The organism is Pseudomonas brassicacearum subsp. neoaurantiaca, assembly GCF_013608025.1.
GTDB lineage: Bacteria > Pseudomonadota > Gammaproteobacteria > Pseudomonadales > Pseudomonadaceae > Aquipseudomonas.
Window position 1 is genome coordinate 118,888 of record NZ_VDLV01000037.1, and the last position, 46,574, is coordinate 165,461.

The following is a 46,574-nucleotide window of genomic DNA, read 5'->3' on the forward strand; positions in this document are numbered from 1 at the left end:
GAAATCGGTGCCCACCTGTCCTCGGACATACACGGTGTTGCCAGCGCGCACGGCCTGGCACAGGTCGTTGTCCAGGGTCTGGTTCGGGTAGGTGTCCTTGGTGTTGAACATGCGGATGCGAGTATGAGTAGGCATCAACGAACTCCCGTCAGGCTGGTTTTCAAAGGTTGCGAATCACGTTGGGATGCATCGCGGTAGTCGAAGTACGTGCGCTGTTTGACGATGTGCTCGGTGATATGCCGAGCGTCGTGCCACACGCCCCAGATGAACGCCGAGCCGCGCCGCGAGAGCCATGGCAGGCCGACAAAATAGAGGCCCGGCTCGTTGCTCACGCCGCGCTGATGCCGAGGCTTGCCGTCGGCTTTCAGCACATCGACGTTCAGCCAGCTGTAGTCCACCGAATACCCGGTGGCCCAGATGATGGTCGTGACGCCCGCTTCGACCAGGTCCAATGCCAGGATCGGATCGGTCATGCATTCAGGATCAGGCAACAACCGGCGCGCCTCGGGCTCGGGCGGCAGGTCCAGGCCATTGCGCTCGATATAGGCATCGGCGGCGTCAAGCAAGGCCAGGTAGTTTTCATCACCACGGGCGATGTTCTCGGCCAGGTTGGACTCGAAACTCACCAGGCTGCCGTCGAACGCCCGGGTCAGGCCCACCAGCGTGATGCCTTCGTGGGCCAGCCGACGAAAGTCCACGGTGTGGCCGCCCCGCGCGCCACTCACGGCGATGGTGACGTGCTCCTTGCCCGGCTTGACCGCTTCGGCATCCCACTCGCCCAGCACCCCCAGCCACCAGCAGAAATCCCGGTTGCGATAGGCGCGTGGTGGGCGATCGTGAGCCCCCACCGAGAGATAGACCTGCTTGCCGGCGCGCTGCAATTCATCGGCAATCTGCACTCCCGACGATCCTGCACCGACCACCAGCACGGCACCTTCGGCCAACTGCGGGGGGTTGCGGTATTGCGCCGAATGAATCTGCGTGACCGTGGCCATTTCAGGCGCGATAGGCGGGATGACGGGGCGCTGGAAAGGACCGGTGGCGACCACCACATTTCTGGCTTCGATCAGGCCGTCCGACGTATCAACGGTAAACCCCGGACGACCGACAGTGCGCTCGACCTTGCGCACTTCCACCCCGGTGCGGATCGGCGCATTGAATTTGCGGGCATAGGCCTCGAAGTACTCGGCCACCTGGTCCTTGGAAGCAAAGGCATCGGGATCCAGGCCGGCGAATTCGAGGCCGGGAAAGCGGTCATGCCAGGCCGGGCCGTTGGCGACCAGCGAATCCCAGCGCGACGTGCGCCAGGCCTCGGCGATGCGGTTGCGCTCGACCACCAGGTGCGGCACGCCTTGGCGGCTCAAATGTTCACTCATGGCGACACCGGCCTGGCCGGCACCTATTACAAGCGTATCGATGCGTAGGGTTTCAACGGGCATGTCTGGGCACTTCCGGCAGTGGGTTTGGCTCAGGTCGGCGCAGTGCCGCCTCGGGTTTCGGTTTCTTGTTATTCTGCGATTTCAGCTATCGAAATGAGCTGTCGAGGCGATTGTGTTGGCAGGCGGGAATTTGCGAAACGAGGGTTTTTGTTGTGGCTGGGAAGGAAAAAACTGCTCGGTCCGGCGTTGCGCCAACCGAGGGCAATCCTAGGTTCAAAAAGTACCGAAAAGGTGCATTCAGCTAGGCCGGGCGGGGAACGCCTTGAGCTCGAGCTTCTCCATCACCAGCGCAATGAATGCCGAGACCGCCAAGGGCAGTTGCCGTCGGCTTGGGTAGAGCACGTTCAGGCCGAAGCCGCTGCGTTGGTACTGCGGCAGTACGCGCACCAACCGGCCAGCCTCCAGGTCCATGGCGCTCAGGGCCGACGGCAACACGGCGATGCCCAGGCCCGCCACCGCTGCCTTGCGTAACGCCTGGGCGGTGTTGGCGTTGAAGCGGCTGGGTATCTGCACTTCCACTTCATGGCCATCCGGACCGATGAGTTGCCACTGGCTCAGTCCACTGGGATGGGGAAAGTTCACGCTGTAGTGCCGAGCCAAGTCGTCCAACGACGTCGGCATGCCCCACCCAGCGATGTAGGCCGGACTGGCCACCATGCCGTCGCTGGCATTGCTGATCAGTTGCCGGCCGACATACCCCGAGTCCTGCAACGCGCCGCCTCGAAACGCGACATCGACGCGATCGGCGATCAAGTCGACCCGGGAATCACTGAGCACAAAATCGAGTTGCACCCGCGGATGCGCGGCGAGGAAGTCGGCAATCCATTCCATCGGGAAGAAATCGAAGAAGTCCGCCATCGCGGCGATCCGCACCAGGCCGGCCGGTTCGTCGCTGCCATGCATCAAGGCCTGGCCCGCGTCGATCAAGCCGTCCACCGCGCCCCCGCAACGCTCATAGAATCCCTCGCCCACGTGGGTCAACGTGAGCTTGCGGGTGGAGCGCTGTAACAACCTTGAGCCCAGTTGCACTTCCAATTGCTGGACACGCCGGCTCACGGTGTTCGAAGGCATGCCCAAGCGCCTGGCCGCTTCGGCAAAACTGCCGCTGCGCACCACTTGGACAAACAGCGCCACGTCGTTCAAGTCCAGCATCGACATTCCTTCGTTTATTGGATGAGTTCAATCCGATTGTATCGGCTAATCAAGCCATTGGAAGCCGCTTACTCTTTGCCCATCGAAACCAACGTCTCCAGAACGGCGAGGACCTTTCATGAACAGCATCGTCGCGACGCCACCGCGCGCCATCGTCCACCGCACCCGTGGCAGCAGTCATGGCCCCATCATCCGGCTCATGAGCCCCGGCGACTTGGGTCAATTGTGCAAACCTTTCGTGTTCCTCGATCTGTTCGAATTAAGCGCCAAAGGCATGCCACGCGGCTTCGGCATGCACCCTCATTCCGGGATCGCGACGCTGACCTACATGATCGAGGGCGAAGTGGTCTACGAGGACACCACCGGCAAATCCGGCACGCTACCGAGTGGCGGCATGGAATGGATGCAAGCCGGCAACGGCGTATGGCATGACGCCCGGCCCGTTGGCGGCTCGCCCATACGCGGGTTTCAACTCTGGGTAGCGTTGCCGCCCGACCAGGAGAATGCCCCGGCCCACAGCGTCTATCTCGCCCCCTCCGAGATTCCTCGGGACGGTCCGGCGTTGGTCCTGCTCGGCCAATACGGCGCCGCGCGCAGCAGCGTCGCCGCACCCGCCGGCATGAACTACCTGGCCGTGCAGCTCAAGGACAAAGAGCGCTGGCGCTACACACCGCCGGCAGGCCACGACGTTGCGTGGCTGGCCGTGAACAGCGGCAGCCTCGACGCGGGCGCAAATGTCGCTGCCGGTGAGATGGTGGTCTTCCAGGTCTGCGCCACAGCCATCGACATCGTTGCCCGGGGCGCGACCTCCTTCGTGCTCGGTTCGGCGGTCAAGCATCCCCACGACCTGGTGATGGGTCACTACTCAGTCCACACCAGCGAGGCGGCGCTGGAACAGGGCGAAAGCGAAATCCGCCGCATCGGCGCCCAGTTGAAACAACAAGGGCGGCTGGCCTAGCCGTCCCTCGATCTCCATTTCCATTCCTGTTAATCAAAGGTGCCTCATGAGCCACATCGGTCTTGATCTTCTGCTGTCACGCGTCCAGGTTGGCAAGCTGTCCCTGAAAAACCGCATGGTCATGGCCCCCATGACCCGCAGCCGCGCAGGTGACAGCGATGTCGCGACGCCGCTCATGGCCGAGTATTACAGCCAGCGGGCCAGCGCCGGCCTAATCGTTACCGAAGGCTCGCAGGTTTCGGCCCAAGGCAAGGGCTACCTGCGCACCCCCGGGATTTTCACCAGCCAGCAAGTCGCCAGCTGGAAACAGGTGACCGACGCTGTTCACGCCCAAGGTGGGCAAATCTACTTGCAACTCTGGCACGTGGGCCGGTTGTCCCATTCCCTGGTCCAGGCTGACGGCGCCCTGCCCGTGGCCCCGTCGGCGATCAAGGCCGACGGTGAAATCTATACCGCCGAAGGCCTCAAGCCCTATGAATTGCCCCGGGCCCTGGCGCTGGATGAAATCCCTAGCGTGGTCGATGATTTCCGCAAGGCCGCCCTCAACGCCAAGCTCGCCGGTTTCGATGGAGTGGAGATTCACGGTGCCAACGGCTACCTGATCGACCAGTTCCTGCGTGACGGCACCAACCAGCGCACCGATGCCTACGGCGGCTCGATCGAGAACCGCGCACGCTTCCTCAAGGAAGTGGTCGAGTCGGTGATCGAGGTGTTCGGCGCCAGCCGCGTTGGCGTTCGCCTGTCGCCGATCTTCAGCTATTTCTCGATGAGCGACAGCCATCCCCAGGCAACTTTCGACCACGCGGCCCGGATGCTCAGCCGCTATGGCCTGGCTTACCTGCACATTGTGGAACTGGGCGAAGGCCCGTTCGATTTCCTCGAACTCAAGCGGCGCTTTGGCGGGCCGTACATTGCCAACGGCGGCTACAGCGCTGAACGTGCGAGCATGGCGATCAGCCAGGGCTCGGCGGACTTGGTGGCGTTTGGCACACCGTTCCTGGCGAATCCGGACCTGGTGGAGCGTTTCAGGTTGGGTGAGGCGTTGAACGCGGCAGATCCAGCCACGTTCTATCAGGGCGAAGAAGCGGGTTATACGGATTATCCGAGCCTGCCCACGCAATAAAGGCAGGCACACAGCGGGGCGCATGGAAGCGCTCCATTGCTCGCCACCTTGAGTTGTACAAAACTGCGAAATACTTATACAAAACACTTTATCTCGTACAACTCATGCAGTACGCTCCGAATACTTGTACAGGAATACCACCATGTACAACTTTCGGAGCCTGACATGTCTGCCTTTCTCAAGGGTTTCGCCCACGCGTTCGCCGAACTGGACGCCAGCCGTCTGGCCGAACTCGACAGGCTCTACAGCGACGATGTGCTCTTCCAAGACCCATTGCACCGGGTCGAAGGGCTGCCGGCCTTGCGCGATTACTTCGCCCAGCTCTACGCCAACGTCCGCGACGTGCATTACGACTTTCATGGCTACGATGAAACCGCCACCGGCGAGGGCTACCTGCGCTGGACGCTGCGCTTTCGTCACCCGCGCCTGAACGGAGGTGCACCGATCGAATTGGCAGGCTGCAGCTACTTGCGCTGGAACGATCGGGTCTATCTGCATCGGGATTTCTTCGACGCCGGCGCCCTGCTCTACGAGCACTTGCCTCTCTTCGGGCCGCTCATTCGCTGGCTCAAGCGGAGGCTGGCATGAGCCGCATCTGGCTGACCGGTGCCAGCAGCGGAATCGGCGCCGAGCTGGCTGCGGTGCTGCTTGGACAGGGTCATCGCCTGGCATTGAGCGCGCGGCAAATCGGCCCACTGCAAGCCTTGGCTGAACGCTATCCAAACCAGGTATTGGTGCTGCCGGGGGACCTCAGCGATCCCGCGCAGGTGTCCGGCATTATCCAGCGCATCGACGTCGAATGGGCCGCGCTCGATCAGGTGATTCTCAACGCCGGCACCTGCGAATACCTGGAACCGGGGCAGTTCGACACACACCTGGTGCAACGTGTACTCGATACCAATCTGTTGGGCACCTGCCATTGCCTGGAAGCAGCCCTGCCCCTGTTGCGCCGAGGCCAGGCGCCGCACCTGGTTGCGGTGTGCAGCGCGGTGACCTGGCTGGCCTTGCCCAGGGCCGGTGCCTACGGCGCATCCAAGGCTGCGTTGCGTTACCTGCTCGAGTCGTTGCGCATCGACCTGGCCGCCGAAGGCATCGACGTCACCCTGGTGAGCCCCGGTTTTGTCGATACGCCTCTGACCCGGCGCAATGACTTTCCCATGCCGCAGATCTGGCCGGCACAACGGGCTGCGCAGCACATCGCGCGGCGCTTGAGCGCGCGCCCGCTGGATATCGCGTTCCCGTGGCTGTTCATTTTTGTCATGCGGTTGCTCGGGCACCCTGCCCGCGCGCTGGCGCCTTGCGCTTGGCCGTCGTCTTTCACGCAACGCCGGGGAGGCTTGAACCATGCGCATCGCAATCATTGGCAGCGGTATCTCGGGGCTGACCTGCGCCTACCTGTTGGCCCGCCAGCATCAGGTTACGGTGTTCGAAGCCGATGGCAGGATCGGCGGCCATACCCATACGGTTGATATCGATTGGGAGGGCCGACGCTACGGCGTGGACACTGGCTTCATCGTGTACAACGACTGGACCTACCCGAACTTCATCCGCCTGCTGGACCAGTTGGACGTGGCGTCACGCCCGACGGAAATGAGTTTCTCGGTGCAGGACCCGGTGTCCGGCCAGGAATACAAAGGGCACACCCTGGGCAGCCTGTTCGCCCGCCGACGCAACTTGTTGTCTCCAGGCTTCTGGGGCATGTTGCTGGACATTCTCAGGTTCAACCGCGAGGCAACTGCGGACCTGAAGGCGCAGCGTATCGACGGCGCCACTCGGTTGGGCGATTACCTGCGTGATCGGCGCTACGGCCAACGTTTCATCAACCACTACATCGTGCCGATGGGCTCGGCGATCTGGTCGATGTCGCCCGCCGGCATGCTCGAATTCCCGCTGCAATTCTTCGTGCGGTTCTGCCATAACCACGGCCTGCTGTCGGTGAACCAGCGGCCGCAATGGCGGGTGCTCGAGGGTGGCTCCCGCGCCTACATCGAGCCGTTGTGCGCACGTTTTCGCCGGCGTATTCATCTCGACTGTCCGGTGCAGCGGGTCAGCCGGGACGCCGACGGCGTGACCGTGCACAGCCATCGTGGCCCGGAGCGATTCGACAAGGTGGTATTCGCCTGTCACAGCGACCAGGCCTTGGCGCTGCTCGAAACCCCAAGCGTCGACGAAATCGACGTGCTCAGTGCCCTGGCCTACGCCCACAACGAGGTGCTGCTGCACACCGACACCCGATTATTGCCACGGCGCAAGAATGCCTGGGCGAGCTGGAACTACCGCCTGGGCGGTCCACCCCAGGCACCCGCCGCGCTCACCTACAACATGAATATCCTCCAAGGGTTCGATGCCCCGGTGACTTTCTGCGTGAGCCTGAACCAAGGCACGTCGGTGGACCCGGCCAAGGTACTCGCCCGCTTCGACTATGCACACCCGCAATACAGCCTCGCCGGCGTCGCTGCCCAGGCCCGGCAAAATGACCTGCAAGGACAGCAGCACAGTTATTTCTGCGGCGCTTATTGGGCCAGCGGCTTCCATGAGGACGGCGTGGTCAGCGCACTCGCCGTGGCGGAGCATTTCGGAGAAGTGCTTTGAACAGCAGCGTGTGCCATGGCTGGATCGATCATCGGCGCCGGACGCCGCGCGCCCACGCGTTCCGTTATCCCATCGGCATGCTTTACCTGGACCTCGCCGAGCAGGCGCAAGTGCTGGGCCTGTCGCGTTTATTGCAACCATGGCGGGTGGCGCCGCTGTGCTGGCGCGAGCGGGATTATCTGCCGGTCCTGACCCGCAAGGGTGTTCCGTTGATTCAAGCCGTGCGCGAGGTGCTGGAGACAGCCTTGGGCACCGCCCCTCAAGGCGAAATCCATCTGCTGACCCAACCACGCAGTTGGGGCCTGTCGTTCAATCCGGTGAGTTTTTACTTCTGCCACGAAACCGACGGGCGCCTGGCGGCAATCCTCTGTGAGGTGCGCAACACACCCTGGCGAGAACGCCACCATTACGTATTGCCGGTAACCCCCGGCGCGCCGAACCTGTTCCAAGTCGCCAAGGCGTTCCATGTTTCACCGTTCCTGCCACGGGACATGGACTACCGCATGCGCTTCCTGATCCAGGACTCGCACATCCGCGTGCGCATGGAGAACTGGCGCGCCGGCCAGAAGGTGTTCGAGGCCGACCTCGCACTGCAACGTCGCCCCCTCGACGCACCCGCACTGCGTCGCTATGTGCTGGCGTTTCCGTGGATGAGCCTGCGCACCGTGAGCGCCATCTATTGGCAGGCCCTGCGCCTGCTCTTCAAACGCACGCCCCTGCACGACCATCAGGCCAGTGATGGCGACCTGAGCGTCGGCGAAACCGTCCATAAGGATCCAGACCATGTCCGAACCCACCTTGAGCGTCACTAAGGCCAGCACTGGCTGCCCGTTGAGCGGCGGCCTGTTCAAACAGGCCGTGTTCGCACAACTGCGCCGCCTGCGTCACGGCCACCTGCGCCTGGTGCTCGACGGCGATACGTTGAGCTTTGGCGACACGGCCAGCCCTCTGGTGGCCGAGGTCGAGATACTGGACAGCGCCGTATGGGGCATGGTCGCCGGCAATGGTTCGATCGGTGCCGGCGAGGCGTATATCCACGGCTACTGGCGCAGCAACGACCTCACTGCCGTCAGCCGGCTGTTCGTCGCCAACCTTGACGTGCTCGATGCGATGGACAGCGGCCTGGCTCGCCTGGGCCGGCCTTTGCTACGCGGCTTGCACTGGCTCAATCGCAACAGCCGCAAGGGCTCGCGTCGCAATATCATGGCCCATTACGACTTGGGCAACAGCCTGTTCGAACGCTTGCTGGATCCGACGATGATGTATTCGGCGGCGATGTTCGAATACCCCGAACAAAGCCTCGAACAGGCCCAGATCAACAAGCTCGAACGCATCTGCCGGAAGCTCGATCTGCGACCCGGCGACCACCTGCTGGAGATCGGCACCGGTTGGGGTAGCCTGGCCATCCATGCCGCCACCCATTACGGCTGCAAAGTCACCACCACGACGCTTTCCCAAGAGCAGTACGCGCATACCTGTCAACGTGTCGCGGCGCTGGGCTTGCAACAACGCATTGAAGTCTTGTGCCAGGATTACCGCGACCTGGAAGGACGCTTCGATAAATTGGTGTCCATCGAGATGATCGAGGCCGTCGGCCATCGCTACCTGCCCGAGTATTTCCGCCGCTGCGCCGCGCTGCTCAAGGAAGACGGCCTGATGCTGATCCAGGCCATCACCATCCGCGATCAGCGTTACGACCAGGCCCGGCGCTCGGTGGACTTCATCCAGCGGCACATTTTTCCCGGTGGGGCGCTGCCATCCCTGTCGATGCTGCTCAAGACCGCCAGCGCCCAGACCCCGCTCAACTTGCTGCACCTGGAAGATTTTGGCGCGCACTATGCCCGCACCCTGCGCCACTGGCACGACAACTTCCGCCAGTCGCGCCAGGCCCTGCTGGAGTTGGGGTATGACGAGACATTCCAGCGCCTATGGGAGTTTTACCTGTGCTATTGCGAGGGCGGATTCCAGGAGCGCGCCATTGGCGTCGCGCAACTGCTGTTCGCCGCCCCCGGAGCCCGCCCCGCGCCCTTGCTGGAGCAGCGTCAAGCATGACCCGCCGCACCGCGCTTGTCGCCAATGCACTCTGGCTGCAATTGGGCTGGTGGGCGTGTGTGCTGGGTGCGCATCAGCCGGCGTGGCTCGCCGCCGTGGTGGTTGGGTTGCTGGTTCACCTGCTGTCGTGCGCCGACCCGAAGGCCGAGCGCCAGGTGCTGTTGCGTGTCGGTGTGAGCGGCATGTTGCTGGATGGGAGCCTGGGAGTCTTGGGCCTTTTCGACTTCGGTGCCAGCCCGTTACCGCTGTGGCTGGCGCTGCTCTGGCTGGTCTTCGCCAGCGGGCTGCGCCACAGCCTGGCATGGGCTGGAGAAAAGCTGTGGCTTGGCGTCCTCGCGGGAGCAGTCGGCGGCCCCCTCGCCTATTGCGCGGGCGCGCCATTGGCCGGTATTTCACTGCCACTGGGTGTGCTCGGCACCGCCCTCGTGCTGGCGCCGCTCTGGGCGATATGGCTGCCGCTGGCTGTGCGCCTGGCCGATGTCCACTGACCCGAACATCGGTCTGTCTACCAAGGCTCATCGAGGAACAGCGGCAAGCGCAACGGCTCGATCGTCCCTTCACGCTGGCCGCACATTTCATCATGAACGACATGTTGAACCAGCGTGCAGGGCAGGCGCGGCACATCATGCAAAAGCTCGCGCAGATGAGTGGTGGAGCGCACCCTAAACGAACGCCCCGACTCATCAAGTAACGTGTGCACTTCCCGGTCCAATCGGACGCGCAGGAGGTAGATTCCGCCTTCCAGTGAGAGCAATTCCAACTCGACTACCCGACCCTCGACGGCCACTTGGAGGAGTTCTTTCAAAGTCATGGCGCGTCCCCCGCATCGCGACGGAAGAACAGCGTCACTTGTCCCAGTTCGATGCCGGCTTTGCTCATGCTGGAGCGGTTGATCAGCGTGTCCTCGTCCATCAGGTACATCCAGTCGTCAAACGTCACCTCGTAAGTGGAATCGTCTACTGGCAGGTTCAGTCGATAGCGCCAGCGCAGGGTATTGCCCGCCACCTCCCCCAACGCTTCGCCAATCACATCGTCGGCGCGGCCACTCCAAAGTCCCGGTCCGGTTGGCGTCAATGTCCAGACTCGACGCTGCTGGCTGCCGTCGCTGTAGAGAAAGCGCTCGTCGAGAATCAGCCGATCGCCATCGTGGCGACTGGAAATATCCACTTCAAAGCGCTTGATCACTTCGCCCGAGCGCTTCTGATAGATGCCCCAGGCCTTGACGGGTTTGCTGAAGAAACGCTCCAGGTCGAGTCGCGGTTGCTGGTCGGCATAGCGGCCAACGTTCACGTTGCCGCAACTGGTCAGGCCCATCACCAGCAACACGATGGCCAGAAGACGGATCATGGCGTGCTCCTTTTTTCATTTGACGCATCGAGCCCCAGCAATCGTTGGCGCAGCTCGGGATGGCGGGTTTGCGGGGCGAGCCAGATCGAGAAAAAAAGTCGGGCGAACCGCGCGTCGGCCACTTCGTGGGAAAGACGCCCATCGACATAAAAGCGACAGCCTAGGCCGGGCATGTACACGCCGGTGATCCGAGTGCCGGGTTGCACATCGACAAAGGCACGACGCATCTGCGCCGCCCAGGCTTCCAGGCGCCCTGCATCCTGCACCGTGCCGGTGACGCGTTGCATTTCTTCGAGGCTGGTTTCGACCAGGTCCTGCTTGCTGATGCGGCGTCGATAATCGAGCTCAAGGGCAAAAGGCGTGTCCAGGCTCGGCTTGGGCTCGGTGCTCCAAAGCCGTGCCTGGTAGACATCGAAACCGTACCAGCGAAAATCCGCCTCACCGATCAGATTCGCTCCGGGCAAAGCCTCGCGCCAATCCGACAAGGCAGCGCTGGCGTACAGCGCCAGAGCAAGGCTCATGGCAATGATCAAGCGGTGGCGGGCGGCATAGGATCTGTGCATTTGGGCAAGCAACCGTGTTGCGAAGGCAAACCGATATTTGTACAAGAACTGAGTTTTGTACAGCTTTTTTGCAGACAAATACTCTGAGGACTTTTCGCTAGACGCTTTCCTGTACGTCGATCTGCAAGGGTACGACCCGTCTCCCCACCGGCCCCGCCGACGTGGCTGTCGCAGCCTCGACCAAGGCATCGACGGCTTCTTCGGCCAGGGTGGCCACCGGATGGGACAACACCGCCTGGACCAGCCCGGTTTTCAATGCGTCCCGAGTGAGCGGGGTCAGGTCGTGGCAGACCACGACGGGCAGGCGCAGTTGCCGTTCCTGGAGGCTGCGCAGGGCGCGCAACACCCCGGCGATACCGCCGCCGGCCACGTAGAGCCCCGCCAGGTCGGGTTCTGCCGTGAGCAGGTCAAGCGTGTTGCCATAGGCAAATTCATCGTCCTCCAGGGTCAGTCGCGAGGCGAGCAGTTCCCATTCGCTGGAGTGCTCCGCCAGGTAGCTGCGAAAGCTCAGTTCGCACAATTCCTGGCACTGGAAACGCTGGCTGCTGAGCATGACCGCCGCTGGACCGGGCTGTCTGGCGAGGCGGCTGATGAACCAGCCAGCGGTGCGTCCGGTGAGGCGGTTGTCGAGGCCGGCGTAACCGGTGCCGGCGCTGCTTGATAACTCCGATAGCAACGCCACGACGGATATGCCTGTCTCACGCAATTGAGCCACCGCCTCACGCACCCTGGGATGATCGACCGCCACCACGCCGAGGCCGTCCACTTGGTCACGCAAGGCCAGGATGCGTTGCGCCACGTTGGTCGGATCAAGATCGTCGAGGTAGCCGATGACCACGCGAATCCGCGCTCGCGTGCAGGTCGCAGCGGCGTTTGACAGGGCATGGGCGAGCCCCTGGTAGAAAGGCACCCCGCTTTTCTGCAACAGGAACCCCAGCCGCAAAGTAGGACGGTCGTTGAGCACGCGTTGCTCGATCACGCCCTTGGCATGAAAGCCCAAGCGCCCCGCCGCTGCCGCGATGCGCTGGGCGGTGTCGGCGCGGACATCGGCTCGCAGGTTCAGCACGCGGTCTACCGTCGACAGGCTCACACCGGCTTCCCGGGCGACGTCGGCCATGGTGGGGCGAAGTTTTCGGCGGGGCTGCTTTGACATGTCTTGACACCTCTTTTGGGCATGATGAGGTGTTTTGACATATTAAGCCATCAGCCCATGGCCCGCTCCGCGCCGAGGCAATAGCATCAGGGCAAGACAAAAACAACAACACCGCCGGAGTGCTTCCATGGCGATTCACATCTGCACGGCGCCCTGCTGCTGGGGCGTCGATGACATCAAGAACCCGTTCCTGCCACCCTGGCGACACGTGCTGGGCGAAGCCGCCGAGGCGGGTTATCGCGGCATCGAATTGGGGCCTTACGGCTATTTGCCGCTAGAGGTCGAAACCCTCAAGCCTGCGCTGTCGGAGCACGGCCTTCACATCGTCGCGGGGACGATTTTCGATGACTTGGTCAGCCCGGCCAACCTGCCGGAGTTGCTGCGCCAGACCCACGCCATTTGCGGGTTGCTCAAACAGTTGCCGCCCATCGAACCGCAACCCGGCCAACGCTTCGGCGGCCCTTACCTGGTGATCATCGACTGGGGCCACGACGAACGCGACTACGCCGCCGGCCACTCGGACCGCGCGCCACGCCTGGACGACGCGCGTTGGAACGCGATGATGGCGCACATCCGCGCCATCGCTGACATCGCCTGGCACGCCTACGGCATTCGCGCCGTCATCCATCCTCACGCGGGCGGCTATATCGAATTCGCCGATGAGCTGGCGCGGCTGGTGGATGAAATTCCCCACGAGGTCGCCGGACTGTGCCTGGACACCGGCCACCTCTATTACGCGGGCATGGACCCGCTCGCGTCGCTACGCACCTACGCTCCTCGTGTGGATTACCTGCACTTCAAGGACATCGACCCGGTGGTCTTCGACCAGGTGCTGAACGAACGCATCCGCTTTTTCGCCGCCTGCGCCCGGGGCGTGATGTGCCCGATCGGGCGTGGCGCCATCGATTACCCCGCGTTGCATCGCCTCCTGCATGAGCTTGGTTACCAAGGCTGCATCACCGTCGAACAGGAGCGCGACCCGCGCAATGCCGCCACCAGCCTGGAAGACGTGGCGGCCAGCCGCGCCTTTCTCTCCCGCATCGGTTTCCAAGCGCTGAGGAATCCTCATGATCAACGGCAGTAACATCCTTGCCCGGCCGATCCGCTGGGCCATGGTCGGCGGCGGCGAAAACAGCCAGATCGGCTACATCCATCGCTCGGCCGCGCTGCGCGACCGCAACTTCGAACTGGTTGCCGCCGCGCTGGACATCGACCCTGAGCGTGGCCGGGCGTTTGGTCAACGGTTGGGGATCGATCCGGCGCGCTGTTATCCGGACTACCTGAGCCTGTTCGAGCTGGAAGCTCAACGACCCGACGGCATCGAGGCGGTGTCGATCGCCACCCCCAACGGCACGCATTACGCCATCACCCGCGCGGCCCTTGAAGCCGGTTTGCATGTGGTCTGCGAGAAACCGCTGTGCTTCACCCTCGACGAGGCCGAGGCGCTGCGGGACCTGGCCAAATCCAAGGGCCGCATCGTTGGCCTGACCTACGGCTATGCCGGGCACCAGTTGATCGAGCAGGCCCGGGCGATGATCGCCGCCCACGAGCTGGGGGAGATTCGCATGGTGCACATGCAATTCGCCCACGGCTTTCATAGCGCACCGGTAGAGGCGCAGAGCCAGGCAACGCGATGGCGCGTCGATCCGCGCCAGGCCGGGCCCAGTTATGTGCTGGGGGATGTCGGTACGCATCCGCTGTACCTGTCCAAGGTCATGCTGCCGGAGTTCAAGATCAAGCGCCTGATGTGCAGCCGGCAAAGCTTCGTCGCCAGCCGTGCCCCACTGGAGGACAACGCCTACACCTTGATGGAATACGAAAGCGGCGCGATGGGCATGGTCTGGTCCAGCGCCGTGAACGCCGGTTCCATGCACGGTCAGAAAATCCGCGTGATCGGTTCCCGGGCGAGCCTGGAGTGGTGGGATGAGCGTCCCAATCAGCTGAGTTTCGAAATCCAGGGCCAACCCGCGCAAGTCCTGGAGCGCGGCATGGGCTACCTGCATCCGGACGCGTTGCAAGACGATCGCATCGGTGGCGGCCATCCCGAAGGGCTGTTCGAAGGCTGGTCCAACCTCTATCGCCGCTTCGCCCTGGCCATGGACGCCGCCAACCGTGGCGACGCCAAGGCCCTGGCCGCGCTGCGCTATCCCGACATCGACGCCGGCGTGGACGGCGTGCGCTGGGTCGAGCGCTGTGTGGAATCGGCCAATAACGATGCCGCGTGGGTCGCCTATTGACCGCTGCCGGAGAATTCCTGTGGCGAGGGAGCTTGCTCCCGCTGGGTCGCGAAGCGGCCCCTGTCTTGGGACTGCTACGCAGTCCAGCGGGAGCAAGCTCCCTCGCCACAGGTAATCAATATTGATAAATGGAGAACAACAATGAAAATCGCCCTCGATCCCTACATGCACCGTCACCTGAGCCTGCCGGAGCTGTGCCGCAAGACCGCCGAGCTCGGCTACCAATACCTGGAGCTGTCGCCACGGGAAGACTTCCTGCCTTGGTGGGTACGCCCGCGGGCCCACAAGGAACGCATCGCCGAATTCAAGAGAGCCCTGCGCGACCATGATCTGCAACTCGCGTCGCTGCTGCCGATGTACCGCTGGGCCAGCCCGCACGAGGACGAACGCCGGGCGGCGGTGAATTACTGGAAGGAAGCGATCCAGGTCGCCGTGGAGATGGGCTGCACCACGATGAACTCGGAATTCGGCCGCGGGCCGTCGCCTGATCGCGGGCACAAAGTCAGTTGCTGCGGTGGCCTGCACAGCCATGAATCAAGCGAAGCGGCCTGGTGGCGCTCGATGGAGGAACTGGTGCCGATCCTCGAATCCGAAGGCGTCACCCTCAACGTCGAGCCGCATCCGGAAGACTGGTGTGAGACGCTGCACCCGGCCCTGGACATGCTCAAGACCATTGGCTCGGACAACGTCAAGTTCCTCTACTGCACGCCTCACACGTTCTACTTCGGCGATGACATGAAAGCCATGATCGCCGAAGCCGGATCGATGATTGCTCATGTGCACATCGCCGACACCTACAACCACAAGGCCTCCTCCGGCCTGCGCTACATCGTCAACCCGCCCGGCGCCAAAGTGACCGTTCACCAGCACATGGACATGCACCAGGGCGAAATCGACTGGGACCTGTTCTTTGGTGAGCTGGCCAAGACCGGCTTCGATGGCATCGTCACCGCGTGCGTGTTTGGCTGGGAGGAACGCGCGGATGAGTCCGGGCGCTTCATGCGCCAGGAAATCCAGGCCTACATCGACAAGTACTTCAGATAAACCGTGCTCGTCACGGCAGCAACGGCACGATCCGCGGCTCGATCGCCTGCTCGCTGACCTCCAGCAGCGCCAGCGTCACCGGCAGCTTGAACCGCCGCCGGCCGGCGCTGCCCGGGTTGAGATAGAGCCGCTCGCCGCGCCATTCGATCAGCGGTTTATGGGAATGGCCGGTGATCACCAGCCTCACGTCCGGGTCAAGTGGCGCCGGCACGTCGGCGATGTCATGGACCAACAGCCCTGGCCATCCGCCAAGGTCAAACTGCAGGCAATCGGCAATGTGCCCTGCCCAATCGGCCCCCAGGTCGTTATTTCCCCGCACCACGTGCAGCTCGGCGATGGCCGACAATGCCTCCAGAATCTGCGGGCTGCCAATATCACCGGCATGAATGATCCGCTCGCAGCCTTGCAGCGCCGCAAGCGCTTCGGGGCGTAGCAGGCCGTGGGTGTCCGAAATGACGCCAACTTTCATGAACCTTCCTCCTGCGGCGTGTGTCGTCGGCTATATCTGCCTCGTCGCAGTTAGCTAACGTGCTGAAATCGAATAGGATAGGCTCCGCGCTGTAAGGCGCGCACCTGTCGTGGAAAGGATAAGTCAATGCTCGGACGCAAGCAGCCAGAGCCAAAAATCGAAAGCCCCGATGAAGCCTTCTCCCAGCAGGCTGTGCGAGCCGGGGCGGCGTTTCGGCTGACCGTCAGCTTCATGCTCGTGGTCATCATCGCCTTCCTGGCCGTCGAGGGCTGGCGGACCTGGCGTGATTATCGCGCGGCTTTTGCATCTGCCCGCGATTCGGTCACAAACCTGGCCCGGGCGACGGCCCAGCACGCCGAAGACACCATTCGACAAGTGGACGTCGCCACCGCCGCCCTTGCCGAGCGCGTGGAAGGCGATGGCCTGCAGAACATGGACATCCCACGGATTCACAGGCTGCTGGTACAACAGGCGGCGATCATGCCGCAGTTGCACGGGCTGTTTATCTACGGCCCGGACGGCCAATGGCTGGCAACGGACAAGGAAGTGATCCCGGAAACCGCGAACAATGCCGACCGCGACTATTTCCAATACCACCGCACCCACGAGGACCGGCGCGTACGCATCGGCGAGGTGATCAACAGTCGCTCCACCAACGACTTGATCATTCCGGTCTCCAGACGCCTGAACAACCCCGACGGATCGTTTGCGGGCGTCATGCTCGGGACCGTCAAGGTCAGCTATTTCGTCGATTACTACGGAGATTTCAAGATCGATGACAAGGGCGCACTGGTCCTGGCGACACGCAGTGGAACGATCCTGGTGCGCCGGCCCTTCGTCGCCTCGGTGATCGGCAAGAGCCTGGTCAACAGCGTGATCTTCAAAGACTACCTGCCTACGTCCAACCAGGGCACTGCCGAAGCCAAGGCCGTCGTCGATGCTACCGAGCGCCTCTACGGCTATCGGGCCCTGACCACCTACCCATTGGTAGTGGAAGCCGGCCTGTCCCGGGAGTCGATCATCGGCCCGTGGCGTCGCGACCTGCTCAAGACCGGGCTGGTGCTGGTGTTCCTGATTTCGGTACTGGTGGCTTTCGGTCTTATTGTGCTGAGCCAATTGCGCTACCGCATGACCATGGAAAAGCAGATCCGCAGTGCCCACCAGGCCATGCGCGACATGGCGCTGACCGACAGCCTGACCGGGCTGGGCAATCGCCGGCGGCTGGACATTGCCTTGGCCGATGAGCTGCGCCTGGCCAAGCGCCAGGGTTCATCCCTTGCGCTGATCATGCTCGACGTCGATTACTTCAAGCGCTTCAACGACCGCTATGGCCACGCGGCCGGTGATGACTGCCTGCGGGCCATTGCCGGCGCGATCGGGCAGACCATCAAGCGGCCTGGTGACCTGGCGGTCCGCTACGGTGGCGAGGAGTTCACCGTGTTGCTGCCCAACACGGACAGCCCAGGCGCCGCCAAGGTCGCGCAGCAAATCCTCGAAGCCGTGCGGGCCTTGAACATCGAGCATGGCGATCATCCCTTGGGGATCGTGACCATCAGCGCCGGCATCACCACCTGCCAGCCAAGCAACGAGGACGCGACCCCGGCCATGCTGATCAAGGCTGCGGACGCCTTTTTGTACCTGGCGAAGAACACCGGGCGAAACCGCTGGTGCAGCGCCGGTGCATCCCGGCCCTGACGCAGCGATCAACCGCATATCGCCTCATATCGCCCAATGTCCGGTTGCGCAGGTGCCGATCCGGCGCCTGGCGGCTACAATGCGCGCTTCGACCGTGACCAGCCTGACTAAAAAAACATGTCCTTGCCTAAACATCATCTGGAATTGCTCAGCCCCGCCCGCGACGTGACCATCGCCCGCGAGGCCATCCTGCATGGCGCCGACGCCGTGTACATCGGTGGCCCGAGTTTCGGCGCGCGTCACAACGCCTGCAACGAGGTGAGCGATATCGCCCAGTTGGTGGAGTTCGCCCATCGCTACCACGCTCGGGTGTTCACCACGATCAACACGATCCTGCATGACAACGAGCTGGAGCCGGCCCGCCAGTTGATCCACCAGCTCTACGATGCCGGCGTCGATGCCCTGATCGTCCAGGACCTGGGCGTGATGGAACTGGACATTCCGCCGATCGAGCTGCACGCCAGCACCCAGACCGACATTCGCACCCTCGCCCGGGCGAAATTCCTCGACCAGGCCGGTTTCTCGCAGTTGGTATTGGCCCGTGAGCTGAACCTGCAGGAAATCCGCGCCATCGCCGACGAAACCGACGCGGCCATCGAATTCTTCATCCACGGCGCCCTATGCGTGGCGTTTTCGGGACAGTGCAACATCTCCCACGCGCAAAACGGCCGCAGCGCCAACCGTGGCGACTGCTCCCAGGCCTGCCGCCTGCCCTACACCCTCAAGGATGACCAGGGCCGAGTGGTCGCCTACGAAAAACACCTGTTGTCGATGAAAGACAACAACCAGAGCGCCAACATCCGCGCCCTGGTGGAGGCTGGCGTGCGCTCGTTCAAGATCGAGGGCCGCTACAAGGATGCGGCCTATGTGAAGAACATCACCGCATACTATCGCCAGCGCCTGGACGACGTCCTCGAAGACCGTCCGGACCTGGCTCGCGCCTCCAGCGGCCGCGTCGCGCATTTCTTCGTGCCGGACCCGGACAAGACCTTCCACCGTGGCAGCACCGATTATTTCGTCAGCGAGCGCAAGATCGACATCGGCGCCTTCGATTCGCCGACGTTCACCGGCGTACCGGTGGGCGTGGTGGAGAAAGTCGGCAAGCGCGACTTGCAGGTGGTGACGTTCGATCCGCTGTCCAACGGCGACGGCCTCAACGTGCTGGTCAAGCGCGAAGTGGTGGGCTTCCGGGCCAACATCGCCGAACCCAAGGGCGAGTTCCTTGATGACGAAGGCCAGAAGCGCTACCGCTACCGCGTCGAGCCCAACGAAATGCCGGCCGGCATGTACCAGTTGCGCCCCAACCATCCGCTGAGCCGCAACCTCGACCACAACTGGCAACAAGCGCTGCTCAAGACCTCCGCCGAGCGTCGCGTGGGCCTGGCCTGGGTCGCGAAGTTGCGCGAAGAGCGCCTGGAGCTGACCGCCACCAGCGAAGAAGGCATCAGCGCCAGCGTGGCCCTCGAAGGTTCCTTCGGCGTGGCGAACAAGCCGGAACAGGCCCTGGAACAATTGCAGGACCTGCTCGGCCAACTGGGCACCACCGAGTATCACGCCACGTCGATCAAACTGGACGCGCCCCAGGCGTTTTTCATTCCCAACTCCCAGCTCAAGGCGCTGCGCCGCGAAGTGATCGAAGCCCTGACCGCAGCACGGGTTGCAGCGCACCCACGGGGCGGGCGCAAGGCCGAGACCACGCCGCCGCCGGTGTACCCGGAATCGCACCTGTCGTTCCTGGCCAACGTCTACAACCAGAAGGCCCGGGACTTCTACCACCGCCACGGCGTCAAGCTGATCGACGCGGCGTTCGAGGCCCACGAAGAAACCGGCGAAGTCCCGGTGATGATCACCAAGCACTGCCTGCGTTTCTCGTTCAACCTCTGCCCCAAGCAAGCCAAGGGCGTCACCGGCGTGCGCACCAAGGTTGCGCCGATGCAACTGATTCACGGTGATGAGGTGCTGACCTTGAAGTTCGACTGCAAACCCTGCGAGATGCATGTAGTGGGCAAGATCAAGGGGCACATCCTTGACCTGCCGTTGCCGGGCAGCACGGCGCAGCCGGTGGTTGGGCATATCAGCCCGGAAGATTTGCTCAAGACGATTCCTCGCGGGACGCATTGAATCCAGTCACCACCGAACCCTGTGGGAGCGAGCTTGCTCGCGATAGCGTCGGCAGGATCAGCATTGATGCAAGCTGACCCACCGCCATCGTCGGATCGCCGCCCGGAGCAAGCTCGCTCCCACAGGGGATTTTTCATTTCTGCGCCGTTTGCGCTTTTCCGGGCGACATATTCCGTTCAAGGGGCTCCCCCAACCCGCATTCATGATGCTAGGTTGTAAGTGATTGTTTTATCTAACGACACTTTTCCCCTGCAAAGGAATGCCAGCCACATGAACTTCCCGTTCAAGCGTCTTGCCATTGCCACCCTCGTCCTGTCCAGCCTGTCTTCCTTGCCGATGTCGGCCAACGCCAACATCACCGCGCAACAGAGCTCGACCTTCATCAAGACCTTCGCCGATACCTCGGTCAGCGATTTCCGCCAGTTCCTGGCAAGCGTCACCAAGAGTGACCTGGCCAAGTCCGCCAATCTTGGCCCGGCTATCAGCGCTTTCCAAGACAACAAGCCCCTGTCCGCCGAGCAGCAGAACGAAATCCACCGGCTGCTGGGCATCTACGCCCGGGTGAAGTACGGCAAGGCCGCCACCGATACCTTGCGCCAACTGGTGGAAATTCCGACCTATCGCAAGGACGGCGTGGCCCAGCATGAAAACCCCGAGTTCCTGAAGATCGCCGAGAAAATCCAAAGCCTGGCCAAAGACTTCAACCTCAACTTCCGCAACATCGACAACCGCGTCTACGAGATTTCCCTCGAAGGCAGCGGTGACGAAGTCGTCGGCATTCACGCCCATGCCGACGTGGTGCCGGTGACGCCGGAAAACTGGGTGCTCAAGGACGGCACCAAGCTCGATCCGTTCAAGGTCACGCTGGTGGGCGATCGCATGTACGGTCGGGGCACCGAGGATGACAAGAACGGCATCGTCGTGGCGCTCTACGCCATGAAGATCATCAAGGAAGAAAAACTGCCGCTGGCGCGCAATTTCAAGCTGATGGTCGACACCACCGAAGAAACCACTGGCGACGCCATTCCCTATTACTTCGAGCGCAACCCGACGCCCAATTACAACCTCGCGCTGGATGGCAGCTACCCGGTAGTGATCGCCGAGAAGGGCTATGGCACGGTCATGGCCAACTTCCCTCGTCGTGCGGGCCAGGGCAAAGGCGCCGAAATCACCGGGCTGACGGGTGGCATGGCGACCAACCAGATCCCATCGACGTCCGTGGCAACCTTTGCGACGGACAAACCCGCCGAACTGGCCGCCAGCCTGCTCAAGGCCGGCACCGACTACGCCAAGGCCAATGGCAACGACTTCGAGGTAAAAAGCGAGGTGGACGGCAAGACCGTCAAGCTGACCTTCACCGGCGTTTCCGCCCACTCCTCCGAGCCCGAGTCAGGCGTCAACCCGGTCGCCAGGATGCTGGTGTTCATCAACGGCCTCGACGGCAAGGTCGCGCTCAAGCACAACCACATCACCGACGCCGCCCGTTACGCCACTGACAATTGGGGCCTGGATTACCTGGGCAAGAAACTCGGCATCGGTTTCTCCGACGCATTCATGGGCCCGCTGACCGCCTCGCTGACCTACGTCGGGATGGATGACAAGGCTTTCAAGCTTGCCGTGAACCTACGGGTGCCCGTGGGCAAGCCGACCGAAGCGCTGAAGACCGAAATCAACGACAAACTCTCCGCCTGGGCCAAGAAGTCCAAAGTCGCGGTGGCCTTCGACAATTCAATTGACGAGCCGATGTACCGCAACCCCGAAGGCGAATGGGTCAAGGCGCTGCTGGCCGTCGCCACCGAAAACCTGGGCATGGAGCATAAGTTCGGCACCTCGGCGGGCGCCACTTCGGTCCATGACTTGCCGAACGGCGTGCAATTCGGCCTGGCCATGCCCGATGTGAAGTACACCGGTCACAACGACAACGAGTTCAAGACCGTGGAGCAGTTCCTGCTGGATCTGCAGGTCGTGACCGAAATGATGGGGCGGATTGGGCAGTTGCCGAAGCTCTAACTATTCCTGCCCAGCAATGCTATCTGAAGTTTGTGGGTTCTAATGTGGCGAGGGGATTTATCCCCGCTCGGTTGCGCAGCGACCGCAATATCTTGGGGCCGCTGCGCAGCCCAGCGGGGATAAATCCCCTCGCCACGGGTTATTCATTCTTTCAGATGATTAGCGGTTTCTTCCACGGTCTTGTCCGTCACATCCAGAACCTCTATCCCCCAATCCCCATGCAGGTACCAGTCCTCGCCGATCATCTCCGCCGGGTGCATCGTGCGGTCGGCGCCGTTGCCGCAGGCCAGCGCGGTCGTAGCGCAGTAACGATCACACCCCCAACAAATGCGCTCGGGATGTTTGGGACTGATGGGAAAGGGCTTTGCCATGACGACCCCGCATGTCGGATGGATATGCCCCACCCTACCCTGGCACTGCGCGACGTCCCTTGACTCCGGTCAAGAACAGCGATCCGGGCAGAATTCACACTGAAAATTGACAAGAATCATTATTATTCGCAGCGAAGCTTCCTAGACTCGGCGCCATCACTTAGCCAACCAGGAAGTCATCATGCGCACGCTCACTCCCCTGTCTCTCGCCCTGTTGTGTCTCGCGCCGCTGGCCCAGGCCAAGGAATACCCGATCGGCGAACCGCAACTGTGCCCCGGGCTTGAAGTCGGCGCGGTGTACCTGCAACCGATCGAAATGGCCCCCGCCGGCATGATGCGCGCCACCGCCGATTCGGATGTGCACCTGGAGGCTGACATCCGTGCCACGGCGGACAACCAGCAGGGCTTCCAGGAAGGCAGTTTCGTGCCCTATCTCAACGTCTCGTTCCAGCTGAAAAAACAAGGCAACGACACCGAACTCAAAGGCGATTTCCACGCCATGGTTGCCAATGACGGGCCGCACTACGGCGACAACGTGAAGCTCCTCGGCCCCGGCAAATACCAACTGACCTTCACCGTCCTGCCGCCGGCTGGCCACGCATCCCTCGGCCGTCACACCGACAAGGAAACCGGCGTGGCGCCGTGGTTCGAGCGCTGCGAACTGCGTTACGAATTCGTCTACGCCGGGATCGGAAAAAAAGGCGGTTACTGAAGATGAGTTGCCGATTCATCTGGCTGATGCTGGTCGGTCTGTCGCTGCCATCGATTGCCAAGGCCGAACTGCTCACCTACGAGCTGAGCATGCGCGACGGGCAGTTCACCCCGCCGCTGCTTGAAGTGCCGGCCGGCCAGCGTTTCAAGATCGTGCTGAAGAACATCGGCCAAGGCCCGGCGGAATTCGAAAGCACGCCGCTGCGGGTCGAAAAGGTCCTGTCCCCCGGCGTGACCAGCTTCGTGGTGATCCACCCGCTGCGCCCCGGCCGTTACCCGTTCTTCGATGAATTCAACCCGCAGTTACCCGAGGGCAGCATTCTCGCCCGATAATCCTCAGGAGAGGTTCGAATGACGCAATCGATGTTCATTGTCTGGCGCGAAAGCGTCGAGGCCTTGCTGGTGATCGGCATTCTCCAGGCCTGGGTGAGTCGCCAGCAGCAGGCCGACCGACTGCTGCGCTACGTTTGGAGTGGCGCGGCCCTCGGCCTGTTGCTGTCGGGCGTGCTGGCCGGTTTGATCCTGTTGGCCGGCGAAGCCATGAGCGGCGCCGCCAACGAGTGGTTCCAGGCGTCGTTGGCGCTGGTCGCCAGTCTGCTGATCGTGCAGATGGTCGGCTGGATGCATCGCAACGCCGGCACGCTCAAGCATGACCTCACGCGTCAGGCCGATCAACGCCTGGGGCGCCAGGGGGGGATGGGGCTGCTGGTGCTGGCGTTGCTTGCCGTCAGCCGCGAAGGCAGCGAAACCGTGGTCTTTCTCTACGGCGCCGGCGCCCGGCTGGAAGGTCCGTCACTGGGGTTGTTCGCGGTCGGCGCGGTGGCCGGATTGGTCTTATCGCTGCTGACCGTTTCCCTGCTCCACGGCAGCCGCCGATTCATCTCGTGGCCGCGCTTCTTCGCCATCAGCGAAGCGATCCTGCTGCTGTTGGGCTCGGCGCTCCTGGTCAGCGGTGTCGAGCGGATCGGCGGGCAACTGTTGGCGATGGATTGGCCGGAGGCGGTGTATCGCGCCATCGGCGATGCGCTGTGGGACAGCAGCGCTGTGCTGGACGACGGCCATGGCTTGGGCGCTTTTCTCGCCGACTTCACCGGTTACCGCGCTAGCCCCAGCCTGCTGACGTTGCTGGTGTGGCTCGGTTATTGGCTGGCCGTCGCCGGATGGCTGCGTCCACGCAAAGCGGAAAACCTGCCATGCCCGACCTGAACCCGGCGCTCCAGCGTCTCGGCGACGGCATGCGCCGCCATGGCGCGACCATCCGCGCCGTGCAATGGGCGGTGGTGCTGTTCTACGCCGTGCTATTGGTGCTCCCGGCGATGCTGCCGTTGCCGGACAGCCAGGCGCATCTCCTGGACAACCTGACGCTGCTGGCGCAGTTCCTGTTCTGGGGAGTCTGGTGGCCGTTCGTGTTGCTGTCTATCGTCTTGTTCGGCCGGCTCTGGTGCGGCGTGCTGTGTCCCGAAGGCGCCCTGAGCGAATGGGCCAGCCGATACGGCCGTGGCCTCGGCGTGCCACGGGGATTGCGCTGGGCCGGTTGGCCGACCCTGGCGTTCTGCCTGACCACGCTCTACGGCCAGTTGATCAGCGTCTACGACTATGCCCAGGCAGCGCTGCTAATCCTCGGTGGCTCGACCGTCGCGGCAATCACCGTGGGGTTGCTGTTCGCCCGTGGCAAACGGGTGTGGTGCCGTTACCTGTGCCCCGTCAGCGGCGTCTTCGCCCTGCTCGCCCGCCTCGCCCCCGTGCATTTCCACGTGGATGAAAAACGCTGGCAGGAGAACCCGGCACCCCGCCGCCCGCCGCCCAATTGCGCGCCCTTGCTTGACATCCGCCGGATGCGCGGCGCCGCCGATTGCCACGCTTGTGGTCGTTGCAGCGGCCAGCGCGACGCGGTGCGGCTGATCGCCCGCTCCAGCAACCAGGAAATCCTCCAGGCCACCCCAAGCACCGTCTCGCCCTGGGACGTACGCTTGCTGCTCTTCGGGGTCATTGGCCTGGCGATGGGCGCGTTCCAGTGGACCGTCAGCCCTTGGTTCATTGCCCTCAAGCAGGCACTCGCCCAGTGGCTGGTATCGTGCGATGTGACCTGGCCGTTGATGGACAACGCGCCGTGGTGGCTGCTGACCCACTATCCGCAGCTCAACGACAGCTTCAGTTGGCTGGATGGTTTTTGCATCGTGGCTTATATAGGGATGAGTGCGCTGCTGGTGGGTACTTCGTTGATGCTGCTGATGCGCCTGGCGGCCCGGCTTGCAGGTGATGCCGCACAATATTGGCCCTTGGCCATCACCTTGGTGCCCCTCGGCGGTGCAGGGCTGTTCCTGGGCTTGTCGGCCACCACGGTGAAGCTGTTGCGCTACGAAGGATTGTTGCTGGAATGGGTGCAGCCAGCCCGGGCGATGCAGCTGCTCGCGGCCATCGGCTGGAGCTTGCTGCTGGGCTGGAAAGTGCTCGGCCGCGACGGCGCCGTGCCTATCCAGCGGCTGCCCGCCATGGCCTGCCTGGTCCTGGCGAGCGGCTTGGTGGGCTATGGCTGGTGGTTGCAGTTCTGGGGGTGGTGATCCCCAAAACTCCAGGCACCCCCAGCCCTTGTGGGAGCGAGCTTGCTCGCGATGGCGGCGTGTCAAATTGCATTGATGTGACCGACATACCGCTTTCGCGAGCGAGCTCGCTCCCACAAAAGCCTGCTTAGTCAAACTGGCAAGGCATCAAACCTTGAACCGCGCCACCGTCTGATGCAGCGACCCGGCCATCTGCGCCAGGTCCTGGCCGGCGGTGTCGGTATGCCGGGCTCCGAGCAATACCTGTTCGGACAGATTGCGGATGCCCATCAGGTTGCGGTCCACCTCGCGGGCCACCAGCGCCTGTTGTTCCGTGGCGCTGGCGATCATCAGGTTGCGCTCGTTGATCTGCGAGATCGAACGGGCGATTTCATCCAGTGCCTCGCCCGAGCGCTGGGCCACTTGCAGCGTGGTCCGCACCCGCTCGCTGTTGCCTTGCATGGCGCTGACGGCCTGCTCGCTGTCCTGGCGGATGTTGCCGATCATGTCTTCGATTTCCCGGGTCGAGTCCTGGGTGCGATGGGCCAAGGCCCGCACCTCGTCGGCCACCACCGCGAACCCGCGCCCGGCATCCCCGGCCCGGGCCGCTTCGATGGCCGCGTTCAGCGCCAGCAGATTGGTCTGCTCGGCAATGCCACGGATCACATCCAACACCGAGCTGATGTCCTGGACACGCCCCGCCAGTTGCTGGATTCGCCCCGAAGTGTCGCTCACGCCGTCGGCCAAGGCATGGATCGACGCCACGGTTTCCTGGACCTGCTTACGGCCGCGCTGGGCGGTCTGCTCGGAGAGCCGCGAGGCTTCGCTGGTGCTCACGGCGTTGCGCGCCACCTCATCCACCGCGGCGGTCATCTGGTTCACCGCCGCCGCGGCCTGTTCGATTTCCTGGCCTTGCAACTGCAAGGTGCTGTTGGTCTGGCTGCTCACCGCGCTCAACTCCTCGGACGAACTGGCGACCCGATCCACCGACGCCGCAATCTGCCGGACCATCGTATTCAGGCTCTGCTGCATGTCGTGCATGCTGCCCATGACGCTGTCGTTCGCCCCGACGCCCACCGGCACACGGATCGTCAGGTCACCCCGGGCGATGTGGCTCAACACCCGCGCCGCGTCGTTGGGCTCGCCGCCCAGCGGACGGGTCACGCTGCGGGTCACCAGCAGCGCGACGGTGCTCACCACGGCCAGGCAGGCCAGCACCAACGCGAGCATGTTGCGTCGAGCCTCGCTATAGCGCGCCTGGGCCAGTTGTTCGCGTTCGACGAAAATCCTCCCTTGCAGCGCCATCATCGCTTCAAGGTTCTTGTACACCTCAAGCTCCGCCGGGATCACGCCTTGCTTGAGCTGCGTCATCGCCTCGTCCGTCGCGCCCTGGCGGATCAGCGCCTGCACCTGGACAAACGCCGCCACGTAGGCCTCGCGACGCTTCTTCAGCTCGGCGTAGACGGCCTTGCCTTCGGGTTGGTCGAACAGCGGCTCCAGCGTCGCAAAAGCCTGGGTGATGCGCTGGCGGGTGGTGTCGATGGATTGCTGGACCTGGGTATTGTTCTTGTCGATCAACAGGTCCCGGGTATTCCTGGCGTTGTCGCGCACGCCCGTGGCGATGACCATGATCGGATCGATCTTCGGCCAATCCTGCCGGACGATCTGCACCGCCTGGTCGCGCAACATCGCCAGGTCATGCAAGGCGTACAGCGCCAGGGCGATCAACGCCAAGGGCGCGATCGCAAAGCCGATCACGATACGTTGGGCAGTGGTGATTCTGGTCATGTCAAATGCTCCCTGTTCAACTACCTGCCGACTGGCAGCGCATTTGAAAACCATTGGAAAAAAGTCTGGCCCGGACATCCCGGGCCGCTGTCGATGATGAGTTCCCGCTGTCGCTCAACTGCGTAAAACGAACGAGGGGAACAACTCGCGCAGGGCGGCCCACAGCTCGGGCTGCAAGGCGTGTGCCGAAACGCTGGAAAGGTGGGGATCGAGCATGCGCGCGGTGCGTACCAGTTGCACGGCAAAACGACTGACGCCGCGCTCGCTCAGGCGGCGGGCCAGGGCCAGCAATCGGTCGGGGTCGAACAGATGCCAATGCACCGTTGTCCGGCATTCATATTCCACGCCGCTGTCCAGCAAATGGTCGAGGCTGCGCCAGTTCGCCGCGCCGCTGCCTTCGACGCGGGTCACGTCCAGGGCGTCCTCGGGCAAGGCCTTGATGTCGAAGCCGACCCAATCGGCCTGTCCGACCACTTTGGCGAAAGCCGCTGGTTTGATACCGGCGCTGTGCAGGCCGATGCGAAAACCCATCTGCCGCACCTCCTCCATGGCCGCAGCCAGGCCGTCCTGCAAGGTCGGCTCGCCGCCGCTGAACACCACGGCGTCGAGCAGATCCTGGCGACGTTGGAGGAACGCCAGCACCCGACACCAATCCACTTCCTCGCTGCCGCGCGGCGGGATCAGTTGCGGGTTATGGCAATAACGACAACGCCAGGCACACCCCTGGCAGAACAGTACGCAGGCCAGTTGGCCGGGATAATCGAGGGTGGTCAGGGGCACCATGCCCCCGACCCGTAGCACTCGACTCATGGACGCCCGGCCGCGCGTTCGGTGAAGTGTACCCGCTCGCGGTGCTCGGATTGCTTGCCCGGGTTGAAGGCCGCCACCGGGCGGTGATAGCCCATCACCCGGGTCCAGACTTCGCAACGTTGACGCTGTGCCTGTGGAATCGTTTGTACTGCGCTCATGGGTAAAGCTCCTTGCGGTCGATGGATCGGATTCAGTGAACGCTGCCCGCGTGCTGTTGTTGCAACAGCAAGGCCTCGTCGCATTTCGGGCAGAACTCGTGTTCGCCGGCCAGGTAGCCGTGCACCGGGCAGATGGAAAAGGTCGGCGTGATGGTCAGGTACGGCAGGCGGAAACGCCCCAGGGCCTTGCGCACCAGTTGCTTGCAGGCCTGGGTCGAGGAAATCTGCTCGGCCATGTACAGATGCAACACGGTGCCGCCGGTGTACTTGCACTGCAGTTCGTCTTGCAGCTCCAGGGCTTCGAACGGGTCCTCGGTAAAGCCCACCGGCAATTGCGACGAGTTGGTGTAGTACGGCGCGACCGGGCTGCCCGCCTGGAGGATGTCGGGATAGCGCTTGAGGTCTTCCTTGGCGAAGCGATAGGTGGTGCCCTCGGCGGGCGTGGCTTCTAGGTTATAGAGGTGGCCAGTTTCCTCCTGGAAGCGCAGCAATGTGGCGCGCACGTGGTCCAGCAGTTTCAGCGCGAACGCCCGGCCCTGTTCGGTGTGCAGGCCCTCCTGGTCATCGGTGAAATTGCGCAGCATTTCGTGCAGGCCGTTCACGCCGATGGTGGAGAAGTGATTGCGCAACGTGCCGAGGTAACGCTTGGTGTACGGGTACAAACCGGCGTCCATGTGGTGCTGAATGACCTTGCGCTTGACCTCCAGGCTCTCCTTCGCGAGTTCCATCAGGGTATCGATGCGTTGCAACAATCCGCTGGTGTTGCCTTTGTACAGGTAGCCCAGGCGCGCGCAGTTGATCGTCACCACGCCCAGGGAGCCGGTCTGCTCCGCCGAACCGAACAAGCCGCCACCGCGCTTGAGCAGCTCGCGCACGTCCAGTTGCAAGCGGCAGCACATCGACCGCACCTGGTTGGGTTGCATGTCCGAATTGAGGAAGTTCTGGAAATACGGCAGGCCGTAGCGGGCCGTCATTTCGAACAGGCGGTCGGCGTTTTCGCTGTCCCAGGGGAAATCATGGGTGATGTTGTAGGTCGGGATCGGGAAGGTGAATACCCTGCCCTTCGCATCGCCGGCCTGCATCACCTCGATGTAGGCGCGGTTGATCAGCTCCATTTCCGCTTGCAGGTCACCGTAGGCGAACGGCATTTCTTCGCCGCCGATCACCGGGATCTGTTCACGCAGGTCCTGCGGGCAGACCCAGTCGAAGGTCAGGTTCGTGAACGGCGTTTGCGTGCCCCAGCGCGACGGCACGTTGAGGTTGTAGATGAACTCCTGCAGCGACTGGCGGATGTCGTCGTAGCTGAGGTTGTCCTTGCGCACATAGGGTGCGAGGTAGGTGTCGAACGAACTGAACGCCTGGGCGCCGGCCCATTCGTTCTGCAAGGTGCCGAGGAAATTCACCATTTGCCCGAGGGCGCTGCTCAAGTGCTTGGGCGGCCCGGCTTCGACCCGGCCGGGTACGCCGTTCAGGCCTTCGTGCAACAACGTGCGCAGGGACCAACCGGCACAGTAGCCGGCGAGCATGTCCAAATCGTGGATATGCAGGTCCGCCTCGCGATGCGCCTCGCCGATGGCCTGGCTGTAGACTTCGTCGAGCCAGTAGTTGGCGGTGACCTTGCCCGACACGTTGAGGATCAATCCGCCAAGGGAATAACCCTGGTTGGCGTTGGCCTGCACGCGCCAGTCTTCGCGATCGAGGTATTCGTTCATCGACGTGGCGACCTCCACCAGCGTGCGGCGGTCGCGGCGCAGGCGCCCGTGTTGCTCGCGGTAGACGATGTAGGCGCGCATGGACAGGAAATACCCGGCGTCCATCAGCACCCGCTCGACGCGGTCCTGGATCTGTTCGACGTTCAACCGCGTCTGCCCTTCCAACCGTGCCAATACGGCGTTGAGCAATCCTTCGGCCTCGGCTTCGGCGTATTCACCGGTGGCCTTGCCGGCGGCGATCAACGCCTGGCGGATCTTGTCCGCGTCAAAGGCGACGACGCTGCCATCGCGCTTGTGCAAGCGGTTACAGCCTACTGAGATCAACGTGCTGTGCATTTTGGCTCCATATACTACATATAGGTATTTTTAATCTTTAATACACAATATGTAGTGGATGATACGGGTAAAGGCTAGGTTGGGAATTGATTCGCATCAAGAATCAGGAGCGACCGAAGTCGGGTTGGAAGAACTATTTGAGACCACCACAGATCCCTGTGGGAGCGAGCTTGCTCGCGATGGCGACGGCACATCAGCATCAGCGCCAACTGACCCACCGCTATCGCGAGCAAGCTCGCTCCCACAGAGATTTTTGCTGAATCCAAATTCAGCAGTCACCTGAAAGAGCAGTTCTCACCCACCGCTCATGTTCATGAACCGCACGATCTGCACTTCCCCGCCAGGGCTGAAGTCGTGCTGCAAGGGCTTGCCCTTGAGTGCCTGCTTGATCGATTGAACGATCGGCTGGTCATCCAACGGATACCGCCGCAACAAGCCCCGAAGGTCCAGGGAGTTCTCCTGCCCGAGGCACAGCAGCAAGCGCCCTTCGACGGTCATGCGCACGCGGTTGCAACTGGCGCAGAAGTTGTGGGTGTTGGGCGAGATGAAACCGATCCGTGTATCCGGGTGGCGTTCCAGACGCACATAGCGCGCCGGTCCGCCGCTGCTCTCGGCACTGTCGAGCAGGCGATGGTGGCGGGCAATTTCGGCCCGTACTTCATCGCTGGAACAGAACGACTCGCCCCGGGACCGCCCCACGTCGCCGAGGGGCATTTCTTCGATGAAACTGATGTCGATGCCCCGGTCGATGGCGTACTGCACCAACGCCGGCACCTCATCGAAGTTGCGTCCCTTCATCACGACGCAGTTGAGCTTGATCCGCTCGAACCCCGCGCCGGAGGCCGCCTCGATGCCGGCCAGCACCCGATCCAGGTCACCGTTGCGGGTAATGGCCCGGAAACGGTCGCCGTCGAGGCTGTCGAGGCTGATGTTCATGCGCTTGACGCCGGCATCCACCAGCGGCCGGGCCAAGCGGCCCAGTTGCGAGCCGTTGCTGGTCATCACCAGTTCCCGAAGGCCGGGCAACGCCGCGATGTCGCGACACAGCCCGACGATGCCCGGCCGGATCAGCGGCTCGCCGCCAGTGAGGCGAATCTTCTTCACCCCCAGGCCGACGAACAACCGCGCCAGGCGCTGCAACTCTTCCAGGGTCAGCACTTGCTGGCGCGGCAGGAAGGTCATGTTTTTCGCCATGCAATACACACAGCGAAAATCACAACGATCGGTCACCGACATCCGCAAATAATCGATCTGGCGCCCAAACCCATCCTGCAACACCGCGTTCATGCATACCTCCCGGTTGAACCGCTGCTCACTGCACCAGCGGCGAGTCGGCGCCCTGCAGATGAATGCCGCGAATATCCGCCGCGCCGATCAGGGTTTGCAGGTACTGCACCAGCGCCTTTTGCCAAACGCCCTGCTGCAACTGGGTGCGAATCGCCGTCGCCACCGCCTCGTACGGCAACGGCTGGCCGTCGATGCGCTGATCGATGCTGATAACGTGCCAGCCATAGCGACTTTCCAATGGCTTGCTCGCCAGGCCCGCCGGCAAGGCGAACAACTGGCGCTCCAGCTCCGGCACGGTCTGGCCCTTGCTGATTTGTCCCAGCGAACCGCCCTGCTCCTTGGACGGACACGCCGAATACTTCAGCGCCAACTCGGCGAAACTGCCAGGGAACTGGTCAAGCCGTTCCAGCAACAGCTCGGCCTGCACATGAGCCAGGCTGCGTGCCTCGGCATCGTCCGGCGCGCATTCGAGCAGGATGTGCCGCACCGCCAGCAACGGCGCGCTATGGAAACGCGCGCGATTGCTGTCGTAGTAACGCAGGCACGTGGCCTCGTCGCACTGCGGCACCTGCACCTCGCGCTCCAACAGTAACCGCGTCGCCGCTTCCTCTTCGTTCTCACCGGCACCGACCTGCAACGCCAGGCCCAACTCGGCGATGCGTTGCTGGAGCAATTCGCGGATCACCAAGGCACGGGCGGCCTGGTAGACCGCCTCCTCGCGGCTTTCCGCCGGATGATATTGCAGCTCCTGGGCCATCGCCTGCGGGGCGATCGACACCCCGTTGACGCTGATGATCGGCCACTCCTGCTCACTGCTGGCAATCAACTGCGGCGCTTCATCCGCAACTGCCCGCTCGGCCTGGGCCGGCTCGAACTGCACCGCCCCCACCGGCTCGATATCGACTGTCGGCGCGGTTTTAGCCGAAGAACCACAACCGCCACCGCCACTGCCGCCGCCACATCCGCATCCACTCGCCATGATCTTCTCCTCAGAACTTCTGCCGAACGATTTGATAACGACGCCCCAGGTACCAGACCGGCGCACTGACGATGTGCACCAGGCGGGTGAACGGGAACAACACGAACAAGGTCAGGCCCAACAGCACGTGAAGCTTGTAGACCAGGCCCACCGCCGCCATCGAGGTCGCGGCTTCAATCGGACGCAACAGCACGGTGTTCTGTGCCCAATCCGCCAGCATCACCATCACCGAACCGTCCATGTGGGCGGTGGACGCCACGATCGTCATCAGGCCCAGCACCAACTGCACCAGCAACACCACCAGCACCAGGATGTCCGAGGTGTTGGAGGTCGCGCGAACCCGTGGATCGGTCAGGCGACGGTTGAGCAACATCACCAAGCCGATCAGGCCCAGGACGCCGAAGAAGCCACCGGAGACCATCGCCAGCAACTGCTTGTTCTCGGTGCTCAGGAAGTGGTGATAAACCGCCGAAGGCGTCAGCAGGCCGACGAAGTGCCCGGCCAGCACGAACAGCACGCCTACATGGAACAGATTGCTGGCCACGCGCATGCCGCGCTTGTTCAGCATCTGGCTTGAACCAGCCTTCCAGGTGTACTGGGACAGATCAAAGCGTGCCCAACTGCCGATCAGGCAGATCGCCAGGGCGACATAGGGGTAGACCCCGAACAACAACAGATCCCATTTAGACATTGCCTACCTCCCCGGCAGGCGCGGCGGCCTGCCCTTCATGCTGAAAATCCACCCAGTGCAACGGCACCGCACTTTCTTCCCGGGCCCGGCCCGGCGCGCTCGGCATCGAGCTGCAACGGTCCTGCTGCTCGGCCTTCATGAAATCCACGGCCTCTTCTTCCCAGACTTTGTCCAGGGCTTCGAGGGAGTCGTCGCGAGTCTCGGCCTTGACCTGCTCAAGCATCTCGGCCACCGCCGCCTGGGGTTCGGTCCCGGCGATTTGCAACAAGGCCCGGAAACAACTGGCGTAGGCGCTTTCACGCTCCTCCAGGCGCGCCGCGAGCAAGGCCAGCAGATGCGCGACGTCGGCCAGGCCCTCGCGGGCCTCGAGGTCTTCGCGGGTGGAGAGGAATTCCAGGTACAGCGGGATGTAATCCGGCAGTTCCTTGATGCCGATGGCAAACCCGGCTTCTTCGTACTGGGCCATCATGTCGACCATGGCCTGGCCCCGGTCGCGGGACTCGCCATGGACGTGTTCGAACAACAACAGCGACAACGAGCGACCGCGGCCGAACAGCGCGCCGTAATGCTCCTGGCCGTCCATCAGGTCCTGGCCGCAGATCAACTCCAGCAGCTCGAACAACCCGGCGCGCTGGGCGGGACTGATTTCCCGCGCCTGCACGATCGCCTGTTCCAGCTCGTCGCGTCCGGCCACCAGGTTTTCGGTCGGGTAGTCGAGCAGCAACGAAATCACCTTGAGAATGCGCATGCTCATTCCTCCCACAACTGGACGGTTTTGATCACGTCACGGCGGTTGGCCTTCTTGCCACCGAACATGTTGGTGTCCGAGCTGCCACTGCAACCGCTGCCGAAGCTGAAGCCACAGCCGGAACGCTCGGCAAATGCGTCGCTCATCGCGTCTTCGCGGTGGGCGCTTGGCACAACGAAACGGTCTTCGTAGTTGGCAATCGCCAGGTAGCGGTACATCTCTTCCACCTGGTTCACGCTCAGGCCGACGTCGGCGAGCACTTGCAAGTCTTGTATGCCATCCACCTGTTCCGAACGCTTGTAGGCGCGCATCGCCAACAGACGCTTGAGGGCATGCTTGACCGGTTTCTCATCGCCGGCAGTGAGCATGTTCGCCAGGTAGCGCAACGGGATGCGCAGGCTGTCGACGTCCGGAATCACGCCGTTCATGCCCACGGTGCCGGCGGCGGCAGCGTTCTGGATCGGCGACAGCGGCGGCACGTACCAGACCATCGGCAAGGTGCGGTATTCAGGGTGCAATGGCAGCGCGAGTTTCCAATCCACGGCCATCTTGTAGACCGGCGAGCGCTGCGCCGAATCGATCACCGACTGCGGCACGCCATCGGCCAGGGCCTGGCGAATTACCGCCGGGTCGTTCGGGTCGAGGAAGATCTCCAGTTGTTTCTCGTACAGGTCCTGCTCATTGGCTGTGCTTGCCACCTCGCTGATGCGGTCGGCGTCATACAGCAGCACGCCGAGGTAACGGATCCGGCCCACGCAGGTCTCGGCGCAAACGGTCGGCATCCCGGCTTCGATGCGCGGGTAGCAGAAGATGCATTTTTCCGACTTGCCGCTCTTCCAGTTGAAGTAGATTTTCTTGTACGGGCAGCCGCTGATGCACATGCGCCAGCCGCGGCACTTCTCCTGGTCAATCAGGACGATGCCGTCCTCCTCGCGCTTGTAGATCGCCCCGCTCGGGCACGACGCCGCGCACGCCGGGTTCAGGCAGTGCTCGCACAGGCGCGGCAGGTACATCATGAAGGTGTTTTCGTACTCGCCGTAGATGTCCGCCTGGATCTTGTCGAAGTTCTTGTCCTTGCGCCGCTTGGCGAATTCGGTGCCGAGGATTTCTTCCCAGTTCGGGCCCCACTCGATTTTCTCCATGCGCTTGCCGGACACCACCGAGCGTGGCCGCGCAGTGGGCTGGTGCTCGCCCAGCGGGGCGGTGTGCAGGTGCTGGTAGTCGAAGTCGAACGGTTCGTAGTAGTCGTCCAGGCTCGGCAGGTCCGGGTTGGCGAAGATGTTTGCCAACACGCGGAACTTGCCGCCGATGCGCGGGTTGATCGAACCGTCAGCGTTGCGGATCCAGCCGCCTTTCCACTTGTCCTGGTTTTCCCACTCCTTGGGATAGCCGATGCCAGGCTTGGATTCGACGTTGTTGAACCAGGCGTATTCCATGCCCTCGCGGCTGGTCCAGACGTTCTTGCAGGTAATCGAGCAGGTGTGGCAGCCGATGCATTTGTCCAGGTTCAGGACCATGCCGATTTGTGAGCGAATCTTCATCTCAGTTCTCCTCGATATCAGTCGGCAGTGGACGCGGCAGATCATCGCCACTGGAACCGTCGAGCCAATCGACCTTGACCATCTTGCGCACCACGACGAATTCGTCGCGGTTGCAACCGACCGTGCCGTAATAGTTGAAGCCGTAGGCCTGTTGGGCGTAGCCGCCAATCATGTGGGTCGGCTTGAGCACCACGCGGGTCACCGAGTTGTGGTGGCCGCCGCGGGTCTTGGTGGTTTCCGAACCCGGCACGTTCACGATCCGCTCCTGGGCGTGGTACATCATCACCATGCCTTCCTTGACCCGCTGGCTGACCACCGCCCGGGCGGTCAGCGCGCCGTTGGCGTTGAAGCATTCGATCCAGTCGTTGTCCTCGATCCCGGCGTGCTGGGCGTCGATTTCCGAGAGCCAGACAATCGGTCCGCCACGGCTCAAGGTCAGCATCAGCAGGTTGTCGCTGTACGTGCTGTGGATGCCCCATTTCTGGTGCGGGGTGATCCAGTTCAGGACGATCTCGGGCTGACCGTTACTGCGCTTGCCTTTCACGCCTTCGATGGTGCGGGTGTTGACCGGCGGCCGATAACTCATCAGTTGCTCGCCGAACGCCTGCATCCATGGGTGATCCTGGTAGAACTGCTGGCGCCCGGTGATGGTGCGCCATGGGATCGACTCATGGACGTTGGTGTAGCCGGCGTTGTAACTCACGTGATCGTCTTCCAGGCCGGACCAGGTCGGGCTGGAAATGATCTTGCGCGGCTGGGCCTGGATGTCACGGAAGCGAATCGCCTCGTGCTCCTTCGACACGGCCAGGTGGCTGTGGTCGATGCCGGTGAATTCCGACAGCGCCGCCCAGGCTTTCACTGCAACGTGGCCGTTGGTTTCCGGTGCGAGGGACAGGATCACTTCGGCAGCGTCGATGGCGCTGTCGATTTTTGGCCGGCCTTGGCTGATGCCCGGGTCGACTTCCTTGTGGTTAAGCTCACCGAGGAATTTCACTTCGGTGTCGGTGTTCCAGTTGATGCCCTTGCCACCGTTGCCGAGTTTTTCCAGCATCGGGCCGAGGGAGGTGAACTGCTTGTAGATGTTCGGGTAGTCGCGCTCGACTACTTGCAGGTTCGGCGCGTTCTTGCCCGGTTGCGGCGCCACGCCGGCGCTCTTCCAGTCGGTGCCGCCAAACGGCTGGGCCAGTTCGCCGACGCTGTCATGCATCAACGGCACAGTGACCAGGTCTTTCTCGACACCGAGGTGACCGACCGACATGGCCGAGAACGCCTTGGCGATGCCTTTGTAGATTTCCCAGTCCGAACGCGACTCCCACGCCGGGTCGATGGCCGCCGACAGCGGGTGAATGAACGGGTGCATGTCCGAGGTGTTCATGTCGTCTTTTTCGTACCAGGTCGCGGTCGGCAAGACGATGTCGGAATACACGCAGGTCGAGGACATGCGGAAGTCCAGGGTGGTCACCAAGTCGAGCTTGCCGATAGCGCCCTCGTCGACCCATTCAGCCTCGGTAGGCTTGCAGTCGCCGACCTGGCCGATGTCTTCGTTCATCACGCCGTTCTTGGTGCCGAGCAGGTACTTGAGCATGTACTCGTGGCCCTTGCCCGATGACCCGAGCAGGTTGGAACGCCAGATGAACATGTTGCGCGGGAAGTTCACCGGGCTGTCCGGCTGCTCGCAGGCAAAGCGCAGGGAACCGTCCTGCAGCGACTTGACCACGTAGTCCTTGGGGTCCATGCCCGCAGCGGCGGCATCGCGGCAGATGTGCAGCGGGTTGGTGTTGAGCTGCGGTGCGCTCGGCAACCAGCCGGCCCGTTCGGCGCGGATGTTGTAGTCCAGGGCGTGCTCGGGGAATTGCGATTTGTCGGCCAGGGGCGAGAGCACATCGTGCATGCTCATCTTCTCGTGGCGCCATTGCGAACTGTGCCCGTAGAAGAAGCTGGTGCCGTTCATCTGCCGTGGCGGACGGTTCCAGTCCAGGCCGAAGGCCAGGGGCAACCAGCCGCATTGCGGACGGAGTTTTTCCTGGCCGACATAGTGGGCCCAGCCGCCACCGGTCTGGCCGATGCAACCGCAGAGCATGAGCATGTTGATCAGCCCACGGTAGTTCATGTCCATGTGGTACCAGTGGTTCATCGCCGCACCGACGATGATCATCGAGCGTCCACGGGTCTTGTCGGCGTTGTCGGCGAACTCGCGGGCGATCTGGATCGCCTTCTCGCGGCTCACACCGGTGATCTGCTCCTGCCAGGCAGGGGTGCCGGGCACCGAAGCGTCGTCATAGTCCTTGGCGACGTTGGCGCCACCGAGGCCACGGTCGATCGCCAGGTTGGCCGCCGACAGGTCGAACACCGTGGCGACTTTCGCCACGCTGCCGTCGGCGAGCACCACGCTGTGCACCGGCACGCGACGGTATTGCACCGCATCGCCGGCCACGTGCTGGAAGTACTCCTGGGACTCGCCAGCGAAATACGGGAACGCCACTTCGGCGACGTCGCCGCCGATCAGGCTCAGCTTGAGGTCGATGTCGCGGCCTTCGCCGCCTTCACGGGGCAGGATGTTCCACTTGCCCTTCTCGCCCCAGCGATACCCGATGGAACCTTGAGGCGAAACCAGTTCGCCGTTGGCGTCCAGGGCGATGGTTTTCCATTCCGGGTTGTTGTCCTGGCCGAGGTTGTCGGTCAGGTCGCTGGCCCGCAGGAAACGGTCCGGCTGGTAACCCGCGCCCGGTGCCGTGCCGAGCATCGGCTTGAGCATCACCAGCACCGGCAGGTCGGTGTAGCGCTTGGCGTAGTCGGTGAAATAGGCGCTCGGCTTGTCCAGGTGGAATTCTTTGAAGATCACATGGTTGAAGGCCTGGGCCAGCGCGGCGTCGGTGCCCTGCTTGGGGTTGAGCCACAGGTCGGTGAGCTTGGCGACTTCCGAATAGTCGGGGGTGATCGCCACGGTCTTGGTGCCCTTGTAGCGCACCTCGGTGAAGAAGTGGGCGTCGGGGGTACGGGTCTGCGGGACGTTGGAGCCCCAGGCAATGATGTAGTTGGAGTTGTACCAGTCGGCCGATTCCGGCACGTCGGTCTGCTCGCCCCAGACCATCGGCGAGGCTGGCGGCAAGTCGCAATACCAGTCATAGAAGCTCAGGCACACGCCACCGATCAGCGACAGGTAGCGCGAGCCGGCGGCGTAGCTGACCATCGACATGGCCGGGATCGGCGAGAAGCCGACCACGCGGTCCGGGCCGTGTTCCTTGATGGTGTAGACGTTGGCGGCGGCGATGATCTCGTTGACTTCTTCCCAGTTGGAACGGATGAAGCCACCCATGCCGCGCTTGCTCTTGTACGAGTCGGCCTTGGCCTTGTCCTCGACGATGCTGGCCCACGCTTCCACGGGCGGCAAGGTCTGCCGGGCTTCGCGCCACAGCTTGAGCAAGGGCTTGCGGATCTTCGGGTACTTGAGCCGGTTGGCGCTGTAGATGTACCAGCTGTAGCTCGCGCCACGAGGGCAACCGCGCGGCTCGTGGTTGGGCAAGTCGTTGCGAGTGCGCGGGTAGTCGGTCTGCTGGGTTTCCCAGGTGATCAGGCCGTTCTTGACGTAGATTTTCCAAGAGCACGAACCGGTGCAGTTCACCCCGTGGGTGGAACGCACGATCTTGTCGTACTGCCAGCGCGAACGGTAGACGTTCTCCCAGTCGCGGGACTCCTTGCGGGTCTCGCCATGGCCGTCTGAAAACTCGCCTTGCTTGCGGTTGAAGAACCGCAGTTGATCCAGTAAATGACTCACAGTGTCTTCCTCTCAGGCTTGCTCCGCGGGGTCTGCGCCCCGCCCGCAATAGTTGAATTCGTCTTAGCAGGGAGTCGCCGCGCCTTTGCGGGCGTACCACCACCAGGTCACCACGATGCAGCTCAGGTAGAAGCCGACGAACATGTAGAAGGCCATCTCCGGGCCGCCGGTCAGGGCCATCGAAGTGCCGAAGGATTTGGGGATGAAGAAGGCTCCGAAGGCACCGATCGCCGAGCTGAAACCCAGCACCGCGGCCGATTCCTTGCCGGCATTCTTCAGGGCTTGCTCGCGCTGCTCGGGCTTTTTGCCGAGGGCGGCTTTCTCGTGCAGGGTGCGGAAGATCACCGGGATCATGCGGAAGGTCGAACCGTTGCCCACGCCGGTGGTGATGAACAGCAACATGAACATGCCGAGGAAGCCGTAGAAGCTGCCGCCCTCACCGCCTTTCGGCAGAAAGTGCAAGACGCCGAAGACCATCACGATCATCAACACGAAGTTCCACAAGGTGACTTTCGCGCCACCGAGCTTGTCCGCCAGCCAGCCGCCCAATGGTCGAACCAAGGCGCCTACCAGCGGGCCGAGGAAGGCGAATTTCAAAGCGATGACTTCAGGAAACGAGGTCTTGATCAGCAGCGGGAACGCGGCGGAGAAACCGATGAACGAACCGAAGGTCGCCAGGTACAACCAGCACATCAGCCAGTTGTGCTTGCGCTTGAAGATCACCGCTTGTTCGCTGAACGAAGCCCGGGCGCTGGACAGGTCGTTCATGCCGAACCAGGCAATCAGGGTCACGGCCAGGATGAACGGCACCCAGATGAAACCGGCGTTCTGCAACCACAACGAGCTGCCATCGGCCAACACTTGCGGCTGGCCGCCCATGAAGCCGAACACACCGAAGGAAATCACCAGCGGTACGCAGAACTGCATCACCGACACGCCGAGGTTGCCCAGCCCGGCATTCAGGCCCAAGGCAGTGCCCTGCTGGGATTTAGGGTAGAAGAAGCTGATGTTGGACATGCTGGAGGCGAAGTTGCCGCCGCCGAAACCGCAGAGCAATGCGATCAGCACGAACACGCTGTAGGGCGTGGACGAATCCTGTACGGCGAAGCCCATCCACAGTGCCGGTATCAACAGGGATGCGGTGCTCAGGGCGGTCCAACGACGGCCACCGAAAATTGGCACCATGAACGAATAAAAGATCCGCAACGTCGCGCCGGACAGCCCCGGCAATGCCGCCAGCCAGAACAACTGGTCGGTGCTAAAGCTGAAGCCAATGGCGTTCAAGCGCACGATCACCGTGCTCCAGACCATCCAAACGGCGAAGGCCAACAGCAGCGCCGGGATGGAAATCCACAGGTTGCGCCGGGCGGTCTGCTTGCCGCTGCGGCCCCAGAAGGCTGGGTCTTCCGGGCGCCAGTCATGAATGACCGGGCCTTTTTCAGGCGTTTGCAGAACGGACATGTTCTTCTCCTTGGGCAATGCTGGAAAACGGGGATTGGCTGGCCGGCGGTTGTTTGCCCAGCAACGGGCGCTTGCGCACCTCGCTGAGGTACATCCAGATCAACGAGACCCAGACCACGCCGTAGAGCAACATGAAGCAGGACGAGCGCACGCCGGTGAGGTCCACCAGGACGCCAAACATGATCGGCAGCACGAAGCCACCCAGGCCGCCGGCCAGGCCGACGATGCCGGACACCGCGCCCATGTTTTTCGGGTAGTCGTTGGCGATGTACTTGAAGACCGAGGCCTTGCCGAACGCGAAGGCGATGCCCATCACGAACAGCAGCACGGTGAACAGCGTGGCGTTGAGGCCGATATGGAAATCGACGATGCCGTTGACGGTCTGCACTTGCAGTTGGGTTTGCGGATAGGACAGCAGGAACAGGCAGATCCAACTCACCCAAAGTACCCACCAGGTCACGCTCTGGGCGCCCCAACGATCGGACATCCAGCCGCCGACGGCCCGCAGCACGCCGCCCGGCAGGGAGAAACACGCCGCCAGCAGCGCCGCGCTTTGCAGGCTGAAACCGTATTCCTGCACGTAGTACTTGGTCATCCACAACGCCAGGGCCACGTAGCCACCGAACACGATCGAGTAGTACTGGCAGTAGCGCCACACCGCAGGATCTTTCAGCGACTTGAGTTGCTCACGCAACGTGGCGCCGCCGGCACTGCGATGTTCTTTTTTCTCGGCAGTGAGAAACCAGAACAGCAGCGCCGTGGTGAACAGGATCGCGCTGAACACCTTCGGCACCAGGTGCCAGGTGCCCAGCGCGATCAGCGCCGGGGCGAGGAACTTGGTCACTGCGGCACCGGCGTTGCCCGCGCCAAACACGCCCATGGCAAAACCCTGGTTGTGTTTGTCGAACCACTTGGCGACGTAGGCAATGCCCACCGAGAACGAGCCGCCGGCCAGGCCGACGAACAGGCCCAGCACCAGGAACTGCCAGTAAGCCGTGGCCAGGGTGATCAAATAGAGCGGCAACACACAGGACAGCATCAGCAGGAAAAACACGATGCGTCCGCCGAAGCGGTCGGTGAGCAGGCCCAGGGGTAAGCGCACAAGCGAACCGGTGAGCACCGGCGTGGCGGCCAACAGGCCGAATTGTGTTTCGTTGAGGGCCAGCAGTTCCTTGATCGGAACGCCGAGCACGGCAAACATCATCCAGACCATGAAGCACACGGTGAAGGCCAGGGTACTCATCCCTAGTACCAGCCCTTGTTGCACTTGCGCTCGCATCACGCTGCACCCCAGTCAATTCGATGAGCGCAGACTAGTGATGCCTACCCCGCTAAAACTTGACCTGGGTCAACGAGCGCCAAGGGGGCATTGGCCTATGCTTGGCCCGTCTACCTCCAAGGAGGTAGATCCTGATATCGATAGAACCCTTTATTTATCAATGTCTTGAGCAAGTCGGCCAAGGCTTTTATGGAAACGGAACGGCCGACAACTCTTTAGAGGTAGTGCGCCCAGGATCGGCTGCAACACCCCACGACCCAGGGCGCGCTTGATGCTCGGTCTAGCGATTTTCTCCAAGAGCCAACGTCCATGATGCGTTGGCTGCGCAGCTCCCTGCCCGCTCGCGCCGGGCTGGCGGTGATCCTCATCGCCATCCTCGCGCTGGCCAGTTCCTTGAGTGCCGGGCTGATCGCCTGGTTCAGCCAGGGCGACGCGGCGGCCATCAATACCGCCGGCTCCGTGCGCATGGAGACCTACCACCTGAGCTGGAAACTCGCGGCCGGCGACGCCGATGACATCCCCGCGATTGTCGACAGCTTGCAGCAACGCCTCGACAGCCCGGCCCTGCGCGCGGTGCTGGAAGACGGGCCGGAAACCTCACTGCACAAAAGCTATCGCGACCTCATGCAGCGCTGGAACCAGACCTTGCGCCCCGCCATCGAGCGCGGCGACTCGGCCTTCTTCCAAGCCAGCGCCAGTTCTTTCGTCGAGCAACTGGACCAGTTCGTCACCCTGTTGCAGCGCCAGAGCGAACACAAGCAAGGCTGGCAACAGGCGATCCAGGGCATCGCGCTGTTCAGCACCATGATCATCCTGCTGATCGGCCTGTATGAATTGCAGTACGGCGTGGTCATGCCGCTGCAAGAACTGGTGGACGCTACCCAACGCTTTCGCCGTGGCGAGTTCCAGGTGCGGGTCAATCATCAGTCCGAGGATGAGCTGGGCCAGTTGGCGACCAGTTTCAACACCATGGCCGAGACCATCGAGGAGTCCCACCGCACCCTCGAAGCGCAGGTGCAGCAAAAGACCCTGAACCTGCAACAGGCCAACGCCGCCCTTGAATTGCTCTACCAGAGCAGCCGTAGCCTGGCGACACGCCAGGCCAACGCCGAAGGCCTGGATGAGTTGATCCGACGCTTCCAACAGCGCCTGCCGGGCCTGCGCCTGACGCTGTGCCTGCAAGGGCAACTGCAATCACCGGCCCGACACTTGCTGGCGCTACACGGTGCGGCGAGCCGCCAGGTCTGCGCCAGCAGCGATTGCGCCAGTTGCCACAAACACAACGCCGCGCGCCCGCAGGCTTTCAGCATCAGCAACCAGGGCACTGAGCTGGGTGAGCTCAAGGCGCATTTCATCGACGGCCACGCCGCACAGCCTTGGGAAACCGCGCTGATCCAGGCGCTGGCCAACCTGATCGGCACAACGCTGTCGCTCAAGCGCCAGCGCGAACAGGACCATCGCCTGCTGCTGCTCGACGAGCGCACCATCATCGCCCGGGAACTGCACGACTCCCTCGCCCAGGCCTTGTCGTACATGAAGCTGCAAGTCAGTCGCATGCAGACGTTGATGCGTCGCGGCGAACCGGTGCAGACCCTGGAGACCGTCACCCGCGAGCTGCGTGAAGGCCTCAACAACGCTTATCGTCAACTGCGCGAATTGCTGACCACGTTCCGTTTGCAGATCCGCGACGATGGGCTGGTGCAAGAACTCAAGGACACCGCCGAAGAGTTCTCCAACCGCGGCGATTTCCACGTGCACCTGTTCATTGACACCCTGGCCTTCGAGCTGTCGGCCAGCGAGCAGATCCATATCCTGCAGATCACCCGCGAAGCCCTGTCCAATTGCCTGCGCCACGCCCATGCACAAAACGCCTGGCTCGAACTGCGCCAGGAAGGCGAGACCGTGCGCCTGTCCATCGAAGACGATGGCCGGGGCTTCAGCGGCGAAGTGGACCAGCGCGAACACCACGGCCTGAACATCATGAACGAACGCGCCCGCAGCTTGCGCGGCCAACTCGACATTCACTCCCGAACGCCCCAGGGCACCCGTCTCCAGGTGCGCTTCCAACCGGAATTCCTGGGCCACCACACGGAAGGCATCGCAACATGAACGCCCCTTTGCGTCACACCCTGCTGCTGGTCGACGACCATCCGATGATGCGTCGCGGGATCCGCCAGATGCTCGAACTCGAAGACGATCTGCACATCGTCGGCGAAGCCAGCCATGGCGAAGAAGCCCTCGCGCTGATCGAACCGCTCAAGCCTGACCTGGTGCTGCTGGACAACAACATGCCGCAGATGAACGGCATCGAGACCCTGCGTCGGCTGCAGGCGATGGACTACACCGGCAAGGTCTTGCTGTTCACCGTGTCCGACGCCGAGGACGACATCCGCGACGCCCTGCGCCTCGATGCCAACGGCTACTTGCTCAAGGACATGGAGCCCGAGTTGCTGATTCAATACATCCGCGACGCCCTCAACGGCGCCCTGGTCATCAGCCCCGGCCTGACCCGCGTCATGGCCCAGGCCCTGCGCTCCCCGCCACGCCAGGCCGATGTGGAACTGACCGAACGCGAGCGCCAGGTACTGAGGACCATCGCGGGTGGCTACAGCAACAAAGTCATCGGCCACAAGCTGGGCATTACCGAAGGCACGGTGAAGGTGCATGTGAAGAACCTGCTGCACAAGCTCGGCTTGCGTTCGCGGGTCGAAGCGGCGGTGTGGGCGATGGAGCATTTGCGCGGGGCGAGCTGATCCCGGTTGAGTCGTCAACACATAACCCGTGGCGAGGGAGCTTGCTCCCGCTGGGCTGCGCAGCGGCCCCTGGTTCAGCCGCTGAGGTGGGCCAGGCCGATCGCATTCAACCTTCTTGGGGCTGCTACGCAGCCCAGCGGGAGCAAGCTCCCTCGCCACGGGTCCGCGTCAACAATCAAGCCCCATCCCTCTTCCGAGGTAGGCCTGCCGAGGCATAGGCCGGCGGGGCCTTGGGCTCTACCATGACGGCACGCGGAGGTACGCCATGCTGACCCACCCTTCCATCGTTCTACTGTTGCGTCGTCATCACCTGTTCAGCCAATTGCCGGAGCGGGTCTTCGAGGACGTATGCAACCTGGCCGTACTCAAGCGGCTGCCCTGTAACAGCACGCTCATGCACCAGGGCGATCCCGCCAAGCGGTTTTTCCTGCTGGTCAGCGGCCAGATCAAACTCTTCCGGGTCACCGGTGAGGGCCAGGAAAACCTGGTGGAAATCATCCAGCCCGGACAAACCTTCGCCGAAGCCCTGCTCTTCAGCCAGGCCCGTTGCTACCCGGTCAGCGCCTCGGCGATCAAGGACAGCGTGCTGGTGAGTATCGAGGGCACCCATTACCGCAAGGCATTGGAGGACCAGCCCAAGGTCTGCCTGGCGATCCTGGCGAGCATGAGCATTCACTTGCATCAACGGCTCAAGGACATCGACAACTTGACCTTGGCCAGTGCCAGCCGGCGGGTGATCAATTTTCTGTTGCAGGAACGTGACCCGTCTGATGGCCAGGTGGTGTTGCAGGTGTCCAAGCGGTTGGTGGCTTCCAAGCTGGGGATTCAGCCGGAGACGTTTTCGCGGATTCTTCATCGGTTGGTGGATGGGGGGTTGATTGCGATGGAGCGGCGGCAGATTCGGATCTTGTCCGAGGATGGGCTTGAGGGGTATCAGCAGTAGTCGTTGGTGTGTAAGTCCAGTTTTGCGGTAACGGCCACTTGGGTGTGTATATCCGTTTCTGCAGTAGTGGTGGATTGGTGTGTATATCCGTTTCTGCGGTAACGGCCACTTAGGGTTCCGCCCTTACGGCGGGTCACTTTCGAAAGGCGCGAAAGTAACCAAAGCGCCTCTGCCCCACCACTCGGTGCCTCGCCTAGGCTCGGCATGCCTGAACGAAGGCCTTGCTCCGTGGGCCCGCCGCGATGGGCCATCCATGGCCCTGCGCGGCTACCTCGGCATCCATGCCGAGGTGCCCACTGCGCAAGGCCTGCGTTCAGCCATCGTGGTTAACGGGGCGCCGAGATCAACGTCCGCCACGAGGCGGCCTAGTAGCCGACCTGGTTATCGAAGGATCGCGTTTCTCCTGTGGGAGCGAGCCTGCTCGCGAAGGCGGTGTGTCAGTTTGCGGTGATGTTGGGTGTACCGGCCTCTTCGCGAGCAGGCTCGCTCCCACAGGGTTTTGCGGCAAATGGGCACCGAGTGGCAACTGGAGATCCAATGTGGGAGCGAGCTTGCTCGCGATAGCAGTGTCTCAGCTAAATAAATCCTGGCTGATGCCCCACAGCTCTTGCTCTTGCTCTTGCTCTTGCTCCTGCTCTTGCTCTGCTTTTGATCTTGATCTTGGCGCCCCGTTAAACCACGCTGGCCGAACGCAGGTCTTGCGCAGTGGGCATCCCGGCATGGATGCCGGGATAGC

At 62.7% G+C, this 46,574-nt stretch carries 41 protein-coding genes and 1 pseudogene (1 of these 42 running past the window's edge); 21 read left to right on the plus strand and 21 right to left on the minus strand.

Features of this window, described 5'->3' with window-relative positions; translation table 11 throughout:
- The 3 genes from FHK92_RS19990 to FHK92_RS20000 form a co-directional block, all read right to left on the minus strand.
- Positions 1-135: the 5' portion of a RidA family protein gene (locus tag FHK92_RS19990; protein WP_003182257.1), read on the minus strand. Its footprint begins 276 nt before the window's first position; 135 of the gene's 411 nt are visible here — the first part of the coding sequence; the start codon lies at positions 133-135; its stop codon lies beyond the left edge, outside the window.
- Positions 135-1,439 (minus strand): flavin-containing monooxygenase, encoded by a 1,305-nt coding sequence (locus FHK92_RS19995; RefSeq protein WP_181289576.1) that lies wholly within the window; start codon positions 1,437-1,439, stop codon positions 135-137. Before FHK92_RS19995 ends, FHK92_RS19990 begins: the two co-directional genes overlap by 1 nt.
- A gap of 237 nt (positions 1,440-1,676) precedes the next feature.
- A complete protein-coding gene (locus FHK92_RS20000; RefSeq protein ID WP_181289577.1) occupies positions 1,677-2,591 on the minus strand; it encodes a LysR family transcriptional regulator in 915 nt (304 codons plus the stop codon).
- 118 nt (positions 2,592-2,709) lie between these two features.
- Here FHK92_RS20000 and FHK92_RS20005 point away from each other — a divergent pair, with 118 nt between their 5' ends.
- From FHK92_RS20005 to FHK92_RS20040, 8 genes and pseudogenes are all read left to right on the plus strand, one after another.
- The gene (locus FHK92_RS20005) at positions 2,710-3,549 is read left to right on the plus strand and encodes a pirin family protein (protein WP_181289578.1); all 840 of its coding nucleotides are present in this window, start codon (positions 2,710-2,712) and stop codon (positions 3,547-3,549) included.
- A 46-nt stretch (positions 3,550-3,595) separates the two neighbouring features.
- On the plus strand, positions 3,596-4,672 hold the full coding sequence (locus FHK92_RS20010; RefSeq protein WP_181289579.1) for an alkene reductase: 1,077 nt from the start codon (positions 3,596-3,598) through the stop codon (positions 4,670-4,672).
- Between the two features lie 165 nt (positions 4,673-4,837).
- A complete protein-coding gene (locus FHK92_RS20015) occupies positions 4,838-5,260 on the plus strand; it encodes a nuclear transport factor 2 family protein (protein WP_181289580.1) in 423 nt (140 codons plus the stop codon).
- Positions 5,257-6,013, plus strand: a pseudogene (locus tag FHK92_RS20020) (SDR family NAD(P)-dependent oxidoreductase). The gene FHK92_RS20015 and the pseudogene FHK92_RS20020 overlap by 4 nt, the downstream one beginning before the upstream one ends.
- A gap of 3 nt (positions 6,014-6,016) precedes the next feature.
- A complete protein-coding gene (locus tag FHK92_RS20025) occupies positions 6,017-7,264 on the plus strand; it encodes an NAD(P)/FAD-dependent oxidoreductase (RefSeq protein WP_181289581.1) in 1,248 nt (415 codons plus the stop codon).
- Positions 7,261-8,076 carry a DUF1365 domain-containing protein gene (locus FHK92_RS20030; RefSeq protein ID WP_181289582.1) on the plus strand — a complete coding sequence of 272 codons (816 nt, stop codon included), beginning with the start codon at positions 7,261-7,263 and terminating at the stop codon, positions 8,074-8,076. The genes FHK92_RS20025 and FHK92_RS20030 overlap by 4 nt, the downstream gene beginning before the upstream one ends.
- Positions 8,048-9,316 carry an SAM-dependent methyltransferase gene (locus FHK92_RS20035; protein ID WP_181289583.1) on the plus strand — a complete coding sequence of 423 codons (1,269 nt, stop codon included), beginning with the start codon at positions 8,048-8,050 and terminating at the stop codon, positions 9,314-9,316. The genes FHK92_RS20030 and FHK92_RS20035 overlap by 29 nt, the downstream gene beginning before the upstream one ends.
- The gene (locus FHK92_RS20040) at positions 9,313-9,804 is read left to right on the plus strand and encodes a DUF2878 domain-containing protein (protein ID WP_181289584.1); all 492 of its coding nucleotides are present in this window, start codon (positions 9,313-9,315) and stop codon (positions 9,802-9,804) included. Before FHK92_RS20035 ends, FHK92_RS20040 begins: the two co-directional genes overlap by 4 nt.
- Before the next feature lie 17 nt (positions 9,805-9,821).
- On the opposite strand, the gene FHK92_RS20045 is transcribed toward FHK92_RS20040, so the two are convergent.
- The 4 genes from FHK92_RS20045 to FHK92_RS20060 all read right to left on the minus strand — a co-directional run bounded on the left by FHK92_RS20045 (position 9,822) and on the right by FHK92_RS20060 (position 12,379).
- Positions 9,822-10,127 (minus strand): DUF6482 family protein, encoded by a 306-nt coding sequence (locus FHK92_RS20045; RefSeq protein ID WP_181289585.1) that lies wholly within the window; start codon positions 10,125-10,127, stop codon positions 9,822-9,824.
- On the minus strand, positions 10,124-10,663 hold the full coding sequence (locus tag FHK92_RS20050; RefSeq protein ID WP_181289586.1) for a DUF3833 domain-containing protein: 540 nt from the start codon (positions 10,661-10,663) through the stop codon (positions 10,124-10,126). Before FHK92_RS20050 ends, FHK92_RS20045 begins: the two co-directional genes overlap by 4 nt.
- Positions 10,660-11,226 carry a chalcone isomerase family protein gene (locus FHK92_RS20055; protein WP_181289587.1) on the minus strand — a complete coding sequence of 189 codons (567 nt, stop codon included), beginning with the start codon at positions 11,224-11,226 and terminating at the stop codon, positions 10,660-10,662. Before FHK92_RS20055 ends, FHK92_RS20050 begins: the two co-directional genes overlap by 4 nt.
- A gap of 97 nt (positions 11,227-11,323) precedes the next feature.
- Positions 11,324-12,379, minus strand: coding sequence for a LacI family DNA-binding transcriptional regulator (locus FHK92_RS20060; RefSeq protein WP_181289588.1), 1,056 nt, complete (start codon positions 12,377-12,379; stop codon positions 11,324-11,326).
- A 127-nt stretch (positions 12,380-12,506) separates the two neighbouring features.
- Here FHK92_RS20060 and FHK92_RS20065 point away from each other — a divergent pair, with 127 nt between their 5' ends.
- The 3 genes from FHK92_RS20065 to FHK92_RS20075 all read left to right on the plus strand — a co-directional run bounded on the left by FHK92_RS20065 (position 12,507) and on the right by FHK92_RS20075 (position 15,660).
- On the plus strand, positions 12,507-13,463 hold the full coding sequence (locus tag FHK92_RS20065) for a TIM barrel protein (protein WP_181289589.1): 957 nt from the start codon (positions 12,507-12,509) through the stop codon (positions 13,461-13,463).
- The gene (locus FHK92_RS20070) at positions 13,447-14,616 is read left to right on the plus strand and encodes a Gfo/Idh/MocA family protein (RefSeq protein ID WP_181289590.1); all 1,170 of its coding nucleotides are present in this window, start codon (positions 13,447-13,449) and stop codon (positions 14,614-14,616) included. The genes FHK92_RS20065 and FHK92_RS20070 overlap by 17 nt, the downstream gene beginning before the upstream one ends.
- Positions 14,617-14,757: 141 nt before the next feature.
- Entirely contained in the window at positions 14,758-15,660 is a 903-nt protein-coding gene (locus FHK92_RS20075) for a sugar phosphate isomerase/epimerase family protein (protein ID WP_181289591.1), read from the plus strand.
- A gap of 10 nt (positions 15,661-15,670) precedes the next feature.
- On the opposite strand, the gene FHK92_RS20080 is transcribed toward FHK92_RS20075, so the two are convergent.
- Positions 15,671-16,129, minus strand: a complete 459-nt coding sequence (locus tag FHK92_RS20080; protein WP_181289592.1) for a metallophosphoesterase family protein — start codon at positions 16,127-16,129, stop codon at positions 15,671-15,673.
- Positions 16,130-16,255: 126 nt separating this feature from the next.
- On the opposite strand from FHK92_RS20080, the gene FHK92_RS20085 reads away from it, so the two are divergent.
- From FHK92_RS20085 to FHK92_RS20095, 3 genes are all read left to right on the plus strand, one after another.
- Positions 16,256-17,824 carry a sensor domain-containing diguanylate cyclase gene (locus FHK92_RS20085; protein ID WP_181289593.1) on the plus strand — a complete coding sequence of 523 codons (1,569 nt, stop codon included), beginning with the start codon at positions 16,256-16,258 and terminating at the stop codon, positions 17,822-17,824.
- Between the two features lie 117 nt (positions 17,825-17,941).
- The gene (locus FHK92_RS20090; RefSeq protein WP_181289594.1) at positions 17,942-19,945 is read left to right on the plus strand and encodes a peptidase U32 family protein; all 2,004 of its coding nucleotides are present in this window, start codon (positions 17,942-17,944) and stop codon (positions 19,943-19,945) included.
- A 270-nt stretch (positions 19,946-20,215) separates the two neighbouring features.
- The gene (locus FHK92_RS20095) at positions 20,216-21,955 is read left to right on the plus strand and encodes a dipeptidase (protein ID WP_181289595.1); all 1,740 of its coding nucleotides are present in this window, start codon (positions 20,216-20,218) and stop codon (positions 21,953-21,955) included.
- Between the two features lie 143 nt (positions 21,956-22,098).
- On the opposite strand, the gene FHK92_RS20100 is transcribed toward FHK92_RS20095, so the two are convergent.
- Positions 22,099-22,326 carry a DUF3079 domain-containing protein gene (locus tag FHK92_RS20100; protein WP_181289596.1) on the minus strand — a complete coding sequence of 76 codons (228 nt, stop codon included), beginning with the start codon at positions 22,324-22,326 and terminating at the stop codon, positions 22,099-22,101.
- Between the two features lie 181 nt (positions 22,327-22,507).
- On the opposite strand from FHK92_RS20100, the gene FHK92_RS20105 reads away from it, so the two are divergent.
- The 4 genes from FHK92_RS20105 to FHK92_RS20120 are packed head-to-tail and all read left to right on the plus strand — an operon-like array spanning position 22,508 to position 25,598.
- Complete coding sequence (locus FHK92_RS20105; protein WP_181289597.1) at positions 22,508-23,038, plus strand: iron transporter; 531 nt, start codon at positions 22,508-22,510, stop codon at positions 23,036-23,038.
- Positions 23,039-23,040: 2 nt separating this feature from the next.
- A complete protein-coding gene (locus FHK92_RS20110) occupies positions 23,041-23,370 on the plus strand; it encodes a cupredoxin domain-containing protein (protein ID WP_181289598.1) in 330 nt (109 codons plus the stop codon).
- A gap of 18 nt (positions 23,371-23,388) precedes the next feature.
- Positions 23,389-24,243 (plus strand): FTR1 family iron permease, encoded by an 855-nt coding sequence (locus FHK92_RS20115; protein ID WP_181289599.1) that lies wholly within the window; start codon positions 23,389-23,391, stop codon positions 24,241-24,243.
- Positions 24,231-25,598, plus strand: a complete 1,368-nt coding sequence (locus FHK92_RS20120) for a 4Fe-4S binding protein (protein ID WP_181289600.1) — start codon at positions 24,231-24,233, stop codon at positions 25,596-25,598. The genes FHK92_RS20115 and FHK92_RS20120 overlap by 13 nt, the downstream gene beginning before the upstream one ends.
- A gap of 147 nt (positions 25,599-25,745) precedes the next feature.
- Here FHK92_RS20120 and FHK92_RS20125 read toward each other — a convergent pair whose 3' ends face one another.
- The 12 genes from FHK92_RS20125 to FHK92_RS20180 form a co-directional block, all read right to left on the minus strand.
- Complete coding sequence (locus FHK92_RS20125) at positions 25,746-27,365, minus strand: methyl-accepting chemotaxis protein (protein WP_181289601.1); 1,620 nt, start codon at positions 27,363-27,365, stop codon at positions 25,746-25,748.
- Positions 27,366-27,479: 114 nt separating this feature from the next.
- Positions 27,480-28,175 (minus strand): anaerobic ribonucleoside-triphosphate reductase activating protein, encoded by a 696-nt coding sequence (locus FHK92_RS20130; protein ID WP_258232698.1) that lies wholly within the window; start codon positions 28,173-28,175, stop codon positions 27,480-27,482.
- Entirely contained in the window at positions 28,172-28,333 is a 162-nt protein-coding gene (nrdD, locus tag FHK92_RS20135; RefSeq protein WP_030137643.1) for an anaerobic ribonucleoside-triphosphate reductase, read from the minus strand. Before nrdD ends, FHK92_RS20130 begins: the two co-directional genes overlap by 4 nt.
- A gap of 32 nt (positions 28,334-28,365) precedes the next feature.
- On the minus strand, positions 28,366-30,381 hold the full coding sequence (locus FHK92_RS20140) for a ribonucleoside triphosphate reductase (RefSeq protein WP_181289602.1): 2,016 nt from the start codon (positions 30,379-30,381) through the stop codon (positions 28,366-28,368).
- A gap of 294 nt (positions 30,382-30,675) precedes the next feature.
- Complete coding sequence (gene moaA, locus FHK92_RS20145; protein ID WP_181289603.1) at positions 30,676-31,668, minus strand: GTP 3',8-cyclase MoaA; 993 nt, start codon at positions 31,666-31,668, stop codon at positions 30,676-30,678.
- Between the two features lie 25 nt (positions 31,669-31,693).
- The gene (locus FHK92_RS20150) at positions 31,694-32,647 is read right to left on the minus strand and encodes a peptidylprolyl isomerase (protein ID WP_181289604.1); all 954 of its coding nucleotides are present in this window, start codon (positions 32,645-32,647) and stop codon (positions 31,694-31,696) included.
- A 10-nt stretch (positions 32,648-32,657) separates the two neighbouring features.
- Positions 32,658-33,338: a respiratory nitrate reductase subunit gamma gene (gene narI, locus FHK92_RS20155; RefSeq protein WP_181289605.1), complete on the minus strand. Its 681-nt coding sequence runs from the start codon at positions 33,336-33,338 to the stop codon at positions 32,658-32,660.
- The gene (narJ, locus tag FHK92_RS20160) at positions 33,331-34,086 is read right to left on the minus strand and encodes a nitrate reductase molybdenum cofactor assembly chaperone (RefSeq protein WP_181289606.1); all 756 of its coding nucleotides are present in this window, start codon (positions 34,084-34,086) and stop codon (positions 33,331-33,333) included. The genes narI and narJ overlap by 8 nt, the downstream gene beginning before the upstream one ends.
- Positions 34,087-34,088: 2 nt before the next feature.
- On the minus strand, positions 34,089-35,627 hold the full coding sequence (gene narH / locus FHK92_RS20165) for a nitrate reductase subunit beta (RefSeq protein ID WP_181289607.1): 1,539 nt from the start codon (positions 35,625-35,627) through the stop codon (positions 34,089-34,091).
- A gap of 1 nt (position 35,628) precedes the next feature.
- Positions 35,629-39,402, minus strand: a complete 3,774-nt coding sequence (locus FHK92_RS20170; protein WP_181289608.1) for a nitrate reductase subunit alpha — start codon at positions 39,400-39,402, stop codon at positions 35,629-35,631.
- 63 nt (positions 39,403-39,465) lie between these two features.
- Positions 39,466-40,863, minus strand: coding sequence for a NarK family nitrate/nitrite MFS transporter (locus FHK92_RS20175; RefSeq protein WP_181289609.1), 1,398 nt, complete (start codon positions 40,861-40,863; stop codon positions 39,466-39,468).
- Complete coding sequence (locus FHK92_RS20180; protein WP_219916115.1) at positions 40,841-42,142, minus strand: MFS transporter; 1,302 nt, start codon at positions 42,140-42,142, stop codon at positions 40,841-40,843. Before FHK92_RS20180 ends, FHK92_RS20175 begins: the two co-directional genes overlap by 23 nt.
- Before the next feature lie 309 nt (positions 42,143-42,451).
- On the opposite strand from FHK92_RS20180, the gene FHK92_RS20185 reads away from it, so the two are divergent.
- The 3 genes from FHK92_RS20185 (at position 42,452) to FHK92_RS20195 (ending at position 45,838) form a co-directional block, all read left to right on the plus strand.
- Positions 42,452-44,251 carry a HAMP domain-containing protein gene (locus FHK92_RS20185; RefSeq protein WP_181289611.1) on the plus strand — a complete coding sequence of 600 codons (1,800 nt, stop codon included), beginning with the start codon at positions 42,452-42,454 and terminating at the stop codon, positions 44,249-44,251.
- The gene (narL, locus tag FHK92_RS20190; RefSeq protein ID WP_181289612.1) at positions 44,248-44,895 is read left to right on the plus strand and encodes a two-component system response regulator NarL; all 648 of its coding nucleotides are present in this window, start codon (positions 44,248-44,250) and stop codon (positions 44,893-44,895) included. Before FHK92_RS20185 ends, narL begins: the two co-directional genes overlap by 4 nt.
- A 265-nt stretch (positions 44,896-45,160) precedes the next feature.
- Positions 45,161-45,838: a Crp/Fnr family transcriptional regulator gene (locus FHK92_RS20195; protein WP_181289613.1), complete on the plus strand. Its 678-nt coding sequence runs from the start codon at positions 45,161-45,163 to the stop codon at positions 45,836-45,838.
- Positions 45,839-46,574 lie beyond the last annotated feature (736 nt).

Excerpts from the sequence above, each read along its gene's own strand:
- FHK92_RS20070 (WP_181289590.1), top strand. The coding sequence starts at position 13,447 with ATGATCAACGGCAGTAACATCCTTGCCCGGCCGATCCGCTGGGCCATG.
- FHK92_RS20045 (WP_181289585.1), bottom strand. The coding sequence starts at position 10,127 with ATGACTTTGAAAGAACTCCTCCAAGTGGCCGTCGAGGGTCGGGTAGTC.
- FHK92_RS20000 (WP_181289577.1), bottom strand. The coding sequence starts at position 2,591 with ATGCTGGACTTGAACGACGTGGCGCTGTTTGTCCAAGTGGTGCGCAGC.
- FHK92_RS20195 (WP_181289613.1), top strand. The coding sequence starts at position 45,161 with ATGCTGACCCACCCTTCCATCGTTCTACTGTTGCGTCGTCATCACCTG.
- FHK92_RS20100 (WP_181289596.1), bottom strand. The coding sequence starts at position 22,326 with ATGGCAAAGCCCTTTCCCATCAGTCCCAAACATCCCGAGCGCATTTGT.
- FHK92_RS20095 (WP_181289595.1), top strand. The coding sequence starts at position 20,216 with ATGAACTTCCCGTTCAAGCGTCTTGCCATTGCCACCCTCGTCCTGTCC.
- FHK92_RS20150 (WP_181289604.1), bottom strand. The coding sequence starts at position 32,647 with ATGGCGAGTGGATGCGGATGTGGCGGCGGCAGTGGCGGTGGCGGTTGT.
- FHK92_RS19995 (WP_181289576.1), bottom strand. The coding sequence starts at position 1,439 with ATGCCCGTTGAAACCCTACGCATCGATACGCTTGTAATAGGTGCCGGC.
- narH (WP_181289607.1), bottom strand. The coding sequence starts at position 35,627 with ATGAAGATTCGCTCACAAATCGGCATGGTCCTGAACCTGGACAAATGC.
- FHK92_RS20040 (WP_181289584.1), top strand. The coding sequence starts at position 9,313 with ATGACCCGCCGCACCGCGCTTGTCGCCAATGCACTCTGGCTGCAATTG.
- FHK92_RS20105 (WP_181289597.1), top strand. The coding sequence starts at position 22,508 with ATGCGCACGCTCACTCCCCTGTCTCTCGCCCTGTTGTGTCTCGCGCCG.
- FHK92_RS20060 (WP_181289588.1), bottom strand. The coding sequence starts at position 12,379 with ATGTCAAAGCAGCCCCGCCGAAAACTTCGCCCCACCATGGCCGACGTC.
- FHK92_RS20125 (WP_181289601.1), bottom strand. The coding sequence starts at position 27,365 with ATGACCAGAATCACCACTGCCCAACGTATCGTGATCGGCTTTGCGATC.
- FHK92_RS20055 (WP_181289587.1), bottom strand. The coding sequence starts at position 11,226 with ATGCACAGATCCTATGCCGCCCGCCACCGCTTGATCATTGCCATGAGC.
- moaA (WP_181289603.1), bottom strand. The coding sequence starts at position 31,668 with ATGAACGCGGTGTTGCAGGATGGGTTTGGGCGCCAGATCGATTATTTG.
- FHK92_RS20050 (WP_181289586.1), bottom strand. The coding sequence starts at position 10,663 with ATGATCCGTCTTCTGGCCATCGTGTTGCTGGTGATGGGCCTGACCAGT.
- FHK92_RS20015 (WP_181289580.1), top strand. The coding sequence starts at position 4,838 with ATGTCTGCCTTTCTCAAGGGTTTCGCCCACGCGTTCGCCGAACTGGAC.
- FHK92_RS20120 (WP_181289600.1), top strand. The coding sequence starts at position 24,231 with ATGCCCGACCTGAACCCGGCGCTCCAGCGTCTCGGCGACGGCATGCGC.
- FHK92_RS20130 (WP_258232698.1), bottom strand. The coding sequence starts at position 28,175 with ATGAGTCGAGTGCTACGGGTCGGGGGCATGGTGCCCCTGACCACCCTC.
- FHK92_RS20185 (WP_181289611.1), top strand. The coding sequence starts at position 42,452 with ATGATGCGTTGGCTGCGCAGCTCCCTGCCCGCTCGCGCCGGGCTGGCG.
- FHK92_RS20175 (WP_181289609.1), bottom strand. The coding sequence starts at position 40,863 with ATGTCCGTTCTGCAAACGCCTGAAAAAGGCCCGGTCATTCATGACTGG.
- FHK92_RS20085 (WP_181289593.1), top strand. The coding sequence starts at position 16,256 with ATGCTCGGACGCAAGCAGCCAGAGCCAAAAATCGAAAGCCCCGATGAA.
- FHK92_RS20115 (WP_181289599.1), top strand. The coding sequence starts at position 23,389 with ATGACGCAATCGATGTTCATTGTCTGGCGCGAAAGCGTCGAGGCCTTG.
- FHK92_RS20090 (WP_181289594.1), top strand. The coding sequence starts at position 17,942 with ATGTCCTTGCCTAAACATCATCTGGAATTGCTCAGCCCCGCCCGCGAC.
- FHK92_RS20075 (WP_181289591.1), top strand. The coding sequence starts at position 14,758 with ATGAAAATCGCCCTCGATCCCTACATGCACCGTCACCTGAGCCTGCCG.
- FHK92_RS20010 (WP_181289579.1), top strand. The coding sequence starts at position 3,596 with ATGAGCCACATCGGTCTTGATCTTCTGCTGTCACGCGTCCAGGTTGGC.
- narL (WP_181289612.1), top strand. The coding sequence starts at position 44,248 with ATGAACGCCCCTTTGCGTCACACCCTGCTGCTGGTCGACGACCATCCG.
- FHK92_RS20080 (WP_181289592.1), bottom strand. The coding sequence starts at position 16,129 with ATGAAAGTTGGCGTCATTTCGGACACCCACGGCCTGCTACGCCCCGAA.
- FHK92_RS20110 (WP_181289598.1), top strand. The coding sequence starts at position 23,041 with ATGAGTTGCCGATTCATCTGGCTGATGCTGGTCGGTCTGTCGCTGCCA.
- narI (WP_181289605.1), bottom strand. The coding sequence starts at position 33,338 with ATGTCTAAATGGGATCTGTTGTTGTTCGGGGTCTACCCCTATGTCGCC.
- nrdD (WP_030137643.1), bottom strand. The coding sequence starts at position 28,333 with ATGAGCGCAGTACAAACGATTCCACAGGCACAGCGTCAACGTTGCGAA.
- FHK92_RS20005 (WP_181289578.1), top strand. The coding sequence starts at position 2,710 with ATGAACAGCATCGTCGCGACGCCACCGCGCGCCATCGTCCACCGCACC.
- FHK92_RS20035 (WP_181289583.1), top strand. The coding sequence starts at position 8,048 with ATGTCCGAACCCACCTTGAGCGTCACTAAGGCCAGCACTGGCTGCCCG.
- FHK92_RS20180 (WP_219916115.1), bottom strand. The coding sequence starts at position 42,142 with ATGCGAGCGCAAGTGCAACAAGGGCTGGTACTAGGGATGAGTACCCTG.
- FHK92_RS20025 (WP_181289581.1), top strand. The coding sequence starts at position 6,017 with ATGCGCATCGCAATCATTGGCAGCGGTATCTCGGGGCTGACCTGCGCC.
- narJ (WP_181289606.1), bottom strand. The coding sequence starts at position 34,086 with ATGCGCATTCTCAAGGTGATTTCGTTGCTGCTCGACTACCCGACCGAA.
- FHK92_RS20140 (WP_181289602.1), bottom strand. The coding sequence starts at position 30,381 with ATGCACAGCACGTTGATCTCAGTAGGCTGTAACCGCTTGCACAAGCGC.
- FHK92_RS20065 (WP_181289589.1), top strand. The coding sequence starts at position 12,507 with ATGGCGATTCACATCTGCACGGCGCCCTGCTGCTGGGGCGTCGATGAC.